The sequence below is a fragment of the Fulvivirga sp. M361 genome (assembly GCF_007097395.1).
GTDB lineage: Bacteria > Bacteroidota > Bacteroidia > Cytophagales > Cyclobacteriaceae > Fulvivirga.
Genome location: NZ_VKDC01000036.1, coordinates 1 through 57,671 on the forward strand (window position 1 = coordinate 1; position 57,671 = coordinate 57,671).

Annotated in this window: 52 protein-coding genes and 3 tRNA genes (1 of these 55 running past the window's edge); 49 read left to right on the forward strand and 6 right to left on the reverse strand. The window is 38.2% G+C overall.

Going from position 1 to position 57,671, the window contains the following annotated elements:
* From FNH22_RS25855 to FNH22_RS25865, 3 genes are all read left to right on the forward strand, one after another.
* Positions 1 to 1,781 (forward strand): cadherin domain-containing protein (locus FNH22_RS25855; RefSeq protein ID WP_143401413.1); only part of this gene is annotated, 1,781 nt, incomplete at its 5' end.
* A 30-nt stretch (positions 1,782 to 1,811) separates the two neighbouring features.
* The gene (locus tag FNH22_RS25860) at positions 1,812 to 2,795 is read left to right on the forward strand and encodes a PorP/SprF family type IX secretion system membrane protein (RefSeq protein ID WP_143401414.1); all 984 of its coding nucleotides are present in this window, start codon (positions 1,812 to 1,814) and stop codon (positions 2,793 to 2,795) included.
* Between the two features lie 22 nt (positions 2,796 to 2,817).
* Positions 2,818 to 4,992 (forward strand): OmpA family protein, encoded by a 2,175-nt coding sequence (locus tag FNH22_RS25865; RefSeq protein ID WP_143401415.1) that lies wholly within the window; start codon positions 2,818 to 2,820, stop codon positions 4,990 to 4,992.
* A gap of 240 nt (positions 4,993 to 5,232) precedes the next feature.
* On the opposite strand, the gene FNH22_RS25870 is transcribed toward FNH22_RS25865, so the two are convergent.
* The 3 genes from FNH22_RS25870 to FNH22_RS25880 form a co-directional block, all read right to left on the reverse strand.
* Positions 5,233 to 5,307, reverse strand: a tRNA-Pro gene (locus tag FNH22_RS25870).
* A 35-nt stretch (positions 5,308 to 5,342) separates the two neighbouring features.
* Positions 5,343 to 5,416, reverse strand: a tRNA-Arg gene (locus FNH22_RS25875).
* Between the two features lie 43 nt (positions 5,417 to 5,459).
* Positions 5,460 to 5,548: transfer RNA gene (locus FNH22_RS25880), tRNA-Ser, on the reverse strand.
* Between the two features lie 193 nt (positions 5,549 to 5,741).
* Between FNH22_RS25880 and FNH22_RS25885 the strand changes: the two genes are divergently transcribed.
* Both FNH22_RS25885 and FNH22_RS25890 read left to right on the forward strand, forming a co-directional pair.
* On the forward strand, positions 5,742 to 7,205 hold the full coding sequence (locus tag FNH22_RS25885) for a M28 family peptidase (protein ID WP_143401416.1): 1,464 nt from the start codon (positions 5,742 to 5,744) through the stop codon (positions 7,203 to 7,205).
* Between the two features lie 40 nt (positions 7,206 to 7,245).
* Positions 7,246 to 7,767, forward strand: a complete 522-nt coding sequence (locus FNH22_RS25890; protein WP_143401417.1) for a DUF4920 domain-containing protein — start codon at positions 7,246 to 7,248, stop codon at positions 7,765 to 7,767.
* 23 nt (positions 7,768 to 7,790) lie between these two features.
* On the opposite strand, the gene FNH22_RS25895 is transcribed toward FNH22_RS25890, so the two are convergent.
* On the reverse strand, positions 7,791 to 8,156 hold the full coding sequence (locus tag FNH22_RS25895; protein ID WP_143401418.1) for a hypothetical protein: 366 nt from the start codon (positions 8,154 to 8,156) through the stop codon (positions 7,791 to 7,793).
* Between the two features lie 4 nt (positions 8,157 to 8,160).
* Positions 8,161 to 10,581, reverse strand: a complete 2,421-nt coding sequence (locus tag FNH22_RS25900) for a penicillin acylase family protein (RefSeq protein WP_185154413.1) — start codon at positions 10,579 to 10,581, stop codon at positions 8,161 to 8,163.
* 131 nt (positions 10,582 to 10,712) lie between these two features.
* Here FNH22_RS25900 and FNH22_RS25905 point away from each other — a divergent pair, with 131 nt between their 5' ends.
* From FNH22_RS25905 to FNH22_RS26110, 42 genes are all read left to right on the forward strand, one after another.
* Positions 10,713 to 11,261: an HAD family hydrolase gene (locus tag FNH22_RS25905; RefSeq protein ID WP_143401420.1), complete on the forward strand. Its 549-nt coding sequence runs from the start codon at positions 10,713 to 10,715 to the stop codon at positions 11,259 to 11,261.
* The gene (wecB, locus tag FNH22_RS25910; protein ID WP_143401421.1) at positions 11,252 to 12,340 is read left to right on the forward strand and encodes a non-hydrolyzing UDP-N-acetylglucosamine 2-epimerase; all 1,089 of its coding nucleotides are present in this window, start codon (positions 11,252 to 11,254) and stop codon (positions 12,338 to 12,340) included. Before FNH22_RS25905 ends, wecB begins: the two co-directional genes overlap by 10 nt.
* Position 12,341: 1 nt before the next feature.
* Positions 12,342 to 13,178 carry a 3-deoxy-8-phosphooctulonate synthase gene (gene kdsA / locus FNH22_RS25915; protein ID WP_143401422.1) on the forward strand — a complete coding sequence of 279 codons (837 nt, stop codon included), beginning with the start codon at positions 12,342 to 12,344 and terminating at the stop codon, positions 13,176 to 13,178.
* Between the two features lie 22 nt (positions 13,179 to 13,200).
* A complete protein-coding gene (locus FNH22_RS25920; protein WP_185154414.1) occupies positions 13,201 to 13,995 on the forward strand; it encodes a polysaccharide biosynthesis/export family protein in 795 nt (264 codons plus the stop codon).
* Positions 13,996 to 14,169: 174 nt separating this feature from the next.
* Positions 14,170 to 16,401, forward strand: coding sequence for an exopolysaccharide transport family protein (locus FNH22_RS25925; RefSeq protein ID WP_185154415.1), 2,232 nt, complete (start codon positions 14,170 to 14,172; stop codon positions 16,399 to 16,401).
* A gap of 22 nt (positions 16,402 to 16,423) precedes the next feature.
* Complete coding sequence (locus tag FNH22_RS25930; RefSeq protein WP_143401425.1) at positions 16,424 to 17,281, forward strand: ABC transporter permease; 858 nt, start codon at positions 16,424 to 16,426, stop codon at positions 17,279 to 17,281.
* Between the two features lie 119 nt (positions 17,282 to 17,400).
* Positions 17,401 to 17,922, forward strand: coding sequence for an ArsR family transcriptional regulator (locus FNH22_RS25935; RefSeq protein WP_143401426.1), 522 nt, complete (start codon positions 17,401 to 17,403; stop codon positions 17,920 to 17,922).
* Positions 17,915 to 18,391, forward strand: a complete 477-nt coding sequence (locus FNH22_RS25940; protein WP_143401427.1) for a transcription termination/antitermination protein NusG — start codon at positions 17,915 to 17,917, stop codon at positions 18,389 to 18,391. Before FNH22_RS25935 ends, FNH22_RS25940 begins: the two co-directional genes overlap by 8 nt.
* Positions 18,392 to 18,407: 16 nt before the next feature.
* Complete coding sequence (locus FNH22_RS25945) at positions 18,408 to 19,667, forward strand: ABC transporter ATP-binding protein (RefSeq protein ID WP_143401428.1); 1,260 nt, start codon at positions 18,408 to 18,410, stop codon at positions 19,665 to 19,667.
* Complete coding sequence (locus FNH22_RS25950; RefSeq protein ID WP_143401429.1) at positions 19,667 to 20,752, forward strand: DegT/DnrJ/EryC1/StrS aminotransferase family protein; 1,086 nt, start codon at positions 19,667 to 19,669, stop codon at positions 20,750 to 20,752. The genes FNH22_RS25945 and FNH22_RS25950 overlap by 1 nt, the downstream gene beginning before the upstream one ends.
* Complete coding sequence (locus tag FNH22_RS25955; protein ID WP_143401430.1) at positions 20,749 to 21,366, forward strand: acetyltransferase; 618 nt, start codon at positions 20,749 to 20,751, stop codon at positions 21,364 to 21,366. The genes FNH22_RS25950 and FNH22_RS25955 overlap by 4 nt, the downstream gene beginning before the upstream one ends.
* Positions 21,367 to 21,429: 63 nt before the next feature.
* Positions 21,430 to 22,518 (forward strand): acyltransferase, encoded by a 1,089-nt coding sequence (locus tag FNH22_RS25960; RefSeq protein ID WP_143401431.1) that lies wholly within the window; start codon positions 21,430 to 21,432, stop codon positions 22,516 to 22,518.
* Between the two features lie 376 nt (positions 22,519 to 22,894).
* On the forward strand, positions 22,895 to 23,758 hold the full coding sequence (locus FNH22_RS25965; RefSeq protein ID WP_143401432.1) for a hypothetical protein: 864 nt from the start codon (positions 22,895 to 22,897) through the stop codon (positions 23,756 to 23,758).
* The gene (locus FNH22_RS25970; RefSeq protein ID WP_143401433.1) at positions 23,755 to 24,648 is read left to right on the forward strand and encodes a sulfotransferase domain-containing protein; all 894 of its coding nucleotides are present in this window, start codon (positions 23,755 to 23,757) and stop codon (positions 24,646 to 24,648) included. Before FNH22_RS25965 ends, FNH22_RS25970 begins: the two co-directional genes overlap by 4 nt.
* On the forward strand, positions 24,638 to 25,603 hold the full coding sequence (locus FNH22_RS25975; RefSeq protein ID WP_143401434.1) for a glycosyltransferase family 2 protein: 966 nt from the start codon (positions 24,638 to 24,640) through the stop codon (positions 25,601 to 25,603). The genes FNH22_RS25970 and FNH22_RS25975 overlap by 11 nt, the downstream gene beginning before the upstream one ends.
* A complete protein-coding gene (locus tag FNH22_RS32470; RefSeq protein ID WP_221420354.1) occupies positions 25,593 to 26,243 on the forward strand; it encodes an acyltransferase in 651 nt (216 codons plus the stop codon). Before FNH22_RS25975 ends, FNH22_RS32470 begins: the two co-directional genes overlap by 11 nt.
* Positions 26,240 to 26,860 carry an imidazole glycerol phosphate synthase subunit HisH gene (gene hisH / locus FNH22_RS25985; protein ID WP_143401435.1) on the forward strand — a complete coding sequence of 207 codons (621 nt, stop codon included), beginning with the start codon at positions 26,240 to 26,242 and terminating at the stop codon, positions 26,858 to 26,860. Before FNH22_RS32470 ends, hisH begins: the two co-directional genes overlap by 4 nt.
* A gap of 9 nt (positions 26,861 to 26,869) precedes the next feature.
* Positions 26,870 to 27,640, forward strand: coding sequence for an AglZ/HisF2 family acetamidino modification protein (locus FNH22_RS25990; RefSeq protein WP_143401436.1), 771 nt, complete (start codon positions 26,870 to 26,872; stop codon positions 27,638 to 27,640).
* A 64-nt stretch (positions 27,641 to 27,704) separates the two neighbouring features.
* A complete protein-coding gene (locus FNH22_RS25995) occupies positions 27,705 to 28,904 on the forward strand; it encodes an N-acetyl sugar amidotransferase (RefSeq protein WP_221420355.1) in 1,200 nt (399 codons plus the stop codon).
* Entirely contained in the window at positions 28,901 to 29,923 is a 1,023-nt protein-coding gene (locus tag FNH22_RS26000; protein WP_143401437.1) for a Gfo/Idh/MocA family protein, read from the forward strand. The genes FNH22_RS25995 and FNH22_RS26000 overlap by 4 nt, the downstream gene beginning before the upstream one ends.
* Positions 29,924 to 29,944: 21 nt before the next feature.
* A complete protein-coding gene (locus tag FNH22_RS26005) occupies positions 29,945 to 30,409 on the forward strand; it encodes an acyltransferase (protein WP_143401438.1) in 465 nt (154 codons plus the stop codon).
* Between the two features lie 49 nt (positions 30,410 to 30,458).
* Positions 30,459 to 31,580 (forward strand): DegT/DnrJ/EryC1/StrS aminotransferase family protein, encoded by a 1,122-nt coding sequence (locus FNH22_RS26010; RefSeq protein ID WP_143401439.1) that lies wholly within the window; start codon positions 30,459 to 30,461, stop codon positions 31,578 to 31,580.
* A gap of 7 nt (positions 31,581 to 31,587) precedes the next feature.
* On the forward strand, positions 31,588 to 32,706 hold the full coding sequence (locus tag FNH22_RS26015; protein ID WP_143401440.1) for a glycosyltransferase family 4 protein: 1,119 nt from the start codon (positions 31,588 to 31,590) through the stop codon (positions 32,704 to 32,706).
* Complete coding sequence (locus FNH22_RS26020) at positions 32,703 to 33,806, forward strand: glycosyltransferase (RefSeq protein WP_143401441.1); 1,104 nt, start codon at positions 32,703 to 32,705, stop codon at positions 33,804 to 33,806. The genes FNH22_RS26015 and FNH22_RS26020 overlap by 4 nt, the downstream gene beginning before the upstream one ends.
* The gene (locus tag FNH22_RS26025) at positions 33,803 to 34,936 is read left to right on the forward strand and encodes a TDP-N-acetylfucosamine:lipid II N-acetylfucosaminyltransferase (RefSeq protein ID WP_143401442.1); all 1,134 of its coding nucleotides are present in this window, start codon (positions 33,803 to 33,805) and stop codon (positions 34,934 to 34,936) included. The genes FNH22_RS26020 and FNH22_RS26025 overlap by 4 nt, the downstream gene beginning before the upstream one ends.
* A gap of 135 nt (positions 34,937 to 35,071) precedes the next feature.
* Entirely contained in the window at positions 35,072 to 36,037 is a 966-nt protein-coding gene (locus FNH22_RS26030; protein ID WP_185154416.1) for a glycosyltransferase, read from the forward strand.
* Between the two features lie 30 nt (positions 36,038 to 36,067).
* Positions 36,068 to 37,201, forward strand: a complete 1,134-nt coding sequence (locus tag FNH22_RS26035; RefSeq protein ID WP_143401444.1) for a glycosyltransferase family 4 protein — start codon at positions 36,068 to 36,070, stop codon at positions 37,199 to 37,201.
* Complete coding sequence (locus FNH22_RS26040; RefSeq protein ID WP_143401445.1) at positions 37,191 to 38,630, forward strand: MBOAT family protein; 1,440 nt, start codon at positions 37,191 to 37,193, stop codon at positions 38,628 to 38,630. The genes FNH22_RS26035 and FNH22_RS26040 overlap by 11 nt, the downstream gene beginning before the upstream one ends.
* Before the next feature lie 156 nt (positions 38,631 to 38,786).
* Positions 38,787 to 39,620: a hypothetical protein gene (locus FNH22_RS26045; RefSeq protein ID WP_185154417.1), complete on the forward strand. Its 834-nt coding sequence runs from the start codon at positions 38,787 to 38,789 to the stop codon at positions 39,618 to 39,620.
* 168 nt (positions 39,621 to 39,788) lie between these two features.
* Entirely contained in the window at positions 39,789 to 40,976 is a 1,188-nt protein-coding gene (locus FNH22_RS26050) for an O-antigen polysaccharide polymerase Wzy (protein WP_143401447.1), read from the forward strand.
* A gap of 40 nt (positions 40,977 to 41,016) precedes the next feature.
* Positions 41,017 to 42,033 carry a glycosyltransferase family 1 protein gene (locus FNH22_RS26055; protein ID WP_143401448.1) on the forward strand — a complete coding sequence of 339 codons (1,017 nt, stop codon included), beginning with the start codon at positions 41,017 to 41,019 and terminating at the stop codon, positions 42,031 to 42,033.
* A 116-nt stretch (positions 42,034 to 42,149) separates the two neighbouring features.
* Complete coding sequence (locus tag FNH22_RS26060) at positions 42,150 to 43,208, forward strand: glycosyltransferase (RefSeq protein ID WP_143401449.1); 1,059 nt, start codon at positions 42,150 to 42,152, stop codon at positions 43,206 to 43,208.
* Positions 43,205 to 43,756, forward strand: a complete 552-nt coding sequence (locus FNH22_RS26065; RefSeq protein ID WP_143401450.1) for a WcaF family extracellular polysaccharide biosynthesis acetyltransferase — start codon at positions 43,205 to 43,207, stop codon at positions 43,754 to 43,756. Before FNH22_RS26060 ends, FNH22_RS26065 begins: the two co-directional genes overlap by 4 nt.
* Positions 43,753 to 44,499, forward strand: coding sequence for a glycosyltransferase family 2 protein (locus FNH22_RS26070; RefSeq protein WP_143401451.1), 747 nt, complete (start codon positions 43,753 to 43,755; stop codon positions 44,497 to 44,499). The genes FNH22_RS26065 and FNH22_RS26070 overlap by 4 nt, the downstream gene beginning before the upstream one ends.
* Before the next feature lie 27 nt (positions 44,500 to 44,526).
* On the forward strand, positions 44,527 to 45,075 hold the full coding sequence (locus FNH22_RS26075; RefSeq protein ID WP_185154418.1) for an archaeosortase/exosortase family protein: 549 nt from the start codon (positions 44,527 to 44,529) through the stop codon (positions 45,073 to 45,075).
* A complete protein-coding gene (locus FNH22_RS26080) occupies positions 45,072 to 46,040 on the forward strand; it encodes an NAD-dependent epimerase/dehydratase family protein (RefSeq protein ID WP_143401453.1) in 969 nt (322 codons plus the stop codon). The genes FNH22_RS26075 and FNH22_RS26080 overlap by 4 nt, the downstream gene beginning before the upstream one ends.
* A complete protein-coding gene (locus tag FNH22_RS26085) occupies positions 46,027 to 47,010 on the forward strand; it encodes a UDP-GlcNAc--UDP-phosphate GlcNAc-1-phosphate transferase (protein ID WP_143401454.1) in 984 nt (327 codons plus the stop codon). Before FNH22_RS26080 ends, FNH22_RS26085 begins: the two co-directional genes overlap by 14 nt.
* Entirely contained in the window at positions 46,985 to 47,572 is a 588-nt protein-coding gene (locus FNH22_RS26090; RefSeq protein WP_143401455.1) for a sugar transferase, read from the forward strand. The genes FNH22_RS26085 and FNH22_RS26090 overlap by 26 nt, the downstream gene beginning before the upstream one ends.
* Complete coding sequence (locus tag FNH22_RS26095; RefSeq protein ID WP_370513200.1) at positions 47,569 to 48,720, forward strand: DegT/DnrJ/EryC1/StrS family aminotransferase; 1,152 nt, start codon at positions 47,569 to 47,571, stop codon at positions 48,718 to 48,720. Before FNH22_RS26090 ends, FNH22_RS26095 begins: the two co-directional genes overlap by 4 nt.
* Before the next feature lie 89 nt (positions 48,721 to 48,809).
* The gene (locus FNH22_RS26100) at positions 48,810 to 52,217 is read left to right on the forward strand and encodes a T9SS type A sorting domain-containing protein (RefSeq protein WP_185154420.1); all 3,408 of its coding nucleotides are present in this window, start codon (positions 48,810 to 48,812) and stop codon (positions 52,215 to 52,217) included.
* 3 nt (positions 52,218 to 52,220) lie between these two features.
* Entirely contained in the window at positions 52,221 to 52,403 is a 183-nt protein-coding gene (locus FNH22_RS26105) for a hypothetical protein (RefSeq protein WP_143401457.1), read from the forward strand.
* A gap of 4 nt (positions 52,404 to 52,407) precedes the next feature.
* Complete coding sequence (locus FNH22_RS26110; protein ID WP_143401458.1) at positions 52,408 to 54,324, forward strand: nucleoside-diphosphate sugar epimerase/dehydratase; 1,917 nt, start codon at positions 52,408 to 52,410, stop codon at positions 54,322 to 54,324.
* A 133-nt stretch (positions 54,325 to 54,457) separates the two neighbouring features.
* On the opposite strand, the gene FNH22_RS26115 is transcribed toward FNH22_RS26110, so the two are convergent.
* Positions 54,458 to 55,342: an AraC family transcriptional regulator gene (locus FNH22_RS26115; RefSeq protein ID WP_143401459.1), complete on the reverse strand. Its 885-nt coding sequence runs from the start codon at positions 55,340 to 55,342 to the stop codon at positions 54,458 to 54,460.
* A gap of 274 nt (positions 55,343 to 55,616) precedes the next feature.
* On the opposite strand from FNH22_RS26115, the gene FNH22_RS26120 reads away from it, so the two are divergent.
* Complete coding sequence (locus FNH22_RS26120; RefSeq protein ID WP_143401460.1) at positions 55,617 to 55,901, forward strand: hypothetical protein; 285 nt, start codon at positions 55,617 to 55,619, stop codon at positions 55,899 to 55,901.
* Positions 55,898 to 57,671, forward strand: the 5' portion of a protein-coding gene (locus FNH22_RS26125; protein ID WP_143401461.1) for a sugar-binding domain-containing protein. Its footprint extends 1,040 nt past the window's final position; the window shows 1,774 of its 2,814 coding nt (coding positions 1-1,774); it begins with the start codon at positions 55,898 to 55,900; its stop codon lies beyond the right edge, outside the window. Before FNH22_RS26120 ends, FNH22_RS26125 begins: the two co-directional genes overlap by 4 nt.

Genomic DNA, 57,671 nt, shown 5'->3' on the forward strand with positions numbered 1-57,671 from the left:
CCATTGATGCCATCGCTAATGCCAATGTCAATGAAAATTCGGTCTATACTTCGGTGACCCCTAACCTTAGTGGTGATATGCCAATAGGCAATGTGACCTATACCATCAGCGGCGGAGCAGATGCAGTAGACTTTACGATCAACGGCACTACCGGTGTGGTCAGCATGGTAGTCAGAGACTTTGAGTCACCGGTAGATGCCAATACTGACAATGTATATGAAATTGAAATCACGGCTACCGATGACGACAATAACTCGGATACGGAAACCTGGACGGTAACCGTAACCGACCAGATAGAAGTCGCCAACTTTACCATTGATGCCATCGCTAATGCCAATGTCAATGAAAATTCGGTCTATACTTCGGTGACCCCTAACCTTAGTGGTGATATGCCAATAGGCAATGTGACCTATACCATCAGCGGCGGAGCAGATGCGGCAGACTTTACGATCAACGGCATCACCGGTGTGGTCAGCATGGTAGTCAGAGACTTTGAGTCACCGGTAGATGCCAATACTGACAATGTATATGAAATTGAAATCACGGCTACCGATGACGACAATAACTCGGATATGGAGACCTGGACGGTAACTGTAATCGACCAGATAGAAGTCGCCAACTTTACCATTGATGCCATCGCTAATGCCAATGTCAATGAAAATTCGGTCTATACTTCGGTGACCCCTAACCTTAGTGGTGATACGCCAATAGGCAATGTGACCTATACCATCAGCGGCGGGGCAGATGCAGCGGACTTTACGATCAACGGCACTACCGGTGTGGTCAGCATGGTAGTCAGAGACTTTGAGTCACCGGTAGATGCCAATACTGACAATGTATATGAAATTGAAATTACCGCTACTGATGACGACAATAACTCGGATACGGAGACCTGGACGGTTACTGTAATTGATGATGTAATTGATAATTTCAGCCCACCGACCGGCTTGAGTCTATCCAATCAGCAGATTAATGAAAATGAGCCGGCCGGAACATTCATTGGTATTTTAAGCGCGCAGGATCCTGATACAGGTGATAGCCACACGTTTAGTTTATTAGGAACCAATGCATCATTATTCACTATACAAGATGATTCACTGAAGGCTGCCGGTCCTTTCAATTTTGAACAACAAGATGTTTATACCCTAACCATACAGGTTGAAGATGCACAAGGGTTTACATTTTCAGACCAGTTTGAAATCCTTGTTCTGAATGTAAATGAATCTCCGACAGAAATTATTCTTTCAAATAATACAGTAAACGAAGAGGATATTGTCATTGAAGTAGGCATACTATCGACAGTAGATGAGGATGTGGCAGATACTCATAGCTACACCATCCTGGCCGGCGATCATTCCTCATTTTTTAACATAGCGGATGATAGATTAATTACTGATGAATCATTAGCATCGGATAACGGAACACAATATACTATTTCTGTTCAATCTGAAGACCTTGGGGGATTAACAATAACAAGAGACTTTGTAATAACCGTTGCCCGTAAGGTACAAAATGAGTTTAATTTTCCCAATGCCTTTACGCCAAACGGAGATCATGAAAATGATACATGGGAAATTCCGTTTCTTGACCTGGTAGATGATTGTAAAGTACTCATAATGGATAGGGATGGAAATGTAGTTTTTGAATCGATAGGCTATGATGCTCCCTGGGATGGGACCTATGGAGGCAACAAACTTCCGAAGAGCACATATTTCTATATAATACGGGAAAGTCGCCAAGGAGAAAATCAGATTCACAAAGGCTATGTAGTAATTCTATAGTATAGTCAAGGGAAAACAAAAAAACTATTGATGAAGAAGATATTAATTATATTATGCTTGTTCTTATCAGGAAATGCAATTGGTCAAAACCATAATTTGATTAGTCAATATTTTCAGGTTATGCCATTTTATGCGCCTGGGTTAACCGGTGCAAATGATTTTCTTGATATCAGAACCGGAATAAGAAAGCAGTGGACTGATATTGATGGCGCCCCAATATCCTACTTCATTGGAGGGGCCGGAATACTTAAAATTGGTCCGCATAATCCCAATAAATATAATTCTGTCAGGGTGGGCAATGATTCACCTTATCATGAGAAAACTACAAAGTTTGGAGTGGGTGGGTATATTTTTGATGAGAGAATCGGAGCAGCCAGGCAAACTGGCGCCATGGTTTCCACGGCCGTACATGTAATGATCACCAATAGTGCTTACTTGTCGCTGGGAGTCACTACAGGATATCATAATACCAGAATCAATCCAACCAAACTTCGAGTGTTAAACCCCGATAATGATGATCTTTACCAGGAATTACTCAATAATGGGGAAAGTGAGAGTTATTTTAAATTAAATACAGGCATTGCGGTATATTCAGAATCTTTTTACCTGAGCTATGCCCTGTTGAATGCTGCAGATCCCCATATTAGCGGAAATCAAAATTTGTCCGGTAATTCATCAGAAATACTTCACACCATTGTTGGTGGATACAGAATTAGTACAGGGCAAAATTTAGAAGTAATTCCGGCTTCCTATATTCGCTTTTCCCAAACCACTCCCTTGTTATTTGATGTTGGTGCGCGCTTTAGATATAATCAAAATTTATATATGGGAATGTCTTATAGAAATGATCAAACTCTTATTGCCCTTTTTGGAATGACACTTGACAATACCTATAGTTTGGGATACTCATTCGAGCACAAGCAAATTGACTTTAGCGGTTTTAATCCGTTAAGCCATGAAATTGTTATAGGGGTTAAACTTTTTGATTCCAAAAATTATACATCACTATGGTAATGTTTAATCTACGGCTTTTACTATGAAAGTGTCTCTTTATATATTAATTATTGCTTTAAGTCTGTTAACATTCAATCTCAGCGGTCAGATCCGAATATTGATTGAACCAACTCAACTTGGAGATAGTATAAACTCTAAGTCAGAAGAGGCAAATCCATTACTTTCACCCGATGGCAATACATTGTTTTTTGTAAGAACATTTGCCGATAATAATGTTGGGGGAAAATTAGCAGGGCAGGATATTTGGTATTCCAAACGCAAAAATGATCGTTCATGGACCTTCCCGAAGAATCTGTCTGAATTGAATAATGAATCTAATAATGTGGTTATTGGATTTAGTCAGCAAGATAGCCTCATTTATGTTCTTAATACCTATTCTTCACCGCTGAGATGGAAATACGGGGTGGCATATTCAACGTTTGTGAATGATGTTTGGACTAATCCAAAAGAGTTAAATTTAAAATTCAATATAAAAAACGCCTATCGTAATTACTACATGTCCACATCCGAGGATGTATTATTGATTTCAACCGATAGTAAGGATAGTTATGGGAATGAAGACATTTATATTTATTATAAAAAAGGAGAAAAATGGCATGGACCTGTTCATTTAAACCAAAATATTAATTCCGAAGCGTCTGAAATTTCACCGTTTTTATCATCTGACAAGGAGGTATTGTTTTTTGCAAGTAATGGACACGGGGGGTACGGTGATATGGATATCTTCATGTCAAAAAGATTGGATAGTACATGGGCTAATTGGTCTCAACCTGTAAACCTTGGGGAACAAATAAATACTTCAAAATTTGATGCATATTTTTCTACCTATGCTGAAGGTGAATCCTTTTTTGTAAGTAACAGTGAGGGTTATTCAAATATATATTATACGGTACTGAATTATGATTTTGATGACCGCTCTCTGGAGGAGTTGCAATATTTGATGACGCTGGAACTTTCAGATCCCGCTGATGAAAACCAAGAGGTTGAGATAGAAGAGATCATAGCCAACTCCTTTAGTTTCAATTCGGAGGTGGCTTACTATTTCGATATTTTCAAGTTGGATGAGTCAGGCGCTGTAAAAGACTCGGTACGCGTGGAATTGAGTCCGAATGTACAATACAATTTTAACCGCTATGATGACGGGATAGATTATGCAGAGATAGCGGAAACACTAAATTCGGTAAAAGGACCGTCAGAAGGGGAAGCGTCATCAAAGGTGGTGTTGCTATCCAAGCGTTTGAACCTACAGGAGGATGAGACCTACGTATTCAACCTGAAACCAGTATATGCCGACACCGAAGGTGAATCAGTAATAATAACCGATGAGAAGGCCTATCACCTGAATGTCAAGGAGCCAAAACGCATTATATTTAAGATGGAGAACCTGGGAGAGATGAGCATCCAGACCGACATGACTTACCTGCAGTCACAAACTCAACCGGTTGCCGACAATTTTGAAGCCGATACCGATGACTTTTTTGAAGATGAAGATAATGAAGTTATAGAAGATGAAGGAATCAAATATCGTGTGCAAATTGCCGCATCCAGGCAAGAACTATCTGAAGAAGAATTAAGAAGAATATACACTGGGAATAGAGAAATTAAGATGCATACTGAGGATGGATGGTATAAGTACTATATCGCAGATGACCCATCCTATTTTGAAGCAAGACAAATTTTAAAAGATTCGAATGTTGACAGGGCATTTATTGTAGCTTATACTCAGGACAGCGAAAAAGTTGATTTGCAGGATGCTTTTACATATCATTATCAAAAACGAAAAATTGAAAGGGATAACTTTGTGTCTCGAGACTCAGTAGAAAGTGAGGTTAAAGTTCATTTTGAATTTGATAAATACGTTCTTGAGCCTGATGTATGTGCTTACCTGGACCAAAAAGTGGTGACCTCTTTACAGCAGAATAAAAATTTGATTGCTGTTGTCAACGGCCATACGGATATAAGAGGCTCAAATACATATAACTATATTTTATCTAAGGCCCGGGCAACTTATGTAAAGGATTATATATTAAGCAAGGGAATTGAAGAAACCAGGGTAAGGTTAAAGTTTTTTGGTGAAACCAGGGCAATTGGAAAATGTTATGAAATTTCGGATTGTGAGGAACACATTCACGATGCCAATAGGAGAGTAGAAATTTTACTTATTCAATTAGAAAAGAATTATATTCCTTCAGGTTAATTATTGTAACCTAAATCGCCATGGCAAAAAAATTGTTCTACGCCATATTTTGCTGACTTTTCCGGTAAGCTTGTTTCTGAGGTCATTAGTTGGTCTACTTGCGCTTTGGATAGAGTAAACAATGAAAAGTATTTTAAACTCTAACAGGCATCACCCGCCCAGGAAATTATTTACCTAACCAATTTCGAAGAAATGTAACAAAAAAGCCCGCCTTCGCTCAAAGAGCTTCGACGGGCAATGTCGGGGCGGCAGGATTCGAACCTGCGACCCCCTGGTCCCAAACCAGGTGCGCTAACCGGGCTGCGCTACGCCCCGAACTGATGGTAACTTAAGCTCAAAAACTCAAGCTGTGATTCCGGAAGGACTCGAACCTTCAACCTACTGCTTAGAAGGCAGTTGCTCTATCCAGTTGAGCTACGGAACCATGAAAAATGCTGTCACAACGTTTTGTTTCAGCAAATCATCCGCGGAGAGAGGGGGATTCGAACCCCCGGTACCCGATAAAAGGTACGGCAGTTTAGCAAACTGCTGGTTTCAGCCACTCACCCACCTCTCCGTAGCTGTCCCTCAAAAGGGAGTGCAAATATAATGGAAGTCATTTCACTATTGCAATAGTACCCGCAGCATTTTTATTAAATCATTCATTAATAAATTGACTTGAAGTGACATCACCCAAATTAGATTTATATGAAACGCGATTTTCAGTATTATGAAGTAATTTTATAGATTCAAAAAATCAAAAATCCCTAATGAATAAATATATCTTATTACTGTCAATAGTCACTTGCTTTTCTGCTTATGCACAAAGTGATGAAGAATTTGCAAAGTCTACCAATAACAAAGCGACGATAGAAGGACATATTTATTTCCTGGCCTCTGACGAATTGCGAGGCAGGGACATGGGAACACCGGAAATAGATATTGCAGCAAAATACCTCGCTACTACTTTCCGAAGGTACGGAGTGAAACCAGTATCAGGCGCGGATAATGGTTATTTTCAACCGGTGATCGTAGAAAATGTTAAGCCGGCACAGGAGATATCGTTTCTACTGGCGGGAATTAAGTACGATGATCTGGTGATACTCGAGGGAACAAATGCTGAGTTGGATGCGAATGTAGTTTTTGCAGGTTATGGCCTGGAAGATGATTATGCTAAAAAAGAGGTAGAAGGTAAACTGGTGGTAGTATGGTCAGGGTCTGAAGGACATAAAGACCCTAATTCCGCGTTTTCAATGGTCCGGAAAAAAAGGGAAGTAGCCAAGGCTAAGGGGGCAGTAGGTTTGATAGAAGTAAATGCAGCAGGAAGTGATTTATGGAAGCGGATAAAATCTTATTTAAATCGTGAACAATTGTCAACAGGTTCTGATGAAGAAGACAACTTTATCCATGCATGGTTGGAAGATACAGAAAACAAACTGTCCTCTGCGATCAAGAAAAACACAAAGGCCTCATTTCGTATCAGCGGAATGGAGAAAACCCGAATACCCGCCCAAAATGTTGTGGGTATGGTAGAAGGTACTGACCCTGAATTAAGGGACGAGTTTGTGATTTATTCTGCACATTATGATCACATAGGGGTGGGGACACCGAACGCTGAAGGCGATTCTATCTATAATGGTGCTCGTGATAATGCTGTTGGTGTGGTGACCGTCTTGAGTGCAGCGGAAAATATTGCTAAACATCCTACAAAGCGTTCTGCATTATTTATCCTCTTCACAGGTGAAGAAAAAGGACTTTTAGGAAGTAAATGGTATACTGAGCATCCACTAATTCCTTTGAATCAAATGGTGTATTGTTTCAACAGTGATAATGGGGGGTATAATGATACGTCTGTCGCGACCATTATCGGATTAGAGAGAACCACAGCGACTGATCATATCAAATCGGCCTGTACAGCATTTGGGTTAACCGCTATCGATGACCCTGCACCGGAGCAAGGCCTATTTGATCGTTCGGATAATGTGAATTTTGCAAGTAAGGGAATACCCGCACCTACATTTAGTTTGGGGTTCAGGGCATTTGATGCTGAAATAGGAAAGTACTATCATCAGGTAGAGGACAACCCGGACAATATAGATTATGATTATCTGACCAGCTTTTTTGGGGCCTATGTTCTGGCTTGTAGATTAATTGCCAATGATCCCGTAAAACCTTTTTGGGTGGAAGGTGATAAATATCATTCGGCCGGCGTCGATTTGTATAAGGATAAGTAGTAGGATCATCTTATTATTGTTAATTAAAATAATTTAGATCATGAAAAACACACTTTTATATAGTTTGTCCATATTCTTTTTAGTTGCCTGTGGGTCGGCGCAAAAGGAATCCAATGAAAACGAAAGTAGTGCATTACAGGAAGGTGATGCAAAGGCAGAAACTGTGCTTACAGGTAATTACGGAGAGAAGATCGATGAAACTGGCGCCATTTCTACCACTGAAATGCTTGCATTACTTGAAGATGCTGATTCCATATCACTGAAGGTGCAAACTAAAATACTGTCAACATGTGCCATGAAAGGCTGTTGGATGAATGTAGCACTTTCTGACGAAGATCAAATGAGAGTGACCTTTAAAGATTATGGATTTTTCGTTCCTAAAAGTGGTGTGGAAGATAAAAATACTATCGTTGAAGGATATGTAAAGAAAGTAACAACGGATGTCGAAACATTAAGGCATTTTGCTGAAGATGCGGGTAAAAGCCCGGAAGAAATTGAATCAATAACCGAGCCTAAACGAGAGATAACATTTGTAGCATCCGGTGTTATTATCCAGAACTGAAATTAACCATTTGTTTCTACAGGCTATTTATAAAGGTTTCTCTCCTTTTTTCTGAAAAGATGTACAAATTGACTGCCCGAGAGAGCACCAAAGCCACCGACCAGGCCTCCGATCAGTGCAGTTAATATAATTAGTAATAGGCTGGAAACAGAAAAGAGCTTTGCTATTTTTACCGTCAATATAGAAGATGTATCTACGTCGATGAAGTAAGCCATACCGAACCAAAGCAATGAAATGGAAAGAAAGCCGGCCATGAAAGACACGCCACTTTTAGATTGAAACAGGACGCTAATTACAAAAGCGACCAGAGCTGTACTCCAGAAAGGCAGGTATATCTGAAGAAGTGCACTAATAACCATTATTAAGATAATTTGAGTGAGGAACTTCATCTGACTATTTTGTTAAAGTTTGCTTAAAGAATATTTCATTTTCTGACGTTTCATTTTGCATGAAATTGAGTTTAATATATTCACCATCGCGCCATAGCGGGATCATGTTTTCGTACAAGGGATTGCCTGGGTTTCCTGATTGTCCTCCGGGTAGTACCACCCAGGCCTGGGGGGGCGAAGTCATTTCTACCACTAATCGTTGTGAAGGGCCGTGGTTTGGTTTTGTGGAGTTGATCGTTTTCGACTGCCCGTCTACCTGGATATTATATGTGCCAAATGCCGGTATCCGTGATAAATGAATGATCGATGTACCTTTGTAATTACCCCATGTAGCTTCCAAACCTTTTTTATCTTCCCATGTTTGAATTTTTGTTTTAGCTGAATCCAGGCTCATACTAAGTAATTCCTTAAATGATTCTACTTGCGATGTACCTTGGTGATCATAGAATTCTTTTGGGAAATCATTTTTCAGCATCCAGATAGTATGATAGTCTGAAGGTCGCCCCATCGGCAACTCAGAGTCAATAAATTCATCCCACAAGAGATTTCTGAAGCTTCTCCACCACACTTCAAAGTAGGTAGGTGCTTTGGAAGGAACGGTGTAAAAATAGTCCCATTCTTTTAATGCTGTCATGAATTCACTGTTCTTCGATTTATCTATAGAATCTAAAAACACGGGAAGTATTTCTGATGGCTTGATACCGTAAGCGTCATTTTGAAGTTTCATCATATCCTGTGGAGTGATACTGCTACTGTCAAAGGCATTAAGTTGGTTATTGATCCTGCGGTTTCTGTAGAACTCTGAATTGTGCAGGTTCATTTCATAAGGATATTTTTGATCCACAGAATGTTGATTGGCAGAGCTAATAAAGCCACGGGGGGGATTATGTTCAAATGCGTAGTGTTCGAATGGAATAAATTCTCCCCAGTCAAATGCCGGATCCGACCCGTCCATAATGAAACGGCCATGTCCCTTAAAGCGGTTGGGGAGCAAGCCCTGTACCCTGATAGCCACATCAGCCTGATCAGAGGCAAAAGCAACATGCTGACTGGGCGCATCCCATTTTCTAAGGGCTTCAGTATATTCATTATAGTTTGAGGCCCTATTCAGATCAATTAGAGCATCCTGTACTCTTGAAGGAGTATGACCTATCCATTTTAATGCCAGGTAGTCTTTCTGACCATCACTTAAAAAACTGTCATCATAGACAATAGGTCCGTGAACAGTAGTTAATATTGTGTCTGTATATGGAGTCGAATCCCGGATCTTTATTTCTTCATAGCTAGTTTCAACAGGGAGCGTTTTGTCACCATAGAAATATTCGGACCGGGACCCTTCCTTAAATTTAATACTGTACCAGTCACGCTCATCTCTGCTTACATCTGTAAATGACCAGGCGATATTTTCATTAAAACCAGATACAATCCCCACATTTCCTGTCAATGCAAACCCCATCACATTGTAATTAGGGGAGCTGAGTTGCATCAAAAACCAAAGAGAAGGAGCATTTAGGCCTAAATGCATGTCACTGGCCAGTATGGCTTTACCACTTTTTGTTTTCCATCCGGCGACAGCCCAATTGTTACTGCCATTATCAGGGTCAGGCATCGGATGAACTTTTTTCATCATTGTATTAGATACGATCAGTGAATCAGGCTTTTCTTTTGGGGCAGCTTCAAAGGACCATTGTTCCGGAGACTGCACTACCGGGTCGATACCGGCAGGCCATTGTGGGAACAAGGCTTTAAACCTTTCTTCTCCTAAAGTCAGGTAAGCGTTAGTATTTTGCAGGTCCCGGTCCCAACCTGTAAGGTTATCGTTCATGTATTGTAGAAGCAGTGCAGATTTTAAAGGTGTCCAGGGCTCAGGTTCATAATCCAGTATCTTATATTCCAGGGGTAGGTTTTTGTATTTTAATGACGAGATAAATGTGTTTACACCTGTTTGATAGGCTTCTAGAAATAATTTCAATTGAGTATTTTTCAACATAGTTTCCAGGCTGGTACGTGCACCGGAGACCATCCCTTTTCTACGTTGCAAACGATCGAAATCCAAGGCTGCCTCACCTATAAGTTCGGAGATTCGTCCGGCAGCTGCATAAGATTGAAAGTCCATTTGCCAGAGTCTGTTCTGGGCTACTACAAAACCCTGAGCCATAAAAAGATCATGGTCATTCTGAGCAAAAATGTGGGGGATGCCATACTTGTCATAAAATACATTCACCGAGTCTTTTAAGGTAGTTAACTCGCTGAGAGGTGCGAATGGAATACTGTCAGATTCAGCGTTTTGCCAAAAACCATGGAAGGGGTCAAGAAACTTACCCAGTGGAGGTACCGGATTTCCCTGGATAACCAGCCTGTTATTGAGGAAGTAAATAAGTGCAAGGGTTATAACAACGGAAATGGAGAATTTGATGATTTTCATAAGAATAAAGCGGGATAATTCCTGGTGATAAATTAACATAAATATTCGCAATTCATCGTTGGGATATTTACAAATGTGTATTTAATAGGACTTTGGAAAATAATACTTTTATATTTGAGCGATTTTTCAAAATGACCACCAAGATTTTAGCGAAATATACATTAACTCAGATACAGGCTGCGTCAAAAATTAAAGCTTTAATTTTTGACGTGGATGGTGTACTTACGGGAGGAGAGGTCATTTACACCAATACCGGTGACGAGTTGAAATTATTCAATGTGAAAGACGGTCAGATTATTCGATTCTTAAAATCCAGCGGTATAGTAGTAGGCGCTATTACCGGTCGCAAATCAGACCTGGTAGAACGTCGATGTAAAGAACTGAAACTTGATTTTTTTCATCAGGGGGCCAAGGATAAGTGGAAATTGATCGAAGAAGAAATCAGTGGCTTTAACCTTTTGCCTGATGAAGTATGCTACATAGGGGACGATCTAATAGATCTGCGATCTATAATTAATAGCGGTTTAGGCGTTTCACCCTCTGATGGAGTTGAATACATCCGGGACAAGGCTAATTTAATCACCCGATCAAAAGGTGGAGAAGGGGTAATAAGAGAAGTAGCTGATTTTATATTGGCTGCACAGGGTAAATTGACCAATATTATTAAAATATGCTCATAGATATGATAGCGGGCGCACGTCCAAACTTTATGAAAGTTGCGCCTATCATCAATGCCATTAAAAAGAGACGTTCAGAAGGCGCCGACCTTTCTTTTCGGTTGGTTCACACAGGTCAGCACTATGATAAGAAAATGTCGGAATCATTTTTTGAGCAATTGAACATACCTAGTCCGGATGTTAACTTTGGCGTAGGCTCTGGTACACAAGCTGAGCAAACCGCTAAAATAATGACAGGCTACGAGCAAATTATTCTGGAAGAGGTGCCTGATGTTTGCTTGGTAGTGGGAGATGTTACCTCAACGATGGCATGCGCGATAACTGCAAAGAAATGTGGTGTCATAGTAGTACATGTAGAAGGTGGTATCCGATCAGGTGACTGGCGTATGCCTGAAGAGGTGAACAGGGTAGTGACAGATTCCATCACAGATTATTTTTATACTACCTCGGAACATGCTAACAATAACCTTAGAAAGCAAGGAGTACCCGCTGAAAAGGTAGTGTACGTAGGGAATACGATGATTGATTCCTTGTTAGCAAACCTTGAGAGGCTCCAAAAACCGGCTGTATGGGATAAAGGAAACCTCAGGCAAAAAGAGTTTATACTTATGACATTGCACAGACCGTCTAATGTAGATGACGGTGCAGGGTTAAAAAAGATCATAGACCGGGTATGTACACTATCCGGTGACTATCCTGTAATTTTCCCAGTCCACCCAAGAACTATGAAGATGCTGGATATGGATGAAATGAATTATCCAAATTTGCTGGCCATAGAACCTATGGGGTACCTGGAGTTTATTTATTTGTTGAAGCATGCGTTGGCTGTCGTTACTGATTCAGGTGGCATTACGGAAGAGGCTACTGTGCTGGGTATTCCATGTATGACATTAAGAGATTCTACGGAAAGGCCTGAAACGATAGAGGAAGGTACCAATGAATTACTAGGTACTGACCCTGAATCATTAAATGACTCTTTTGACAAGCTTATGAAGGGAAATTGGAAAAAAGGAAGCATCCCTTACCTTTGGGATGGCAAGACTTCCACTAGAATAGTTGACCATTTAATGAGCATTTCCTGAAGTGGATATATTTAAAGATAACGTCACGATTAATAAAAACATCTCACTCGGAGGTGATAAGATGGTACTTTTTTCCGGGCCATGTGCCGCGGAGAGCTATGACATCTGTTTACAAGTAGCGGAGACCATTAAGAATATTTGCGATCAATTGAATGTCAGCTATGTATTCAAGGCTTCTTTCGATAAAGCAAACCGTACGTCATCAGGCTCTTATCGTGGAAAAGGAATGGAACGAGGGTTAGAAATTTTATCTCGTGTTAAAGAGCAGTTGCATGTTCCTATCGTTACGGACATCCACGAATCGTATCAGGCAAAGGAAGTAGCGGAAGTAGCCGATGTCTTACAAATACCTGCTTTTTTGTGCCGCCAAACAGATTTATTGTTAGCAGCTGCTGAAACCGGTAAGGCTGTTAAAGTTAAAAGAGGTCAGTTTATGGCGCCTGAAGATATGAAATATGCCGTGGATAAGGTTAAAGAGACCGGTAATGCCAATGTCTTTCTTACGGAACGAGGCGTTTCTTTTGGTTATCATAATTTAGTGGTAGATATGCGAGCGTTACCGATTATGAGGCAGTATAGTCCTGTGGTGTTTGATGTTACGCACAGCGTACAGCAACCGGGAGGTGCAGGAGGGAGTTCGGGAGGACAACGTGAATTTGCCCCTTACCTGGCCCGTGCGGCGGCAGCGGCAGGAGTAGATGGCTTTTTTATAGAAACCCACCCCGAGCCGGCAAAGGCGCTGAGCGATGGGCCTAATATGATACCATTAGATGAAATGAGAGGTTTTCTGACGATGTTAAAGGAACTTTGGGAAGTGGGAGGTAGGTATGTTAATTAAAAGCAAAGTTTTTACTTCAATAATGTGTAAATATCTTACTTTCATCGGGATTGGTGTATTGTTAATAGTTTCATCCTGCGTACCGAACAGAAAGACGGTTTTACTGCAATATGAAGATGAACTGGAACAAGAAAATTACCCTACGGACACTACTTTGAGGTCTTATAAACCTGATCGGTTCGATTACCGGATACAACCCGAGGATGTTCTGTCTGTGAAGGTGTTGAGCCTGACACGGGAAGAGTATGACTTTTTCAACGAAACTAACGACACTAATTTAGTTAATCAGGGGCAGCAGGGAGGCATAGTTCTATCAGGTTACCTGGTGGATTACAACGGAGAGATTGAATTCCCTGTAGTGAATAAAATTAAGGTGGCGGGACTGACCATTCATGAGGCTCAGAAGTTGATACAGAGTAAGGCGATGGACTTTTTGAAGGAGCCTGTAGTTAGAGTTAGATTACTGAATTTTAGAGTTACATTACTGGGGGAAGTTGCTCAGGAAGGTGTCATTTCCGTATTCAACAACAGAACAAATATAATTGAAGCGGTGGGTTTAGCTGGTGGACTTGATGATCTGGCGGACCGAAGCAAAGTCAAAATTCTTCGACATGAAAACGGAACGGTTAATGTTTATTACATTAACCTGCTCGATGAGGACTTAGTCAACTCGCCCTATTATTATGTGCATAATAACGATGTGATTATAGTACCTCCGCTTAAGCAAAAACCTTTCCGACAATATTTAACTCAGAACTTTACATTGGTTATTTCCACTTTATCTCTCTTGTTCCTAACCATTAATCTGTTTAATTAATCTCTTCTGATGCAAGATTCTAGAAATATTGGTCCTCAGGATTCTAACTTAGATATCAGGAGAATTTTCTTTTTGATACTTAAGTATTGGTACTGGGTAGTTCTAAGCGCAATACTGGCTTTATTTACAGCTTATACTATTAACAGGTATACGGTTAAAATTTATCCTGTATCGATGACAATTTTAATCAAGGATCAAAATGAACAGGATAATTCCATCTCTGACTTGATATATAACAGCAGAGGCTTTATGCCGGGTAAAAATTACTACAACGAAGAGATATTACTTAGATCATATCCATTGATAAGAAAGGCAGTTGAGAAACTGGATTTTAATGTTTCCTACTACCAGGAAGGTGATATTAAGACATCAGAACTATATCCTGGGCCGCCTTTAAAAATAAGTGTAGATTCTATTCATTCCCAATTGCCGCATGGCCGTAGCTTTTATTTGAATGTTGTAGATAGCCAAAGCTTTGAGGTAAGAGCATCAGATAATAAATCTGAAAATAAGGGTGTGAAATTTGGTGAATGGTTCGATTTTCAGGGGATTAGATATAAAATTGACGCTTTGAATGAGGCTAAGATAACGTCTTTCCAAGATGAGTTATTGGTTGTCTTCAGGAGTTATTCGGCTGTTGCAGGTTCCTATACCGGTAGAATCAATGTTAATTGGTTGCAGGAAGGTGCCTCCATTTTATCTCTAACACTCAATGGACCCACACCTGCCAAAGATGCTGATTTCCTTAGGAGGTTAGCCGAAACCTATCAGGAAAGAGATTTACTAACCAAAAATGAACAAGCCACCAGAACAGTCTCATTTATTGATGACCAACTTGCTATTATATCTGACTCATTGGTACTGCTGGAATTAGAAATTCAAAAATTTAAGGAAAATAATTTTTCTTCAGGCATATCAAATGAAGCGAGTAGATATCAGGATAACCTGGATGACTTGCTGGGAAAACAATCTGAATTGATTTTAGAAGAAAACTATTTCAATTACCTGACCAATTACCTTGATGGTCAGGAAGACTTAAGAGAAATTACCATTCCAGCGGCGGTAGGCATTTCAAACAATTTACTAAACGATCTTGTAAAGCAGCTCATTGATTTACAAATTGAGAATAAACAATTGTTGCGAACCACTAAAACCGATAATCCATATTTGAAGGAGATTCAGAACCGAACAGACGAGATAAAATCAGGAATAAAAGAAGTTATTAATTCATTAAGACAATCACTGTCCATAGCGCAGGCTGAACTTACCAGGCAAATAAATAATGCAAAGTTCGGCCTTTCAGCACTTCCTAAAGCTGAAAGAGAATATGTCAATTTGAACCGGCTTTACAAACTCAGTGAAAGTCTATTCCTCATTTTAATGGAGAAAAAAGCCGAAGCAAGTATTACTAGGGCCTCTAATACATCAGACGTGGTCATCGTTAACCCTCCTGCTTTTGGAGGACCTATTACTCCTAAGACAAGTAAGAATTATATTATGGCTTTACTGATTGGCTTAGGCTTGCCTATTGGACTAATTTTATTGTTCGATTACTTTAATGATAAAGTTAAATTCAAGGAAGATGTAGAGAGATATACAGATATTCCTTTTCTAGGTGTTATAGGACATAATAAAGACAAGGCAAATCTAGTAGTTCACCAATCTCCCAGATCTGCGATAACAGAATCGTTCAGATCTGTTCGCTCGAACATTAATTTTTTTGTTGGCAACGGATCAAGCAAAACGGTCTTAATTACCTCGTCAATTGCAGGAGAAGGAAAAACATTCTGTGCCGATAACCTTGCACTCATTTTTGCTTCTACTGGAAAGAAAACTATCCTGATAGGCGCGGACATGAGAAGGCCTAAACTTTTCAGAGATTTTGATATCTCTAATGAATTAGGCTTGAGTAACTATTTGTCCTCTGATATAGGTGTGGATGAAATTGTCCAAACCTCTCCGTTTGAAAATTTACATATACTGAATAGTGGCACTATACCGCCGAACCCATCAGAACTTTTGTTGAGGGATAGATTACCCGAACTCATGGCTGAGTTGAAGAAAGCCTATGATTTCATAGTTATCGATAGCCCACCAGTAGGTTTAGTTACTGATGCCATGATTCTGGCAAAATATGCTGACCATTCTATTTATATTGTCAGGCAGGGCTATACACCTGTAGGAACCGTTAAGAATGCAGATGAAATGTATAGAGCTGGGAAAATGTCTAATCTCAGCATTATATTTAATGATGTAACAGTCAATAAATATGGATATGGATATGGATATAGCTATAAATATGGTTATACCTATGGTTATGGATATAGTAATGGATCTGGCTACTATACTAATCAGAGTAGAACAAACTCTTTTTTGCAGAAACTAAGATTTAAAAAACGTAGTTGATCGAACTAACCTTTTGACATAATTGAAGGATCAGACAAAGGCATGGGACATGGTAATTCAGCCAAAAAGAGGCTGGCTGGAAGTCAATTTCAGAGAGTTGTGGAGATACCGGGATCTTCTTTACATGTTTGTTAAAAGAGATGTTATTACCATATATAAACAGACCGTTTTAGGCCCGATCTGGTTTGTAATTCAGCCCATTTTAACAGCTGCGATTTTTATCCTCGTGTTTGGAAATATTGCAGGTATAAGTACCGATGGACAGCCTAAGGTGTTGTTTTATCTGTCAGGAATTGTTGTTTGGAATTACTTCTCAGAATCTTTCAGTACTACCTCGAAAACATTTATAGAAAATGCCAATGTGTTTGGAAAGGTCTACTTTCCCAGATTGATAGTGCCATTTTCTAAAGTGGTTTCCGGATTAATTAAGTTTTTGATTCAATTTGCATTCTTTTTTGCTATCTATCTTTACTTTCTTGTAGGAGTAGATGACACGAATATCAAGCCGAATGAGGGCCTCTTAGTATTACCTCTTTTGATATTGATAATGGCACTCCTCGGGTTAGGTTTAGGAATAATTTTTTCAGCTCTAACAACTAAATATAGAGATCTAACATTTTTGATACAGTTTGGAGTTCAACTATTGATGTATGCCACCCCTGTTATCTACCCTGTCTCTACAATTCCTGAAAAGTACAAAAAATTCATTATGGCCAATCCTATGACGTCCGTTGTAGAAGGTTTCAGGTATGCATTTTTGGGTACCGGTGACCTGAATTGGTATGGTTTGTCTTACAGCCTTGTTTTTACTTTGATTACTTTATTTTTTGGTATAATTATTTTCAACCGGGTAGAAAAGAATTTTATGGATACAGTTTGAAATACTCTTTTCTACTTGACAAAATCATTTTATATCACATACTTTGAGTAATTATTTTACTCAATTTTGCGTCAGCGCATTGGGACTGACATGGCGAAGCTGTGCATACTTCAAACTTAGTGATAGACACTTTAATCACATCAAAAACACGAATTAAGCTTCTCTTAAAATTCTTCCTGAACCCTCAAAATACCTCTTACTTAAGAGGATTGGAAGCTGAATTTGGAGAGTCGTCTAATGCTATTAGAACTGAGCTTAACAGACTTGAGAAGTCTAATATGTTACTTTCAGTTAGCAAGGGGAATCGTAAAATGTTTAAAGTGAATGACAGGCATCCATTATACAATGAGATCAATAGTATAGTGAGAAAGTATCTGGGCATAGATCTGGTAATAGAGTTCATCGTAAATAAATTGGGGCATTTACATAGTGTTTATTTAATTGGTCAACTGGCTCGTGGTATTGACAGTCCCGTAATTGATTTGGTTTTGGTAGGAAATGTTGACAAGGTGTACTTGATCCAATTAATTGATAAGGCAGAAAAACTGATTAATCGTAAAATCAAATTTATGATCTGTGATCAGGGTGAAGAGGATACTTATTTGGCAGAGGGGAACTTATTAATCTGGAACAATGACTAAAAGCTGGTATGTGGCCTATACCAAACCACGAAATGAAAAAAAAGTGACGGAAAGACTGACCTCCAGAGACTTTGAGGTGTATTGTCCGTTGATAAAGGTTTTAAAACAATGGAGTGATAGGAAAAAAATGGTAAGTATGCCAATGTTCACTTCATACATTTTTGTGCGGCTCATGGAGCCGGAGCGGAAAAAGGTTTTGCATGATCCTGGGGTTTTGAATTTTGTTTATTGGCAGGGAGAGCCGGCAACTTTACGAGAAACTGAAATTGACTCCATTAGAAAAATTGAGCAAAACGGTCTGGAAATTCATGTAAGTGGAGATAGACCTAACCATGGAGAACCTGTAATAATTACGGAAGGAGTGTTTAAAGGATTAAGTGGAGAGGTAAGGCGTATTGATAAGAACCGATTATCAGTTTGGGTAGAATCTATTAAAAGTCTTGTGACCTTCACTTATGAACTAAACTAATAACGTTACTGTCCAAATGTCGAAAACTGTTATACAAGTAGAAAACCTGGGAAAGCTGTATCGATTAGGTGAAGTCGGTACAGGCACTATTTCTCATGATCTTAACAGATGGTGGGCACAGTTGAGAGGCAAAGAAGATCCGTTTTCAAAGGTGGGTACGGTTAACGACAGAACGCAAAAGGCTGAGAAAGGAGAACATGTTTGGGCGCTAAAAGATGTTTCATTCAATGTTGGTCAGGGGGAGGTTTTGGGTGTGATTGGAAAAAATGGTGCGGGTAAATCTACTTTGTTGAAATTATTAAGCAGGGTTACCTCGCCTACAACCGGCCATATCCGGATTAAAGGCCGTGTAGCTTCCCTTTTAGAAGTAGGAACCGGATTTCACCCTGAAATGACCGGTAGAGAAAATATCTATATGAACGGCACTATATTAGGAATGACGCGGAAAGAGATAAGTGCTAAGCTGGACGATATTGTGGATTTTGCAGGTGTCGCAAAATATTTGGATACTCCTACAAAGCGTTATTCGTCCGGTATGCAGGTACGCCTGGCTTTTGCAGTAGCTGCATTTCTGGAACCTGAAATATTGATTGTTGACGAAGTACTGGCCGTCGGCGATGCTGAGTTTCAAAAAAGAGCAATTGGTAAAATGCAGGAAGTGAGTCAGGGTGACGGGAGAACCGTATTGTTCGTAAGCCATAATATGGCATCTGTAAGCCAAATATGTTCTACCGGTCTTCTTATTGAAAATGGAATGATGGCCATGCTTGATGATGTTAAAACTGTAATCAACACTTATACAAATAAGAGAAGGGAGGTCTTTGAAGGATTTGAATATAGTGGACCGATCATGGACAGCTTCATTCAACGTTTTTCGTTGTGTAATACTGCCGGTGAAGAAAAATACGAATTTCAATTTGATGAACCTATTATTCTAAAATACGAAATGATATTACGCAATTACTCCAAGGGCTTAAACCTTGGTCTTTATATACAAGACAAGCATAATCAAAGAATTACGAGCATTGTAAAGGAACTTCCTGCACCCAATGATGATTCCGGATGTTTGTCCATTGAATTACATTTGTCAAAACAAAAATTTCTCAATGGATCTTATTCCATATCTACCGAGATTTTTATACCCTTTGTGGATAAGGTTCATTTGTTAAAAGATGTACTCTCTTTTGAGGTGGTAGATAATATAAGTCCACTCTCCAGGTTCAATAATTATGATATGGGGAATTTCTATTTGGAACCAGAATTCATATTTAAATAATGATAAATGTAACTGAGCCTTTTTTACCTCCATTTGATGAATATGTCAGCTATTTAAGCGGTATTTGGAAAAGAAACTGGCTGACTAACAATGGCCCTCTTCTGAATGAATTGGAATTAAGGTTAAAGGAGACATTAGGAGTAGAACACTTATTAGTAACTGGTAATGGAACACTTGCACTGCAAATTGCTATAAAAGCATTGGGTCTTGAGGGTGAAATTATAACAACGCCTTTTTCATATATTGCTACTACTTCTTCGGTAATATGGGAATCTTGCCAACCGGTATTTGCTGATATAAATGAGCAAACATTTAACATCGACCCCGGGGAAGTAGAAAAAAAAATCACCAGTAAGACAACGGCAATCCTCACGACTCATGTATTTGGTAATGCTTCAGAGGTTAAACAATTACAAAATATAGCTACTAAACATGACTTGAAAATTATATATGATGCAGCTCATTGTTTTGGTGTAAAGTATGGAAATCAACCCATAATGGAATATGGTGACATTAACTGTTTGAGTTTACATGCTACAAAACTTTTCCATACGATAGAGGGGGGAGCAATTGTATCAAAATCATCGGACTTAATTTACAGGGCATCCAAAATGCGAAATTTTGGGCATCATGGAGAGGGAATATTTGATGGAATAGGTATAAATGGCAAGAATTCAGAGTTCCATGCAGCTATGGGACTCTGTAATTTAAAGTACCTGCAAGATATTCTTACTTCCCGAAGAGAACAATATCGTTATTATAAAGACAAACTTTCCGGAAGCCAGGTCAAATTTCAACAGCTTACAGATGAAGAGGGGTACAACTACTCATATTTTCCTGTAGTATTTGAAAATGAAAATACTTTACTCAAAGTAAGAAAGGAACTGGAAGATCATTACATATACCCACGACGATATTTTTATCCTTCGCTGAGCTGTTTAGATTATGTTGAAAAGCATTCAACCCCTATCTCTGATTCTGTTTCAAAAAGAGTACTATGCTTGCCGATGTTTCACAGTCTGTCAAAAGAAGACCAGGATTTAGTCGTAAGGGTGATTTTGAGGACTTTAAGATATAAAGGTTGATTATCGCAGGAGCAGGTGGACATGCCGAAGAAGTATTTAGTGTATGGTCGAGAATTGATCGACAAGAGGAGGTGTTTTTCTTTGATAATGTGAATGCTAGAAATACCCTATTTTCAAAAGCCATTCTTTCAACCGAAAAAGAGGTGAAAGAGATATTTAGAAATCATCCCGGGTTTATACTAGGAACAGGTAGTTCTAAGAATCGGCATGCACTGTCAAATTTATTGAAACAATGGGGGGGAAGTCTTTTTACTCTGATCAGCAGGAGTGCGGTAGTTGGAGATATTAATGTTAAACTGGGAGAAGGGCTGAATATAATGGAGGGTGTCATCATTTATAATAATGTGAGCATAGGTGAGGGGACATTGATAAATACGGCTACCTCGGTTCACCATGGTGTTGAAATTGGTGAATACGCTGAGATATCGCCGGGAAGTCGTGTTTTAGGTAATGTGAAAATAGGGAATCATGCCTTTATAGGCGCTAATGCGACGTTACTTCCGGGAGTAACAATTGGTGATTATGCCACCGTAGGGGCAGGCGCTGTGATTACCTCGGATGTGCCCGAAAATTCTCTTGCTGTGGGAGTCCCGGGATTCGTTAAGAAAGAATAGATATTTTCTTAATAATCTTTAATCGAAGTACTATACATGAAATTTCAATGAAAAGACAAGAACTTGAATAGTCTGTCAACCTTATTTTTCCCTAACGATAGTAAGAAATACCATATAAAGTCATTAGACGGGCTACGTGGTTTAGCGGTCTTGTTAGTTCTTCTGAGTCACAGCAGTTTGCTTGGGTTGAAATTTCTACCCTTCTTATCTTTTGAATATACCGGTACCTATGGGGTATATCTGTTTTTTGTTTTAAGCGCTTATTTATTGGATAAACAAATATGTAGGGCTTTTGTCGATGGGAATAGCGGCACGAAATTTTGGATTAATTATTTTCTGAGAAGGTTTTTAAGAATTTATCCGCTTTTTTTTGTCGCGGTTATCTTCAATTATTTTCTTTTCGTATCTGAATATAGTATATACTCAATTCCAATTTCCAAAGAGGATATACCACCGCATTTACTTATGGTGTATGGGAAACATATTTTTTGGTCTATTCCAGTTGAATTCAAATACTATTTCTTAAGTCCTCTGATCGTTTTCGTCGCTTATAAGTACTTAAATTTTGACAATGGAAAAACCCTTATCTTCTTCATTGGCCTTGTCTTTCTTTCATTGGCCTTAAGCTATTTGAGGGTGTTAGGATATTTTGGTACGGTATCCTATTTTCCGATTTTTCTTGCAGGGACTTTCCTGGCTATTATAGAAACTAATTCCAATGTCATGCAGGCTGTCAGGAAATGGATAGACTTTTTGACGATTATTTCATTACTAATAATAGTCCTCACTTCTAAGGTAATTTGGAAAGACCTTTTACACTTTGAACAATTTCCATTTCATGGGTTGAAATTTTACACTTTATATGGTGTTTGTTGGGGGTTTTTGCTAGCAAAAGTCTTGAATGGAGGAAGAAATTTTATCACCATTCTGTTTGAATTCAAAGCGTTGAGGTTTTTAGGTAACATTAGCTTTAGCGCCTATTTATGGCACATACCTGTTCTCTATTTTACGACCAAAAGTGGTTTTTTTGATCCTGGATATGGGGTTTATTTATTCTTTACTGGTACTATTCTGATCTCATCGATAAGCTATTTTGTTATTGAGTATCCATTATCAAAAGTTAAGTTGAGATACAATCAATCTACAAAATAAAAGAAAAAAACAGCTAAGCAGCCAAAGGCATAATTCATCTCTTGATCATTCGTTATTGGAGCCTCTGACCCAAAAAAAGATCTGCAACGTAAAAGGGCTTGGAAATTTATTGCCTGATTTTCTAAAACCTGCGATTAGGTTTCTTTACTATTCAAATGAAAGACGCAAAGTCTTCAAAGAATATCAAATTAGAAAACAACAGGACGAGCTTATCAGTAAACACTATAATAGCAGGACAACAAGACTGATAGTTTTTCTTGTGGAAGGAGCTGATTGGTTTACCGGAGTTGATACTATATCCGGAGGTATATTGTCTATAGCTTCCATTTATGAAGAAACTGTTAGGCTCAAGGAGTTACATCAGGCCGAGGTGATCATGTGTACCTACCCTGATGCATATCTAATGTGGAGGTTTTCTCAATTTGATGCTGATATTACAATTTTCAGATATGAGCAATTGCAAGATCATTTTAAAAATCTCGATTTTCTTCTTTTTCATTCTATCAGTTACAGAACCCCTCATTTTGTTAAAACCGAAATCCATCAAAACAATTACTTTAAGAAAATAGAAGATTTTAGATTGAACATTCTAAATCAGAATATTCAATTAATGCCTACTCCTGAAGCTTTTGATTTATTGAAGAAATCTTGTAAACACCTTACTCAGACAACCAGTCATAAACAATATAGTACTCAAGAATTTAAGGAAAAGTATGATTTCCCTCTGCATTATTTATCCGTTTTTGGTAGCCCGGAAAGGTATAAGCGCACGAAATTAGATGAGAAAGAGAATCTAATCCTACTCTCGCCAGATGAGAGCGCTCAAAAGACGGAATTGATGAATGCTTTGGAAAACCAGTTTAGCGAATTTGAAATAAAAATTGTTAAAGGCCTTCGTTACAATGAATACTTAAGCCTGATTAGCCGTTCGAAAATAATGATCACATTGGGTGAGGGATTGGATTTTTATTTTATCGAGCAAGTTTTTTCTGGTGGAATAAGTATTGCCATCTATAATGATGAATTTTTCCCAGAGGATTTTCAGGCTAAGCATGGACTGTTCAGTAGTGAAGATGAATTACTCAAAGAAGTTAGTACATATATAAGGCAGGCTTTGGAGAAAGAGAATTATGAAGAAATCAATAATGAACAATACCAACTTTGCTCCAAATTCTACAAGTATGATGAATATAGAGAAAATTTAAAGCGATTTTATTCCGGTGATTACACTTTCAAATGAAAAGTGATAGAATAAAATTTGTTATTACAGGAAGTCAAAGAAGTGGAACGACACTTCTGAATTTGCTTTTAAACGCTCATTCTAAGATTGAAGTCATAGATGAGGACCAAGTGGGTTTTCATGGTGAAAGAGTACAAGTTTTTTTTGATGATTCTCAGGCATCTGTTGTCGGGTTTAAGTTACCTATGATCAGCAATGAGATAGTGACTCTTAAAAAGATCGGAGCTCATTTTATTCTATTTTTGATGCGACATCCACTGGATGTTATTAACTCTATGATTAGGCTTAGGATAAAATTTGACCATACTCAACCTTCAATGAGATGGAATGAATTGTATTCTAATTTATTAATGTATATCGGCTCACCCAAAAAGTTTTTATTGTTCTTTTTGATCAAAATGCGGTTGTTTAGGAATTTCAACCTACCCTGGTATTTACATCCTGACTGCATAGACCCGGAGATTAGAAACTCTATTTTAAGTAATTCCACTGATGATAAGACAGAAGGGGCGTTGCAAGTCCATCCTTTATTTCGTGAAAGGCAGCAATTCTTACCAATTGCTGCCAAAGTGTGGTATCATAAGAATAATGTTCTTCCGGAATATAAAAAACAGAACTTATCGTTTATACCCCTTAAATACGAAGAACTCTTAGATGATCCGGAGCATTTTCTTCAATCCATATGCAGATATTTGGGTATTTCATATGAAGAAAATATGCTTTTGTTTTATCAACACGGAAAGGGCAAGTCAATAGGTAATACTTCAAATTCAGAGGACATAAAAAAGAACAATCATACCAAATGGAAGGGGAATTTTTCAAATTCCGAGTTGAAGATGATTAAAAAAGAAGTCGGAACTACTGCTGAAAAATTTGGATATGTCATTTAAAAATGTTTATCACCCTTTGGTAACCGTAGCAATGGTTACTTATAATTCTCAAGACTATGCTCGCATGGCAATGGAAAGCGTGCTAGCCTCCAGCTATGAAAATTTTGAACTTATAATATGCGATGATTGCTCTAAAGACGATACATGGAGTATCATAGGTGAATACAATGATCAAAGAATCAGAGCCTTTAGAAACGAAACAAATATAGGAGAATACCCAAATCGTAATAAGTGCATTGATCTGGCTCAGGGGAAGTATTTTCTTTTCATAGATGGGGATGATCTGATTTTACCTCATGGCCTTGAAACCTATGTGCGTTATGCTGAATCATTTTCTAATATCGGCTTGGTCATTCAGAAAGGTTATTTTAATAACCTTATATTCCCGATAGTACTTGAAAAGGAAGATATTTTTGATTGGGAATTTAATAGAAAAAGCCTGCTCACTTCCAGCCTGACAAGTAATTTTTTTGTAACAGATGTCCTACAAAAAGTGGGTAAACTATCTGTAGATTTTATAAATTCAGATGATGAGATAAGATATAGATTGGCCCTTAAATATCCCGTTCTTTTCATACCCGGTTGGCTTACCTGGCCAAGAGAAACACCTGGACAAGCATCTTCAAGGCTGAGTGGCGGTAGGGGGCAATTGGAATCCTTTAAGATGCTAAATAAGATTGTTAAAGATGAGACATCGCCGGCATTAATAGATGCTTTTAGGCAGCAAAATACCAGGAACAGGCAGGTATTGGCCCGATTTGCATTAAAGCACCTCCTTAAAGGTAATGTCAAATCATACAGAGACATCAGACAAGTCACTGATATGGGATTCTTTGAGTTGATAAGATTTTCTCTGAGCAGAAGTAATATTGAAGTAATTCCGGAACAGGAATATGACCCATCAAAACCTCTTCATAATTTTGATCATATAAGGTCATTTAAGTATGTTGAATAAGCTCTTTTTTTTCCTTAGACGCCCTCTTCAAATACCAATTGTTGTCATCACCAGGCTTCCTTTCTTTGCTTTTATAAGGAAGACAAGTTCATATCAAAATCGGGTATCTTTTGGATTCTGGTTTAGACAGAAAGTATTAGGAATCGGAGGCAATAGAGGAGCATATTGGCCCGTGCATCCATCTAGCCAGGTTTATGATTGGGAAAACATTTATGCAGGGATTGATACCTGTCCCGGTATTATGAAGGGTTGTTATATCCAGGGAAAAGGGGGTATTCATATTGGAGACTATACACAAATAGCACCAAATGTGGTAATTGTTAGCGCTAACCATGACGTTTATGATTCGCGAAATCACATACTTGAAAAAGTTATCATAGGTAAGTACTGCTGGATAGGAGCTGGCGCTAAAATAATGCCTGGGGTCATATTAGGTGATTTTACAATTGTTGGCGCAGGAGCTGTTGTTACTCAGTCTTTTCCAGATGGATATTGTATTATTGGTGGGGTACCTGCAAAGCAAATAAAGGGTTTGGATAAAGAAAAATGCATACGTTATGAATTAAAACCGACGTTTTACGGATACCTAAAAGAAGAAAAATTCGAAAAATTTAGAAAAAAGCACCCTTCCATTCAATGATCACCATTATCGACTACAAAGCAGGCAATATCCTCTCCATTCGAAATATGTTGAAGAAACTGGGGGTTGCATCAGAAATAGCCGAAACACAAAAACAACTTGGCGCGGCTAAAAAATTAATATTGCCTGGTGTTGGACATTTTGACCACGGAATGAAACATCTGAGAGATGCCGGAATGGTCGATGTAATACGTGATAAGGTTATTGAAGAAAAGATACCTATTCTGGGGATTTGTTTAGGGGCTCAGTTGCTAGGAAAAGGCAGTGAAGAAGGAATAGAACCTGGATTGAGCTTAGTAGATATGGACGTTGTGAAGTTTGATACGAATAAACTTGATCAGCACCTCAAAATCCCTCATATGGGATGGAGTAATTTGACGATTAAGAAAGTGGAAAACCCCTTATTTATAGACTCACAAGCCGAACCCAGGTTTTATTTCGTACATTCATATCACTTCAAAATGAATAAAAAGGAAGATGTGCTGTCTACCTCTTATCATGGATATTTCTTTACCTCTGCCTTTCATAAAGATAATATCTATGGAGTCCAGTTTCATCCGGAGAAAAGCCATAAATATGGGATGAAACTCCTGGAAAATTTTGCAAAGCTCAACTGAAAATATTCAATGCGTCGTATCAGAGTAATTCCCATACTCCTTCTTTCTAATGGAGGTCTTGTGAAAACGGCACGATTTAAGAAACCAAACTATATTGGTGACCCAATCAATGCCGTAAGGATCTTCAATGATAAGGAGGTAGATGAGTTGGCGTTATTAGATATAGAAGCTTCCGGCTTAGGTAAGGAACCAAATTTTGAAAAGATCAAAAATGTTGTTTCAGAAGCTTTTATGCCAATGGCATATGGTGGAGGAATTAAGACATTAGACCATATTAAGTCAATCTTTAGAGTTGGTATTGAGAAAGTGGTCATCAATACTATGGCAGGGCGTGACCCTGGCTTACTTGAGCGAGGTGCTGCCATATATGGTTCACAGAGCATCGCCGTATCTATGGACGTTAAGAAAGACTTTTTGGGTAAATACAGGGTTTATCTGAACAAAGGAAAAGAAAAGGTCAGGCTCAGCCCGGTAGAATATGCAAAACGGGCAGAATCCTTTGGAGCCGGTGAGATCATTATTACCTCTATTGATAGAGAAGGTACTTATTTGGGCTATGACCTTGACCTGGTCAATCAGGTAAGTGCAGCGATTCAAATACCTTTGGTAGTTAATGGAGGTGCCCGAAATATTAACGATTTTCTTATCGCTGCTCAGGCCGGTGCATCTGCAACAGCAGCAGGAAGCTTGTTCGTTTATAGCTCAGATGAAAAGGGAGTCATGATCAACTATCCAAAGCAGCATGAGCTGACAGACCATTTATATTCAAAATTAAATTGATACACCTCCAGGCTTCCAAAGGTTTTAGACAGTTTCTTTATTATTTAGGATTTGAATTTTATTTATGATGAAAACTGATTCATCAGATAATATTATTAAAGATAGTTTCTATCATCCTGGACTGTTAAGCGACAGGTCCTATCAAATGTGTTCCAAAACCATAATGGACACCACCGACCCCAATATAGATTTTGATGAAAAAGGGGTTTCCAATCATTACTATCAATATGAGCTGGCGGCTAGTCAGAATCTTTTGCCAGAACCTCGGCGGTCGCAAGAATTAGAACGATTGGTATCAGTTATCAAAAAGAATGGAAAAGGAAAAAAATATGATTGCCTGATAGGGCTTAGCGGAGGAGTAGATAGTTCCTATGTGGCATGGCTCGTTCATGATCTGGGATTAAGACCACTTGCTGTGCACCTTGATAATGGGTGGAATACTGAATTGGCCGTGCACAATGTTCACGAAATTGTGAGTAGATTAAATTTTCGCTTACATACGCTTGTGGTTAACTGGGAAGAATTTAAAGATATTCAGTTGGCCTATTTAAAAGCTTCTGTGGTTGATATTGAGGTAGTATCTGATCATGCTATTTTTGCTACAATGTATAAGCTGGCCAAAGAGCGGAACATCCCTTATATCATATCAGGGACCAACATTGTAACAGAAGAGATAATGCCATCTTCCTGGTTATATCATAAAATGGATTATGCCAACCTTAAAGATATTCACCGGCAATTTGGAACAACAAAACTGAAAACATACCCTACTTTTAATTTCAGGAAATACGTGTACTACAGCGCTGTTTTTGGTCTTGTACCCATATCTATTTTGAATTATACAGATTATATCAAGTCCGAAGCTAAGAAGACAATAATATCAGAATTAGACTGGCGCGATTATGGAGGTAAACATTATGAATCTCTTTTTACAAAATTTTATCAAGCTTACATTTTACCTCAAAAATTTGGCATTGATAAGCGGAAGGCGCATTTAAGTACTTTAATATGCTCAGGGCAAATGACCAGGGCAGAAGCACTGGATGAGCTCAAAAAACCTTTATATGATCAACAGCAATTAGAGGAAGACAAGGAATATGTATTGAAGAAATTTGAATTATCAGAAGTGGAGTTTGAAGATATCATGAAAACCCCTCCAAGGCCGCATAGTGATTTCAAGTCGGATATACCATTGAAAAAGAAGTATATGGAATTACTAAAAAAAACATCATCATTCAGACGCTTTTTTAAATCAGGTAAATGAATAATAAGGAATTGAAATTCGGGTTGATTGGCTGCGGACGTATTGCCGACAGACATGCCCGGCATATAGCTAATAGTGGAAATCTGGTAGCCGTTTGTGATATTGAAGTGGATAAAGCGAAGAAACTGGCTTCGGAATATAACTCACATTTTTATACGAATATCTCCGAGCTATTATCCAAAGAACCGGAAATTGATGTGGTCTCCATTTGTACACCTAATGGACTCCATGCAACACATACGATTGCTTCATTAAAGGCAGGAAAACATGTACTTTGTGAAAAACCCATGGCTATATCTGTATATGATTGTGGTGAAATGATCAAAGAAGCCGAAAAGGCGAACAAAAGGCTGTTTATTGTCAAACAGAATAGGTTCAATCCTCCGGTTGAAGCCGTAAAAAACCTGCTTGATGAAGGGAAACTTGGTAGAATATATAATGTTCAATTGAATTGTTTCTGGAATAGAAACGAAGCATATTATAATAATAGTTGGAAAGGTACCAGAGATATTGACGGAGGAACTCTTTATACACAATTCAGTCATTTTATCGACTTAGTTTACTGGCTGGTAGGAGATGTGAAAAATGCGCATGCCCTTCTGGGTAATTATGGTCATAAAGGTATAATTGAATTTGAAGATACAGGTGTAGTGAACCTCGAGTTTTACAATAATGTGATAGGAACTATACATTATAGTGTAAACAGCTTTGATAAAAATATGGAAGGCTCTTTAACCATTTTTGGAGAGAAGGGAACAGTGAAGATTGGAGGTCAATATTTGAATGAACTTGAATATCAAAGCATTGATGACTTTCTAATAGAAGACCTGGCCCAGGGCAATCCTCCCAATAATTATGGTCAGTATCAAGGCTCAATGAGTAATCATGACAAAGTGTATGAAAATGTTGTTGAAGTACTGACGAACGGTGGTGTAATAGCTACTAATGGATTTGAAGGTTTAAAGACCGTTGAGATTATTGATAAAATATATTCCAGCGCTAAATGGGTAGCACGTTGACAATATTTTGGTATTTGAAATATGAATGAACCTAGTTTGATACCTTCTTCCATTCGGGAAGTCCAATTTGGAGAGGATGTGAAAATTGTTGAACCCGTCAATCTTTACGAATGTTCGATAGGAAATAACTGTTTTGTAGGTCCATTTGTGGAAATTCAAAAAGGAGTTGTTGTTGGGGATAATACTAAAATTCAGTCGCATTCTTTTATCTGTGAACTGGTGAAAATAGGGGATGGTTGTTTTATTGCGCATGGCGTAATGTTCATTAATGACGTGTTTGGCTCAGGGGGTCCCGCCGGAGGTGACTTAAGCAAGTGGAGGAGTACTCTTATAGGCAATAATGTATCTATAGGCTCTAACGCCACCATATTACCAGTCAATATCTGTGACAATGTTGTAATTGGTGCAGGGGCTGTAGTTACCAAAGATATTGACCTGCCGGGCATATATGCCGGTAACCCTGCTAAGCTCTTACGAAAACTGTAGTAATCCATTTGTTTGTGTGTAAGCTTCTATACTTTCCCTTAAAATTTCCATGAAAATACCTTTAGTAGATTTATATGCTCAATATCAATTAATTAAACCTGAAATTGATGAAGCAATAGAAAGTGTCATCAAAAAATCATCGTTCATACGTGGTGAATATGTACAGGAATTTGAAAAAGGTTTTAGTGAATTACTAGGTGTGAAGCATTGTATTTCATGCGGTAATGGCACCGATGCACTTTACATAGCTATGAAAATGATGGGTATTGGCCCTGGAGATGAGATCATTACTACATCCCATAGCTGGATTGCCACATCTGAAACAATATCGCAGACGGGAGCAAAGGTCGTTTTTGTAGACACGGAAAGAGACACTTTCACCATTGATGTTAATCAAATAGAGCCTAAAATCAATTCAAGAACAAAGGCAATCATTCCTGTACATTTATACGGACATCCGGCGGAGATGGAACCTATAATGGAAATAGCGAAAAAGTATGGATTAAAGGTAATTGAAGATTGTGCCCAGGCTCACCTGGCTGAATATATGGGAACTAAAGTAGGAGGTATAGGTGATATTGCCACTTATAGTTTTTATCCTGGGAAAAATCTAGGTGCTTATGGGGATGCAGGCGCTATAGTCACTAATGATGCTACATTGGCCGAGAAATGCAGAAAGTTCGCCAATCATGGGGCTTTAATAAAACACGAGCATCATATGGAAGGTATCAACAGTCGTCTGGATGGTTTACAGGCCGCTATCCTTAATGTAAAACTGAAATACCTTGAAGAATGGACCGCGCAACGTATAAAATGGGCGAATATGTATGATCAACTACTTCATGATATTGATGGTATTCAAATACCTGGCAAAAAAGAAGGTTGCAGACATGTATACCATTTGTATGTCATTAGAACCAGAAAACGAGACGCACTGAAGGAATATCTTGCCGATCATGGTATAGGTACCACCATTCAGTATCCGACAGCTTTGCCATTCCTACCTGCATACAAATACCTGGAACACTCCCCCAAAGATTTTGAAGTATCTTTTGATCATCAAGATACTATATTGTCCATTCCGTTATATCCCGAGTTGGACGAACAGAAAGTGCAGTATGTCGCAAGTCATATGAAACAGTTTTATTACCTGAATGGAGCTAAAGGGTAAAAAAATAATGCTGATTTCACCTCAACCCTGGGGTGTACTGCACTTATCCAAACATCATTATGCCATTGAGCTGGCAAAAGCAGGGAATACGGTGTACTTTGTAGCTCCACCTGACAATGGAGCGAAATCTTTTACCTTGAACCGGATTGAAGGATACAACGGGCTATTTGAAGTGAGGCATAAGCTGGACTTCAAAAGTAGTTTACGTTTCAGGTTTAGGTGGATATATGATCTTTATATGAAGCGGCATGTAGGAAGGCTCATAAATTGGCTTGGTTTCATTCCTGATGTAACGTGGTGCTTTGACCCTAATACTTATTCTAATCTCAAATGGTTTAGAGCTCCCCTTAAAATTTATCATCCTGTAGACCCAATTGTACGAGCTGATCAGATAAAACCTGCATATTCGGCAGACATTGTTTTCTCCGTTTCGCAGAAGATATTATCGGCTTTTAAATATGTGAAGGTACCACAGTATTTTATCAACCATGGGCTGAGCAAACCATTTGAAGAGCAGGCATTAAAAAAACTTAAAAATAAGAACCAGTACATTCCCGGGAAGCCGGTTAAGGTGGGTTATGTGGGAAACCTGTTACGTGATGTTATAGACAGGAAAATTGTGATTAGGATCATTGAAAATAACCCGCAGGCAAGATTTTATTTTTGGGGCCCATTTAAAGCAGTACAAAGTAACATAGACGGGACTAATGATCAGGACACCACGGCATTTATTACTATGCTTCATTCGTTGCAGAATGTAGTCTTATATGGTCCAAAATCTCCGGAAGAACTTGCTATTGAAATCCAGGACATGGATATTTTCTTTTTCACCTATAAACTCATCGATGGATTATCTGACCGATCCAATTCTCATAAAATACTGGAGTATCTTAGTACGGGTAAAGGAGTATTTTCCTGCAACATAGAATCTTATAAAGACCTGGACCTTCTCCACATGACCAGCGAAAGTGCAGACGCACAATTACCCGAAAAAATTGGCAATGGGATAGAAGATCTGAGTGTAATTAACTCACCACAAAGAATGAAAGATAGGATTGAGTATGCCCTTGAAAATACATATTGCAAGCAAATAAATAGGATCCAATTGCATTTAAATACTAAATGAGAATTAACTACATCAGCAACCTTCCTTTAGATGAGGTCAGTGGTGGATGGAGTGGTATTAACTTCAGAATTTATCAGGAACTTACTAAACACTTCGAAGTAAATTATGTCGGACCAATTAATCCTGACAGCTTTTTTTTAGAGAAGGGTATTTCTAAGTTCAAAAGACTAACCGGCTCCAAAGGATCTTTTCATTTCTTTTCGGAAAGGAGATTGAAAAAGATCAAAGAGCTTGTCAAAGGACAACTTAAAGAAGGACATTATAATTTTTTCTTTGGCCAGACTCCCTGGATCGGTTGCGATTTTTCGACTCCTTATGGTACATATATGGATGCCGCTTTTCCAACCTACATGGAAGTATATTCAGATGTCAATAGTTTCCTGGATTCTGACCTTGACAGGATTAACAAAAAAGAAGAAGAATGGCTCGGGCGAGCTAAGCATCTTTTTATGGGCTCAAATTGGGCCTGGGAAGAGATGAACAAATATTACACCATCGACAACAGTAAAAAACGTATTGTTAAGGTCGGAGGCAATATATCCTTACCCTCAGAAGATAAATATCGAAATGAAACGATCTTACTTTTCATATCACTGAATTTTGAGAGAAAAGGTGGATATACATGTGTTAAGATATTTGAAGAATTTAGAAAAATTTACCCGGAAGCTGAGCTTTTTATCATAGGGCAAAAACCCCCTGAAGAGGTATTAGGCAAAGCAGGTGTAAAATACCAGGGACTTTTGGATAAAAACAACCCTGAAGATCTTAATAAGTTCATTTCAATTCTGGAAAGAGCATTTTTCTTAATTCACCCAACAGTTATGGATACAATGGGTGCAGTCATTATTGAGGCGGGATATTTTGGATGCCCCACATTAGCGCCAGACTCATTTGGTATTCCCGACTTGCTTCTGGACGGAAAAACGGGAATTTTGATTGAAAATGTAAATGACCCTCAATTATATCTTAAAGAATTACTCTTTTATAAACATAATCAAGAACCTTATCTCAAGATGCGTGATACTGCGATGACTTATTGTCAGATGGAACTGACGTATTCAAAAGTGGTTTCTAAGATTGTTGACGAAATAAATCCGTGAATGAGTACTTACACATTTGTGGCGATGAAAAGTTCATTGACTTTGCCATTACACAATTCAACAAAAACACTTTTGCAAAACATACCTTCTATGTAGTTAGCGATAAAAGGGAGCTAGAATATATTACCAATGTTAAGCAAGTTAGCATAAAGTTAGCTGATGATATCATAAATGAATTAGCAAATAATACACCATTTAACGGTGTCTTTTTTCACTATCTGGACAGTGATAAATTACCAATATTGCAAGCTATGCCGGACAACATCCTCAAAATCTGGATGTTTTGGGGGCAGGATGCGCAAAAAATAATTTATGACCGTAGCTACCTTTTCAAAACATGGTTATTGAGTTATAAGATCTTTGGATTAAAAGAGTTTTTATGGCCATTTGTTAACCCGATAAGGAGGTCTTTATTCAGATATACCAGCAAATGGCAAGTATTGAATAAAATTGATTACTGTGTGCCGGTAATTAAAAAAGAAGCTGAATTATTAAAGAAAAAGCTAAAGTTAAGCTTTGATATCTTATCTTTTACTTATGGGTCTTTACAGGAAAACTTTGGTGATTCACTACATAGTTCTGCCATCAAAGGAGCCGGTATTCTAATTGGTAACTCAAGTTCTCTTGCATCTAACCATATAGATACATTCGATGTTGTGTCCAATTATCTGGACACTCTTGAACAGGTCACCGTACCATTGAATTATGGTAATGCGAAATATGCTGACTCAATTGAAAAGGTTGGGTTTAAGGTTTTTGGGGAGAAATTCAATCCAATAAGACAATACCTGCCCCGGGATAAGTACATTGAGAAAATGTCAACCTGCAGGTACTTCGTTTTTAATCACTTACGTCAGCAGGCCCTGGGGAATATTATGTTGTCTCTATGGATGGGGGGTATTGTATTCATGAATTCGAAAAGTATTTTGTATCAACATTTGAAATCAAAAGGCTTTAAAATTTATAATATGAATGAAATTCATCACCTTCTATCCTGGGAAGGTTACACTGACGACTTCTTCGAACAAGTCAAACAACATAATAGGAAGTTGCTGGACTCTGAATATGGTGAAAAAGCTGTAATAGATAAAACGAATATGTTATTAAAATGCCTTGATGTGGGAGAGTAACCTGTGGGCGTTGTCAATAAATTTATGTTGGTATGAAAAGGTATTACTCAACCCTGCTTCAATTTTTACTTTGCATTGTGAATGATTAGTTCCGTTCTATACATTGGTCAGCATCAGGAAGGTTCAACTTCTCGAATGAGAGCTACAGCAATACGTGAAATATTGAATAAAGCCAGGTTCAGGGTTATTGACACTAACGCTCCATACCATAAGTCCAACCCGGTGTTCAGGTCAATTGCTTTTCGATATAAAACAGGGCCACTCATCCCTAAGATTAATAGTTATGTGATTAACAACCTGGGGGATGAATCTTATGACATTATTTGGGTAGACAAAGCAGTTTATATTTCTCCGAAGACTACAGATATTTTAAGGTCGAGGACTAAGCTTTTAATACACTTTACTCCTGATCCGGCGTTTACTTTTCATAAGTCTTCATTGTTTTATTTATCATTACCTAAGTATGATTACGCCATTACTACCAAGAGCTACGAGCTGGATTTTTATCATAAACACCTCGATAAGGACAAGGTATATTTTATGTACCAGGGTTATGACCCTCAAGTACATCAAAACTCTGTTCAATTTAAAGATCGTGACCTTAGTATTGTTTTTATAGGCCATGCCGAACATGAACGTTTCCAAATGATGCAAACCTTGCTTAACAATCAGTTTCATATTCGATTGGCCGGAAGGAATTGGAGTAAGTTTGCAAAAAAAAATAAGCATGTAAAGCATTTAGATTTTCGTGGGGAAGGTTTGTACGGACCAGGTTATGTTTCCGCTTTAAATAACTCCAAATATTCCTGGGGGGCCCTTTCAAAATGGGTGCCTGAAAAACATACTACCAGGACATTTGAAATTCCGGCTTGTGGCTCAGCCTTAATTTCTGAAAGAACGACTGAAATTCAGGATATATTTTCTGATGACGAGGTGATTTTTTACTCAAACCTTGATGATCTTCAGGAAAAGATCAGGTGGTACAATACACACCCGGATGAGCTCGAAAAACTTGCAGGGCTGGGCTATTCAAAAGTAGTTTCGGCAGGACTTGACTATAGAAGTCAAATTGAGAAGATGTTTGATAAAATTTTCCAATAACATTAGGTCATTGTAACGTTGGGTAACAAATTGGAAAAGAGACTGGCTATTGTACATTTTTCTCCCCTGGAATACTTTCCGCCCACCATCAACTTATTGAAGTTTTTTTCTACTAAACCTTCAATCCATGTCGAGATTTTTACTTGTGAAAACCCCGGAAAAAGAAAAAAAACAACAATAGACAATACCAAAATCCGCAGGCATAAATTCCCTTCAACAGATTCCCCGGGCCCTGTAAGGCTTTTTAGATACATTATTTTCAACATGGCCACATTAATGGGCCTTATTCGATCTAATCCGGATTATATATTATACTATGAAAGTTACTCCGTATGGCCGGTTTACGTTTACCTGAAGTATTTTAATAAATCTTCAAAGTTGTACATTCATTATCATGAGTACAGTTCTCCCGAATGGTACCAAAATGGTATGAGACTGGTAAGATTATACCATAACATGGAGGAAAGGTATTTGTACGGACGATCTGAATGGATCTCACAGACGAATGCGTACAGGAAGAGTTTTTTTCTGAGAGATAACCCAACATTGGATAAGTCCAAACTGAGGGTGCTAAGCAATTACCCTCCCGGGAATTGGTATTTTGATACTAAAGAAAGTACACTTGATAAAGAGCAGGTGAAGTTTGTATATGTTGGTTCCCTATCGATAGCTGGTACATTTTTAAAGGAGTTTTGTGAGTGGGTGATAAATCAGTGTGGTCAGGTGACTTTTGATATATATTCCTTTAACCTGACCGGTCCTGCCAGGGAATATTTATCAGGGATAAATTCAAAATTTATAACATTCCATTCAAATGGACTCGAATATGGTGACTTACCAAAAACGCTTAAAAAGTACGATGTTGGTATAATATTCTACAAGGCAAGTAACGAGAACGTTATTTACTGTATTTCAAATAAATTCTATGAATACTATGCTTGTGGCCTGGACATTTGGTTTTCCAAAGAGATGGAGGCTACCTGGCCCATGGAGAAATTAAAAACGAATCAAGATATCGTTCGAATGGATTTTGAATCCTTAAAGAAGGGGTACACTGCCAGTAAAAATAAGAAAGTTGCGATCACAGGCGATAAAGATATTTTTCGGTATGAGGATGAATATCAGAAATTACTGGATCATTTTTTGAGCGTTCATGCTTTTTAACTCATTAGAGTATTTTTTCTTTTTACCGGTAGTAGTTCTACTTTATTATTTAATTCCTTTTAGGTACAGGTGGGGTCTGCTGCTTATTGCCAGTTATGTATTCTATTCGTATTGGAAAGTTGAGTACCTTGTACTTATATTATTTTCAACGGCAGTTGACTATTATGCTGGTTATAAAATAGGAACAGAATCACAACCCCAACAACGAAAAGTCTATTTGTATTTAAGCCTGTTTGTCAACCTCGGCCTTCTTTTTTTATTCAAGTACTATAACTTCTTCGCCGCTGAATTTTTGAAATTCTCAGGCAACAGTGAATATTCAAAAGACTTCATTCATCAGTTAATATTACCAGTGGGTATATCTTTCTATACCTTTCAGACGATGAGTTATACAATCGACATTTATAAGGGTAAGCAGAAGCATGAGCGGCATCTTGGGATATTTGCTTTATATGTTGTTTTCTTTCCACAATTAGTGGCAGGTCCCATCGAGCGTGCAGGACATTTGCTAAAACAATTCAGGCTTAAAACGAAAATCACATTTTCTAATTTCCATTTTGGTTTTTTAAGAATTTTATGGGGACTGTTTAAGAAAGTGGTGATTGCAGATCGCCTGTCTTTTATAGTCAACGAAGTCTTTAATAATATTGAACAGTATAATGGGTTACACTATTTAATTGCAACTGTTCTTTTTGCTTTTCAAATCTACTGTGATTTTTCAGGGTACTCGGACATAGCTATTGGTTCGGCCAGGCTTTTGGGTATTCGTTTAATGGAAAATTTTAAAAGACCCTACCTGGCTGCTTCTATCAGTGAATTTTGGCATCGATGGCACATTTCACTCTCCACCTGGTTCAGGGATTATCTTTATATTCCGTTAGGAGGCAGTAGGGTAGTTAAATGGCGTTGGTACTATAATCTTTTTATTACATTTCTTATAAGCGGATTATGGCATGGCGCCAACTGGACTTTTATTATTTGGGGAGCTTTGCACGGAGCGTTTTTGATGGTAGAGAACATTATTCCTCGACGAACCAGGGAGTTTTACAACTCCTTTACACCGAAATTTGTTCAGGTGTCTATCGTTTTTTTCCTGGTACTTTTATCATGGGTTTTCTTTAGATCAAACAACATTCATGATGTTTTCTATATGTCATCGAACTTTTTAGCTGATAACTGGAATATGTCGGTTAACGTGCGTGGACAGATACTTTATATAGGGCAGCCATTGTGGCGATTTACCGGTTCAATATCATTGATAGGTATATTGATTGTGGTTGATCTGTTGATAGAACGAGGGCTTATTTCTGAACCTGACTTCGTTAGATTTAACTTGGTCAAAAGATGGCTTGTATACCTTTCACTAATTTTTTCAATTTTGTTTTTGGGTGTATTTGAATTAAATGAATTTATCTATTTTCAGTTTTAAGAGGTGAAGATGAATGGCTTAGTGAGAAGGTTTATCTGGGTTGAAATTTTCGCCTTCATTTTTCTTCTTTTGGTATTAACAGAAATATCTAAAGGTATTTTAGGGTTTTTAGTAAGGTATTCTGATGACAGTCAAACGGGCAAAGTGAATCTCATAATGGAGCATAAAATTGACCCTGAAATTGTTATTTTCGGTAGCTCTGTGGCTGAGGTAGGTTTTAATGCTAACCTGATTTCAGAAATAACGGATAACTTTGTTTATAATGCTGCCTTAGACGGAACAAGAATAGGCCAAAATAAGGGTCTTATAGATGAATTCAATACCTATTCAGAAAGGTGCCATACCGTGATTTTAGGCTTGTCATTTTTCTCGTTGTCTGAAGAGAGTCGTATGACGGAACCTTCACGTTTTTATGCTCATTTTAAAAATAAGAATGTGGAAAGAATGTTTTATGAATCGGATACTCATAATTATATCAAACTCAAATATGTGCCATTTTATGCTTTTACTCAGTATACACATACCTACTATAAAAATGCAGGGATAGGGTTAAAGAACTTTTTGAAGGGGAAGGAGTTGGCCCCGGATGATCATAATGGATTCATACCGCACTATAATTCATGGTATGGTGAGAACATTGAAAGCAACGATTTTGGCTCAGTGGCTATTGATTTTAGTGAAAAAACGTTAGGCCAACTTACAAATGTTATTCGGGAGCTTAACAATAAAGGGAGAAAAGTGATTATGGTCATATGTCCTATGTACATGAATGGCCAAAAATACTACTCCAATTACCAGCAGCTTATTAATAAGGTTAAAGCCTTTGAGAAAGAGGGTGTTAAGGTGTACGATTTTTCGTCAATTCCTTTGAATACGGATAAAAACAATTTTTATAATAACGGACATTTGAACGTGACAGGAGCTAAGGAATTTAGTCGACTGATAGCTAATTCGTTGAAATCATCAAGAGAAACTAAAGAATTATTGTAATTGTATTCCAAAAAAGATTTATATAAATGTATTTTCATTGCTTCGCTTGTTGCGTTGTTAAGTATATTCTCATATGATTTATGGTCTTCAATAGGCCTTGGATTTGTATCTTTTATTTTCGCCCTTTATATACTGAGGTTGGGTAAAACTATTCCATTACTCGAACTCATGGTCTTAATTGCAGCCATACAATGGATACTAGGACCTCATCAATCGTATAATTATAATTATCAGCATTTTAAATATTATATGTATGTCGGGCGCCTTGAATACATGCAGGTCATAGTACCGGGCACCATTGCCTTTGGAGCAGGTGTACTGTTTTTTTATCCCAAACTGGATTTTCAACGTGTGAATAAAGGGTTAATGGATCTTGTGGCAGCCAACCCAAACCTACCGATTGTCTTAATTGTAATTGGTATTTTGTCTTCATTCCTGATTAATCTACTTCCCCCTGCCTTTAGTTTTGTGATTTTTCTAATGAGCAACTTTAGATTTGTTGGGGCTGCTTTGTGGCTATTCAAAGCGACCAGGGTGAACACTTTGATAAGCAGAATTGCTATAATAGGCTTGATACTACTTTCATCCGTACAGGCAGGAATGTTTCACGAATTATTATTATGGTCAGCCTTGCTGTTGAGTTTTGTCGTATTGAGGTTCCAGTTAGGGATTTATTGGAGACTTGTATTAGTGTTGTTTGGGTTTTCTTTGGCCTTTTTGATACAAAGCGTTAAAGCTGAGTACCGGGACATTATATATAGTGGTTTAGAATCACGTACTTCTACTACAGAAGTGTTTGCCGACCTGGTGGAGGACCGATTAAAAAATTTAAATACACTTCTATCGAATGAGGCATTTCTTGCAGAGATGAATGTTCGGCTCAATCAGGGCTGGATTATAAGTGCGATAATGAAAAATGTTCCCAACAATCAACCTTATGCAGAAGGGGAAACTATAGTTGAGGCAGTTAAGGCCTCTTTCTTACCTCGATTCCTTGCTCCGGGGAAGAAAATTGCCGGAGGCAGGGAAAATTTTGAAATTTTTACAGGACTCAAATTAAATAAAAATGCCTCAATGGGAATAAGCATCATTGGTGAGGCGTATGCAAATTTTGGAAGAGAAGGGTCGTGGGTTTTTATGTTCTTTTGGGGGGCATTCATGGCTTGGGGACTTGGAAGATTAGTGAAAAGCGGAGAAAAACAAGTAATAATTTTTGTATTTATTCCCTTAATTTTTCTTCAGGTGATAAAAGCAGAAACAGAGCTCTATGTTGTGCTTAATCATTTTGTTAAAAGTACAATTCTTGTAGTTGTATTTCTTTGGGGTGGGAGAAAAATCTTGAATTGGAAAGTATAATTCCGGTATTTCTAAAGTGCTGTGAATTAATGGTATATAGATGAAAATAACCTACTTTTTCAGGAGGCCAAGATCAGGGTTCAATAGTATAGAAGAACTGTTTTCCGGTATTATTCAGGGGATCAATAAGGTAAGGGAAACCGACATAATCAAAATTCCGCTGATTGGAGCTAGTCCGTTGAGAGTAATCTACAATATTTTTTTTGCCGTTAGAAATAAAGGTGAATTAAACCATATTACAGGTGATGCTCATTATCTGGCAATAGGATTAGGCAAGAATACGGTTTTGACCATCCATGATGTTTATTCGGCAATAAGAGGCAATATCTTTAAGAAGGTATACATTAAACTTTTTTGGTTTATATGGCCAGCACGGTGTGTCGGCTCAATAACCACCATATCGGAGTTTAGTAAGCAGGAATTGATTAAAACAATACCGTTTGCTGCTGACAAGATTAAAGTAGTGCATAATCCTTATCGGTATGACTTACTTAAGTACGAAAAAAAAAGTGCTGATACCTCATTAGGAGTTGAACCCGTGAAGATTATGCTGGTGGGCACCAAGCCTAATAAAAATTTAGAAAGGACCATACGTGCATTGCAAAACGCCAGGGTGGAGCTATGTATTTTAGGAAAACTCACTCCCGCACAAATACAATTATTACAAAGTACATCCACCCAGTATGTAAACCGATATAATTTATCTTATGAAGATGTGATACGGTGGTATCTTCAATGTGATTTATTGTCGTTTATGAGTACCTACGAAGGTTTTGGAATGCCAATAGTTGAGGCACAAGTACTAGGTTTGCCAGTGGTAACCTCTAACCTTGGCGCTATGAGAGAAGTAGCAAAAGACGGTGCATGCCTGGTGGACCCTTACGATGAGCTGGATATGCGCAAGGGCATTGAAAAAGTCATTTCCCATAAAGAATATAGAAAAGAACTTATTCAAAAAGGCATCCAAAATGCGAATCGATTTGACCCTCATAAGATTACAAATCAATATATGTCCGTATATGATGAAATGGGTGAAAGATTCAATTTGTTGAGTTAGGTGGATGATTTCGATTTAAATTTTTTCTCATTAAGCATTTAACAAAAACTACGGTCCTTATATTTTATGATTATTTCGATCCGGCATACAAGGCAGGTGGGCCGATTCGATCATTGGTGAATCTTGTGAATTTCCTGGAAGACGACATTGACTTTTATATCATTACCAGTAATGTAGATCATGATGGTACTTGTTTATCAGTTAAGAAAAACATTTGGGTGGAATACGGTAGAAAGTCTAAGGTAGCTTATCTTGATAAAAGGCATCAAACCAAGTCTTATGTCAGTCACCTCATTGTTGGGAAGTCGATTGATGTGGTATACATTAATGGTGTTTTTTCCTTATTCAGTACAATAATCCCCCTTAGATTGCCGGGCACGCACAAAGTTATAATTGCACCGAGAGGCATGTTACAATCCGCATCTTTATCACTCAAAGCAACAAAAAAGAAAATATATTTATCAGGGCTAAGGGCATTTTTTTTATCTGGTGAAATTTGTTGGCATTTAACTACAAGCCAGGAAAAGGAAGACTTCCTTAAGCGATTTAACCATTACAATAAAAATGTCCGATTAATTGGAAACATTCCTTCTTTAGAAAGTAATCCATCTAAAAAATGCAAGTGTGAAAATGACGTTTACATTTTAGGAAGCATTGCTTTGATAAGCCCCATGAAAAACATTGACCTTATACTTCGGGCATTAAAGCATATTAAAAAGCCCATAAAATATATTATTTATGGCCCAATCAAGGATAAATTGTATTGGGAAGAATGTCAGAAAGTGGTAAAGGAACTTCCGGATAATATTGAGGTTATGTACAATGGGGCCATTGATCCGGCTTTTGCAATTGATACGATGAAAGAGTTTGACTTTTACATTCAACCAAGCAAGAGTGAGAATTTTGGCCACTCGATATTTGAAGCTATGCGTACCGGCTTACCTGTGATCATAAGTGATCAAACACCCTGGAGAAATTTAAGAACCAAAAAAGCCGGTTGGGATATTGATACGTCTGATCTAATGAACCTGGTTGAAGCCATCAACGAAGCCATTAATTTATCTGATAGCGAGTATCGAGAATATTGTCATGGTGCCATAAAGGTTACCGAACGTTATATAAAAGATTCAGATCTAAAGAATAAATACCTTAAACTGTTTTCGCCAAATTCATGATCACGGAGTTAAGTAAATATGACAATAGTTGGTATAAGCCGGGAGGCACAGGTTTTAAACGATTCTTTTGGTTTTTCGTTAATTACCTTGTTTTTAAGAACGGACTATTGCCATTTTCCATTCTTAAAATAACTCTTTTGAAAGCCTTTGGAGCTAAAGTGGGTAAAGGTGTGAATATTAAGCCTTTTGTCAATATAAAATATCCATGGTTGCTTGAGATAGGCAACTATGTATGGATAGGTGAGGGGGTATGGATTGATAATTTGACTAAGGTCAGTATTGGAAATAATGTATGCCTGTCTCAGGGAGCTTTTTTGCTAACAGGAAATCATAATTACAAACGGTCGACCTTTGATTTGATAACAAAAGAAATTGTTATCAAAGAGGGTGTATGGATCGGTGCTAAGGCTACGGTATGTCCGGGAGTGATCTGTGAGTCGCATTCAATACTATCTGTAGGTTCGGTGGCTACAAAAAAATTGGAACCTTATATGGTTTATTCCGGTAACCCGGCTGTGAAGGTCAAAGAACGAATAATCGAGTCATGAAGGTCTCTATAATCACGGTTTGTTATAATAGTGAACAAGTTCTTCAGGATGCTATTAATTCTGTTTCCGATCAAGATTATGATAACATTGAATATATTGTTATTGACGGTGGGTCCTCAGATAACACGGTGAGTATAATAGAACGTAATTCCGATAAAATCAAAGTATGGATTAGCGAACCTGATGAAGGCATTTATGACGCTATGAATAAAGGTATTACACTGGCTACGGGTGATGTGGTAGGTATTCTGAACTCTGATGATGTATATACCCATAACGCAATAATATCTCAGGTGGTACAAGCCTTTACCTCTGATACCGATTCCGTTATCGGTGATATATTTTTTGTCTCACCAGGTAATTTGGAGCGTGTTGTTCGAACTTATTCTTCAAGTCACTGGTCACCGGTTAAGTTTGTATGGGGCTTTATGCCTCCTCACCCTTCATTTTTTGTAAGGAAAAAATATTATGATAAGCTTGGAGTATATAAGATCGATTATAAAATTGCTTCTGATTATGAACTGCTTATACGTTTTTTAGCCGTTAACAAGCTTAATTACAAGTATCTTCCGATAGAGATGGTTAAAATGCGTACAGGTGGCGCCAGTACTAAAAACTGGAAAAGTAACACTGTACTGAATAAAGAAATAATCAGGGCATGTCGTGAAAATGGATTAAAAACCAATTATTTAATGGTGTATTCGAAGTACTTCAAGAAAGTATTTGAACTGATTAACAGATAAAATTTGATGTATAAAACCAGGCTTCATTTGGCAACCTATAAGACACAAATAGTATTCTTGGTTAAACTGATCACAATCTATTTAGCGCTATACTTTATTGTAAAAATATTTATTGGGGTGACGTCTGAAGGCGGAGCACTTTATTCACCTTGGCTGGACATTCATTTTGATGTTATATCCGGTTTTCGAAATATACTTTTAGGCTTTTCCGAGTATCTACTTAATACCTTGGGCTATGATCCTCAGCGTACTGAATTCACGCTCAATATTGATAATAGCCCTGGTATACGTTTGGTGTATGCTTGTATGGGTTTTGAATTAATTTGTGGCTATACAGCATTAATATTAGCTTATCCATTTTATGGAAAACGTACGGTTATTTATCTGCTATCAGGAATAGTTTTAATTGAATTATTGAATATCATAAGGATATGTGGTTTGACCATCTTGTTTTCCCACGGCCATATGTCATGGTTTGATACCGTTGACCACCATGATATTTTTAATTTTACCGTTGTTATAAGCTTGATTATAGTTTATATCACTTATTTGAAAGGGATCAAATCAGCAGAATGAATATCTTGATCACAGGTATTACAGGCTTTATTGGTAGTAATCTTTATCACTATTTAAAGACAAAAACTCACGATGAGCATGAAATTAACTTCTACGCACTTACAAGGGATAGAGATAAGGTAGAAGGACAATTCAGAGATAATAACATACACATATTTACTAAAGTTGACAGCGCATTAATAGACCAATATAAAATAGAGGTCATAATTCATCTTGCAGGCATTGCACATGATCTTTCAGGAATTTATAAGGATAACGATTATGAACGGGTGAATTATGGTCTTAGCAAACATCTGTATGATGAGTTTATTGCGTCCGACACTGCAAGGAAGTTTATATATCTGAGTTCTGTAAAAGCGTTGGCAGACAGAGCCATGCAGGTGTTAACAGAAGAGCAAATGGCAGACCCCAAAACAGCCTATGGGAAGTCAAAACTTAAAGCAGAAAACTATATTTCCAGTATAAAGACTGATGGTAAAAAGACGTATGTTCTGCGTCCATCAATGGTATATGGTCCAGGTAATAAGGGGAATCTTAACCTGTTATATAATTTAATTAAAAAAGGGTACCCTTATCCATTAGGTGCATTTTATAATAAAAGGAGCTTTCTGTCTGTTAATAACTTGAACTTTGTTATGTCTCAAATCATAGCAAAAGAAATTCCGGAAGGTGACTACAATTGTGCGGATGGATCTGATATTTCGACCATCGAATTGGTGAAATTAATTGGTATGACCATTAACAAACCGGCGCGAATTTTAAAGATCAATAAAAAAATGATCTTACAAATTTCCAAAATCGGAACATTGTTGAGATTGCCACTCAACGAAAACACCTTGAAGAAGCTTGTCGAAAATTATCAAGTTTCGACAGATAAATTACTGAATGTACTGGGAATAGAAGGAATGCCTTACAATACATTAGCAGAATTTAGAGCAACGATAAAGAGTTTTGAAGACAGCTGAGATCCTTGTTTATTTCTTCGCATTTGTTTTGCTGGAGTGGTCATATATCCTTGTGGCAAGAAGGCTAAGAATTATAGATAAACCCAATCATAGAACGATGCACTCCGGGCAAATAGTAAGAGGAGGCGGAGCGTTATTTGTGCTTGCTTACTGTGCTTACTTTATATATTCTGATAACGATAATTATTTTTTCCTGATCGGACTACTACTACTGGCAGCAATAAGTTTCATTGATGATATAAGGAACCTGCCGGGTTCTTTTAGACTTGTTTTTCAAGTATTTTCAGTAGTTATGATGTTATATGATGTTGGAATATTTGAAATATGGAACTGGTTATTTATAATAAGCGCTATAATTATTGTGACAGGAGTACTCAACGCATTTAATTTTATGGATGGAATAAATGGTATTACTGCGGGGTATAGTTGTTCATTATTACTTATTTTACTCATAATAAATGAGCAATTAATTAAGTTTGCAGATACTAATGTTATAATATTTCTTCTTATTGGTACATTATCATTTAGCGTTTTTAACTTTAGAAAAAGAGCGTTGTGTTTTGCGGGAGATGTAGGAAGTATTACAATAGGTTTGATTATAGCTTACCTGATAATCAACCTGATCATAAGTTCAGGTAGCTTATTGTGGATCTTACTTCTTCTTATCTATGGGTTGGATGTAGTTATAACCATTGTGCAGCGAATTCGAAACAAGGAAAATATATTTGAACCTCATAGAAAACACTTATTCCAGGTGGCAATTAATCGGTTGAATGTGTCGCATTTATTGGTTTCTACCATTTACAGTGTGGCACAATTTCTTATTGGTTTGATAGTTCTGCTGATTTATAGTTTTCAGACGGAGCACCAGCTTTTATGGGCAATAGTGCTAATGATTTCTGGTGCCGCTTTTTATTTGATCATTAAAACCAAGATTACAGGTAGTGTTTGGTTATCAGACTCATATTAAGAGGATTTTGGATGTTTTCCTGGCGTTAATACTTTCAATATTATTAATGCCGCTAACGGGGTTAATTGCCATGAGTATATTGGTGTTTGATACCAGACCAGTGATGTTTAAACAATCGCGTCTGGGAAAAAACAACAAACCTTTTATACTCTATAAATTTCGGACTCTTGCAGTAAAAGGATATTCTGATTTTGAATTTAGCCATGAGGATGTTACGAAAATGGGTCGGTTCTTGAGAGCTTCAGGTTTTGACGAGATACCCCAACTGTTGAATGTAATTAAAGGCGAAATGTCTTTAGTCGGGCCAAGGCCTTTACCGGAAGAATATGTTGATTTATTAAATGGTTATTCAAAGACCAGGAGTCTGATAAAACCGGGAATTACCGGCCTGGTTCAAACGAAAGGAGGTAATGAGTTAGACTGGCCGGAAAGATTCAGGTTAGATGATGCATATGCTTCTGATATTTCATTCAAAAAAGATATAATCATACTATTGAAAACTGTTTTGAGTCCTTTTAAAACAAAAATAACGCAAAGTAAAACGTTAACTCATTCCATTTGACCTCTATCTCAAAACCGATCTTACTGTCACCTCCTCATTTTAGTGATGAGGAACTCAAATATGTAAAGCAGGCCTTCGGACAGGAATGGATTGCCGGGAGAGGGGAAAACCTGGATGAGCTGGAAGGGGCATTAAGCAATTTTCTTGGTATCGATCATGTTGTTGCATTAAATTCCGGTACTGCTGCGATACATCTTGCACTGGTTCTTCTTGGTATAAAACGCGGAGACGTAGTGTTGTGCTCTACATTTACATTTGCTGCTTCGGCCAATCCCATTGTCTACCAGGGTGCGGAACCAGTTTTTATCGATAGTGAATCTGAGACATGGAACATGGATCCTGAACTGTTGGTTAAGGCCATAGATGAATTAATTAAAATTGGTAAAAAGCCCAAAGCCATCATTTTTGTTCATGTTTACGGAATGCCGGGTAAGATCGAAGAAGTAGCCAACATTTGTAACCACTTTCAAATTCCCTTAATCGAAGATGCTGCCGAGGCTTTGGGAGCTACCAGGAAAGGGAAGAAAGTCGGCACATTTGGGGATTTGGGCGTCTATTCCTTCAACGATAATAAAATAATTACTACTTCAGGGGGTGGGGCTTTAGTATCCAATAATGGGGATTGGATTGAAAGGGCAAGGTTTTTAGCCTCACAATCCAGAGACCGTACCAATTATTATCAACACTCTGCCATTGGCTACAACTATGTTATGAGTAATATTGCTGCGAGTATTGGCAGGGGGCAGATGGAAGTACTTCAGGACAGAATAGAAAAGAGGCGGGAGATATTTGCATATTATAAGGAAAGGCTTGGTCAGATAGAAGGGGTGAAATTTCTGGAAGAACTACCCGGTGTTTATTGTAATCGATGGTTGACCACGCTACTTATTGATAGGGAAATTACTTCTGTTAGTGCAGAAACACTAAGATTTGAATTGGAACAAGTAAGTATTGAATCCAGGCTTTTATGGAATCCTATGCATCGACAGCCCATATATCAGGAAAAACAGTATTTTGATAATGGGATCTCCGATCATTTGTTTTCTTCCGGCTTGTGTTTGCCTTCTGGGTCCAATATGGGGGCGGCAGATTTAGAGCGGGTAACTGATGCAGTATTGAAAGTACTTGATCAGGTTACCAGGTCTTAGTAATGAGGTATTTATGTTGTAAGATTCGGAGGATATACTGTATCTTATTATTAATTTCGTATTTTGTAATCAGAAGATTCCTAATGGGTATGAAGAATATAATACTAGTTGTTGTTTTTTTTGCTGTTTTTACAAATTCATTTGCGCAAACGACGCTACTTTCTGAGAATTTTGATGTAGGTACCACCGTTCCAAACCCTCCATCAGGCTGGAGTAATACAGTGGACTTCGGTGAGCTATGGTCAACCACGTCAGGCGTTTTCAATTCTACACCTAATTGTGCTGACCTGACGATTCCTTCAAGTTCTGTGGCCATTAATTCAGCTCTGGAATCAACCAATTTCAGTACTTCAGGGTTTTCAAGCATCACCGTTCAATGGGAAGCCAGAGATGATTTGGGCGCGGAACCGTTGGTTCTGGAGTATGCTATAGGATCAAAATCAGGTTTTTCAAGTTCAGGTGTAACTTATACAGACAATGCTACCGCCGGATCTTTTGTGACACAATCGGCTACCTTACCCACCGCAGTCAATAATCAGTCCGTAGTTTACGTCAGGTGGGTTATATCAACGATTAATAATGGGGCTAGCTATTTTATTGATGACGTTCTGATTCAAGGGACGGCTTCTGTTTCTTCAACCTTTTATTCCATTGCAGCTTCCAATACCAACTTGGATGACCTGACAAGCTGGTCAAGCACTCAGGATGAACTTGGGGCCAATCCTCTTAATTTTACAGATGCAGGGGCTACATTCATTATTGATGATGCAGGAGGGACGTTTGATGCAAACTGGCCTGCGGCGGGTACAATTGAAAATGTTCGTGTAGAAAATGGAGCAGATTTGACAATTCCCTCAGGTTTTACACTTACCGGTACGGTTAATGTGAGCGACGGAGGGACGCTAATTTTAGCAAATACTACATTGCCCACTATTGGAACATTGGGTGAAACAAGTACTGTAGACTATGCACAAGGAGGTACACAATCGGTAGATGTACAGAATTATGGTAATCTCACTATATCTAATTCAGGAACCTATGAGCTTGGTAATGCTACCAGGGTCAGAGGAACGCTTAATCTTGAAAGTGGAATATTAAGGCTTAGTATTTTCAATACGCATAACTTTATTGTGGAAGGAAATGTCATCCGAACTTCTGGTTCAATCAGAGGATCTAGCTCATCAAATCTGACACTTACCGGAACGGCGAGTGTTGATAATCTCTTTTTTACTTCTGGTTTTGAAAATTTAAGACAATTATCAATTACTAAAAGTGGTGGTACTGTAGACCTAACTTCAAACCTAACAATAGTAAATAACTTGTCTTTAACTCAGGTAACGCTTGACATTAATTCAAGTACCTTGTCACTTAGTAGTAATGTTAGTCTGTCGAGCAGTTCACTTACAAGCAATGCAAATGGCACTGTTCGGTTTGTGCAAGTCGCTGATGGACAAAGTGTTCCGGCTGGGACATACGGAAATTTGCAGTTCAGTAATTTCAACAAAACATTACCTTCTTCCGGTACAATCAGTATCGCAGGTACTTTTACACCTAACGCTGCTACCGGTCATACCATTACAGGGTCGACGATTCTGTTTAACGGAACAACCCAGTTCATCCCGGATTTCACGTATAATAACCTGACCATTAATGCAGGCACTACCGCTACAGCTGCCAACTTTGATATTGAAGGTGATTTTACGAATAATGGAACATTTAATGCAGGCACCGGTCTGGTCACTTTCAGCGGTTCGTCCACTCAGGATATCAATGGAACTACGCAATTCTATGATATGCAGTTGGACAACAACGTAAATAATGAAGGTACTACGACGCTTGAAAACATACTTACTCTAGGGAACGCGGTTACATTTGATGCAGACGGAGCTGCAGATACAGGGAGTTTTACGATAAGTTCAACAGGAGTATCGTCCACGGCCATGGTCAGCACTATTCCTGTTGGTTCTTCTGTTACAGGTAATGTGACCACTGAGCGTTTCATACGGGCTTTTGCTATCGATAGATTTAGAAATATATCCATTCCATTAAATGGAATAACAGGAGCACAGTTGGACGAAGCTGATGACGTTCGCCTTAATTCAGTGAATGATGGACTGCCAAATGTTTTTAGTTACTCTGAAGCAATTACCGGTGATATAGATCAGGGCTGGCAGGCTGGTTTAACCAGTTCTACGCCTATGACACCTCATACAGGCTACTCGGTTTACAGGGATGTCAATGCCAATGTGACACTCGATGCTACAGGAACGCTTAATCAAGGGGATGTTGATTTTGGAGTGACCTATACCGAATCCTCACCGGGCAATCCGACAGGGGATGGATGGAACTTTCTTGGTAATCCTTATCCGGCTCCAATTGATTATGACCTCCTGACCAGAAATGGTTCGGTAGGGGGTACAGTATCTGTATGGGATGCTGAGAATAATCAATATCTTTCCTATAATGCAGGTACTGCAACAGGGACACTTACAGATGGCATTATTGCTTCCGGCCAGGGGTTCTGGGTCCAGACTCAGGCAAGCTCACCATCTCTGACAGCGACAGAATCATCTAAAGTCTCATCGACGTCAACCAGTTTTTTTAGGACTAAAAGTACGGTTGAAAAGCTGGCTATAACCTTGACAGATACCATATCTTCTGACGTGGCATTTTTGGTATTAGATGAAAGAGCCACAGAGGGTTTTGATACTGAATACGATGGTCGAAAACTTGCTAATGGGATATTTAATTTATCTACTGTAATGGAGGGCCAGGACATGGTTATCAATACCATTCCCAGAAGTACTAGTTGCTCTATCACCACTGAATTAAATATTACTAATGTAAGCAGCGGTAATTTCGAGTTGGTTTTTGATAGCTTTAATAGTATTGGCGGATTAGATAGAATCACTTTGAAAGACAAATTTCTTGACAATGAAACCATCATAAACGACGCTCAAAACGTATATAATTTTGAAGTGACTGATGCCCCCGGCTCTCATGGAGAAAGGTTTTCGATTACCCTGGAATTTACCCCTGCTATCCCGGATATTCAGGTTAATAACAATGAGTTACAAATTTCAAGTACAGCGGAATCTATACAATGGTTCTTAAATGATGAGCCGATTGAAGGAGCAAATGAGCCTACCTTCCTGGCTGAAGAATCCGGAGTTTATAAAGTGTCATTGGCTAATGGCGACTGTCGTGTTTTTTCTGAAAACAGATCATTTGTAATTACTTCTCTTGAATCAAATATTGGGTCCGATTTACATATTTCTCCTAACCCATTTGAGAGTAATGTTATCTTGGGTATTGACTCTCCGGATGTTGATTTTGTGAGTGTTAACATTTATAATGCTAACGGTATTTTAGTTTTTTCAAAAAAGAATTTGGATCTTCGAGGAAATATAGACTTATCATCGCTTAAAAGTGGATTATATATTATGAATATAGACGCAGGAAATGAGATATTCGTAAGGAGGTTAATCAAGAAATAGCTAATGAAGCAAAGATATATTTTTGTAATAATACTTATTTTCATTACCACTTCTTACGTATTTAGCCAACCCGGGGGAGGTGGCCCTGGAGATAGGGATATACCATTTGGTGGGATTGAATATTTGATGATTTTTGGAGGTGGATTAGGACTGGCTAAAATCATCAAAAACAAATCGAAAAAGTAGATTTTTGTCCGTTACAAAACAGGTACTTAAACTTCGCATTTTACCGAGATGGGTCATTATTATCATTGACTCATTGATAATAATACTTTCCTCTTTACTGGCTTACCTGTTACGGTTCAATTTTGATTGGGTCCAGGTTTTTCAATTTAATCTGAAAAACGGAATTCTAGCTAATTTACTATCGTTTCTTGTAGCCACTTTTTTAACAAAAAGCTACTCAGGGATAGTCCGATATACAGGAATCCATGACGGCAAGAGATTACTCTCTACGCTTTTTTTAATGGGGGTCGTCGTGACATTCATGAACTTAGTTTTTTTCTATTTTTTTAGAAAAAACTTGATACCCTACTCCATTATTCTCATCACATTACTGGCCAGTTTTGTAGCACTATTTCAGTATCGTCTATTAATAAAAAATATCTTTTCTTACTACAGAAGTGCTAATAGTGGAAAAGTATCTGTGGCAATTTTTGGAGCAGGAGAACTAGGTATAGTCACCCAATCGGTTCTTTTGGAAAGTAATGATGTTAATTATAAAATAGAAGCATTTTTCGAAGACGATAACAGGAAAGTAGGGAAAGTAATAAATGGGACACGAATTTACAGTGGGGGTGATGATTTTGCCAGGAAACTCAGAAGCCTGGGGGTTCAGGAGATGATAATTTCCACGCAAAATCTGGATACGGAAAGAACTAACGAATTGGTAGATATATGTCTTAATCATGAAGTGCGTGTCAGATCGGTACCAAGTTTGGATCAATGGGTGAGGGGGGAGCTCAGTATTAAGCAAATAAGGGAAGTAAGAATAGACGACCTATTAGGTAGAGCATCAATTCGACTTAATAATGAAAAGGTAAAAGCCCAAATAACAGGTAAGTGCATTTGTGTAACAGGTGCCGCTGGGTCGATAGGCAGCGAATTGGTGAGACTGCTAATATACCATAAACCGGAACAGGTAGTACTGATAGACCAAAGTGAATCGGCGCTGTATGAGCTGCAGCGAGAAATATCAGATAAGGTAGTGATTAAGGCGTACGTGGCAGATATAACGGACGAGCTCAGAATAGATCAGATTTTTCAAGATGAACAACCTGAGATCGTTTTTCATGCAGCGGCATACAAACATGTGCCCCTGATGGAGTTAAATACTGTGGAGGCTATTAAAACAAATATATTAGGGACAAAATGCCTTGCAGACATTTCACTACGTAAAGGAGTGCGAAAATTCGTAATGGTTTCTACCGATAAAGCGGTTAATCCAACCAGTGTGATGGGATGTTCGAAGAGATTGGCTGAAATGTACGTTCAGTCTTTGAATAACAGGGAACTGTCCCAACCGCAAAAATCATCAACAGTCTTCGTAACCACACGTTTTGGTAATGTTTTGGGATCAAATGGATCGGTTATTCCTGTCTTTAAAAAGCAAATAATGGAAGGTGGTCCCATTACTGTCACCCACCCTGAGATTACCCGTTTTTTTATGACCATACGTGAAGCTTGCCAACTTATATTGGAAGCAGGCGCTATGGCAAGAGGTGGGGAGATATTTATATTTGACATGGGGAAGTCAGTGAAAATAGTAGATTTAGCGAAGAAAATGATTAAACTATCTGGCCTGGAGTTAGATAAAGATATTGAAATAGTTTTTACAGGTCTGAGAGAAGGAGAAAAACTATATGAAGAGCTTCTTGCGGATAAAGAAAATACTATGCCAACCCATCATGAAAAGATCATGATCGCCAAAACGCAACGGTTTGAATATGAGTTGGTGGATAAAGGGATGAAGTCTTTGAAGAGTGCTATTGACGAAGGGCACGATAGCTATACATCAGTTTCATTAATGAAAGCATTAGTTCCGGAGTATAAAAGTAATAGTTCTATTTATGAAGTGCTTGACGGAATAGCACCACCCCAAATTTAGACCTACATTAGAGGCTGATAAAATCGCACCCCAAAAAAACTTGTTATCCAATCTATTTCAGTGTTTTGATTTGTACAAAGCTTATTTACTGTAAAGCGCGGCATAATTGAAAATTTGGAAATTTTCAATCTAACTAGAAACTCTTCTTATATTCCCGCGGAGATACACCCATAAATTTTTTAAACACTCTCGAAAAGTATAATGGATCCTGGTAATCTAACTGGTAGCTTATTTCCTTGATAGATAGAGTCGTGAGGTTCATAAGCTCGCAGGCCTTTTGGATTTTTATCAAACTGAAAAAGTACATGATGGAATACCCGGTTCGTTCCTTGAAAATCGTGAATAATGTAGAAGAAGATTTTCCGAATTCGGAAATGATATCATTCATGGTCAAGGTATTGTATATGTTTGAGTTGAGGTACTCTGTTATTTGCTTGGCAAGGTCGTCCCTACTGCGGTCGTTATGATCATTAGATTTTATACTGTAGTAAATAAATGAACCAAGAAGTTTATGCAATAACATACTGGAATATTCAAAAATCTGGTCCGTGTAACCCATTTTGAATAGATCCAGCAGATACTCAAACTCTGCAACTTTGTTTTGATGAAAAGGGATGAAAATAGGTTTACTGTTATTATGCTTTTCAAATTTTTTATAAAGATAGGCTGCATTAATGCCCTTGAAGTGGATCCAGTAAATGCTCCAGGGGTCTTTACCGTCTGACGCGTATTGGTGTGGTTTGTCTTTTTCTATGATGAAAAATGTGTTCGGCTCGAGCTTGTATTTTTTGTTTTTCGTTTTGATTTTTCCTCTGCCTTCCAAACAGTAGATCAAAATGTATTCCAGGCACCCCAAAGGGCGGTCTCTAAAGTGATTCAGGGCTTTTGGAAAAAAACCGATATCGGTTAAATAAAGGTTACTGACAAGTTCGTGACTGCTGTATTTTCTTGTGGTTCCGCGTGGCACTACAATCATCTTTTCACCTTTGAATCCACTCTTCAACTGCCTGCTCCTCATAACGTATTGTATTCGATTATTGAATAATTGTCTATATCATCTTTGTATATGTCCATGTGATGAAATTAGCATTTTTATAAATTTGACAGTGTAAAAATGTATAAACATGCATAAAATCCAAATTTTATGTTTTTGAATAAAAATTATTTCAAAAATGGTGTTGAGGAATTTTGTATTTTTTTTCGAGAAAACATAAACTAATAATCTATGTTATCCCAAATCAAAACCGCAAAAACTGTTTTTTTACTCACGCTTTTAATGACCATTGCGGGTAATGAAGATGGGCCTTCAGTATCCTCGGAATCCCTACTTGATAGAGGTTGATCCCGTCGTTCGGGTGGTCAACAATTTCGTGATCAACCGAAGTCCGGGCAATATTTTCAAGGCAAAGGCGGGAGAGGGTAAACTGCTACTCACTTCTATCGACCTAGCCAATGATCTCGAAAACCGGGTCGAGGCTAAGCAGATGAAAAGCAGTTTGATGGCCTATATGAATGGGCCGGATTTCAACCCTGGCCAGAAGATTGATTTTTCAAAAATTAAAACCCTTGCCAAATGATCAACCCTAAGACTTTCAAAAACAATACTATTCCAAGGAGTTCCATCGCTCAGTGGGGGCAAGAAGGAGTTATTATAATTTCAATCCTGTTTTCCTTTTTCCTATTCTCGTGCTCATCCAGGCAACCCAACTCTATCTCACTCCATGGCGAATGGACAGTCATTCTGGACTCTTTGGACCAGGGAGAGAAAGAGCAATGGTACACCCGACAAATCAAGGGAGTCCTGGTAAATTTACCTGGGACCCTGGCAGAAAATGAGCTGGGAGTCCCACACAGTTTGACCCCTGAGATCAGTAAAAAAACCATGTTTCATCTCACTAGAAGCCACTATTACACAGGTAAAGCCTGGTACCAACGCAAAGTGAATATCCCTGGAAATATTGTGAATGGTCGCAGTGTCCTGGAACTGGAAAGAGTGCTCTGGCAATCGAAAGTTTGGATCAATGGAAGTATGGTCGGGACCGATAGTAGCCTTTCTACTGCGCATCGCTTTGAAATCAATGATTTTTTGGTAGAAGGAGAAAATACGGTCACGATCATGGTGGATAATTCATTTATTGAACCTGGTATAAGCTTTGAACATGAGCGATATCCTGCACCCATATCAGTAGGGTTCTCACATGCTTATAGCAACCATACCCAAGGCAAATGGAATGGAATTATCGGAAAGATCTCGTTAACCAAGTTGGAACCAGAGGCTATTCGTGAGTTGGCGGTTTATCCTGGTTTGAAAAACAAAAAGCTCACGATCAACGCCTTTTTTTATGGTGATATAATTGACGATCAGGCTTTTAATTGGGCAATTTCTCAAAATGGAAAGATGCTGGAGTCGGGAGAAACTCCTGGAAAGGTCAATGGAAAGGCTGTTACTGCGACAATCCCACTCCCTGGAGAGATAGAAGTCTGGGATGAGCACAATCCAAATACCTATAATCTAACATTTGGTAAAAAGAACTCATCCGAAAATTTCACAACATCATTTGGTTTGAGAGATGTCAAAGCAGATGGAACCACTCTTATGCTAAATGACAAACGAATATTTCTTCGTGGCAACCTGGATTGTGCTGTTTATCCAATTAAAGGCCGCGTGGATATGACGGAAGCGGAATGGCTGATGAGGTTGAAAGTCGTAAAATCCTATGGTTTCAATCACATACGATTTCATTCCTGGTGCCCGCCAAAAGCTGCTTTTGAGGTGGCAGATCAATTAGGAATGTATCTGCAAGCTGAGCTGCCGCATTGGAGTTTGACCGTAGGCAAGGATAAAGAGGCCCTCAATTTCCTCGAAAAAGAAGCAGATCGAATTCTGAAGGAGTATGGCAACCACCCCTCTTTTGTCCTGATGTCTATGGGAAATGAGCTGGAAGGGGACATGAGTTGGCTCAACAGCCAGGTTGAAAGGTTGAAGGTGAAAGATGGCAGGAGGCTCTACACTACCACCACATTCTCCTTTCAAAAGGGAGTGGGCACTTTGCCTCAGCCGGAAGATGAGTTTTTCATCACCCAATGGACGGATAAAGGCTGGGTGAGAGGGCAAGGGTATTTCAATGATTTTCCTCCCGATTTTAGCGGTGACTACAGCAATCGAATTGACCATATCGACAAGCCCATAGTGGCACATGAGATCGGTCAGTATGCCATTTTTCCTGACTTGAATGAAATTGAAAAATATAGTGGGGTCGCCCAGCCTGTCAACCTCCAGGCGATCAAAAATGACCTGGAGAAAAAAGGGATGCTTGATCTGGCGCCGAAGTTTGCCAAAGCTTCAG

Excerpts from the sequence above, each read along its gene's own strand:
- FNH22_RS25970 (WP_143401433.1), top strand. The coding sequence starts at position 23,755 with ATGAAAAGTGATAGAATAAAATTTGTTATTACAGGAAGTCAAAGAAGT.
- FNH22_RS26040 (WP_143401445.1), top strand. The coding sequence starts at position 37,191 with ATGCTTTTTAACTCATTAGAGTATTTTTTCTTTTTACCGGTAGTAGTT.
- FNH22_RS26050 (WP_143401447.1), top strand. The coding sequence starts at position 39,789 with ATGGTCTTAATTGCAGCCATACAATGGATACTAGGACCTCATCAATCG.
- FNH22_RS26020 (WP_143401441.1), top strand. The coding sequence starts at position 32,703 with ATGAGAATTAACTACATCAGCAACCTTCCTTTAGATGAGGTCAGTGGT.
- FNH22_RS25885 (WP_143401416.1), top strand. The coding sequence starts at position 5,742 with ATGAATAAATATATCTTATTACTGTCAATAGTCACTTGCTTTTCTGCT.
- wecB (WP_143401421.1), top strand. The coding sequence starts at position 11,252 with ATGCTCATAGATATGATAGCGGGCGCACGTCCAAACTTTATGAAAGTT.
- FNH22_RS25950 (WP_143401429.1), top strand. The coding sequence starts at position 19,667 with ATGATAAATGTAACTGAGCCTTTTTTACCTCCATTTGATGAATATGTC.
- FNH22_RS26000 (WP_143401437.1), top strand. The coding sequence starts at position 28,901 with ATGAATAATAAGGAATTGAAATTCGGGTTGATTGGCTGCGGACGTATT.
- FNH22_RS26065 (WP_143401450.1), top strand. The coding sequence starts at position 43,205 with ATGATCACGGAGTTAAGTAAATATGACAATAGTTGGTATAAGCCGGGA.
- FNH22_RS25965 (WP_143401432.1), top strand. The coding sequence starts at position 22,895 with ATGTGTACCTACCCTGATGCATATCTAATGTGGAGGTTTTCTCAATTT.
- hisH (WP_143401435.1), top strand. The coding sequence starts at position 26,240 with ATGATCACCATTATCGACTACAAAGCAGGCAATATCCTCTCCATTCGA.
- FNH22_RS25925 (WP_185154415.1), top strand. The coding sequence starts at position 14,170 with ATGACAATTTTAATCAAGGATCAAAATGAACAGGATAATTCCATCTCT.
- FNH22_RS26080 (WP_143401453.1), top strand. The coding sequence starts at position 45,072 with ATGAATATCTTGATCACAGGTATTACAGGCTTTATTGGTAGTAATCTT.
- FNH22_RS25860 (WP_143401414.1), top strand. The coding sequence starts at position 1,812 with ATGAAGAAGATATTAATTATATTATGCTTGTTCTTATCAGGAAATGCA.
- FNH22_RS26015 (WP_143401440.1), top strand. The coding sequence starts at position 31,588 with ATGCTGATTTCACCTCAACCCTGGGGTGTACTGCACTTATCCAAACAT.
- FNH22_RS25865 (WP_143401415.1), top strand. The coding sequence starts at position 2,818 with ATGAAAGTGTCTCTTTATATATTAATTATTGCTTTAAGTCTGTTAACA.
- FNH22_RS25890 (WP_143401417.1), top strand. The coding sequence starts at position 7,246 with ATGAAAAACACACTTTTATATAGTTTGTCCATATTCTTTTTAGTTGCC.
- FNH22_RS32470 (WP_221420354.1), top strand. The coding sequence starts at position 25,593 with ATGTTGAATAAGCTCTTTTTTTTCCTTAGACGCCCTCTTCAAATACCA.
- FNH22_RS26055 (WP_143401448.1), top strand. The coding sequence starts at position 41,017 with ATGAAAATAACCTACTTTTTCAGGAGGCCAAGATCAGGGTTCAATAGT.
- FNH22_RS26115 (WP_143401459.1), bottom strand. The coding sequence starts at position 55,342 with ATGAGGAGCAGGCAGTTGAAGAGTGGATTCAAAGGTGAAAAGATGATT.
- FNH22_RS25920 (WP_185154414.1), top strand. The coding sequence starts at position 13,201 with ATGTGTAAATATCTTACTTTCATCGGGATTGGTGTATTGTTAATAGTT.
- FNH22_RS25940 (WP_143401427.1), top strand. The coding sequence starts at position 17,915 with ATGACTAAAAGCTGGTATGTGGCCTATACCAAACCACGAAATGAAAAA.
- FNH22_RS26105 (WP_143401457.1), top strand. The coding sequence starts at position 52,221 with ATGAAGCAAAGATATATTTTTGTAATAATACTTATTTTCATTACCACT.
- FNH22_RS25975 (WP_143401434.1), top strand. The coding sequence starts at position 24,638 with ATGTCATTTAAAAATGTTTATCACCCTTTGGTAACCGTAGCAATGGTT.
- FNH22_RS26070 (WP_143401451.1), top strand. The coding sequence starts at position 43,753 with ATGAAGGTCTCTATAATCACGGTTTGTTATAATAGTGAACAAGTTCTT.
- FNH22_RS25990 (WP_143401436.1), top strand. The coding sequence starts at position 26,870 with ATGCGTCGTATCAGAGTAATTCCCATACTCCTTCTTTCTAATGGAGGT.
- FNH22_RS26100 (WP_185154420.1), top strand. The coding sequence starts at position 48,810 with ATGAAGAATATAATACTAGTTGTTGTTTTTTTTGCTGTTTTTACAAAT.
- FNH22_RS25995 (WP_221420355.1), top strand. The coding sequence starts at position 27,705 with ATGATGAAAACTGATTCATCAGATAATATTATTAAAGATAGTTTCTAT.
- FNH22_RS25900 (WP_185154413.1), bottom strand. The coding sequence starts at position 10,581 with ATGAAAATCATCAAATTCTCCATTTCCGTTGTTATAACCCTTGCACTT.
- FNH22_RS25905 (WP_143401420.1), top strand. The coding sequence starts at position 10,713 with ATGACCACCAAGATTTTAGCGAAATATACATTAACTCAGATACAGGCT.
- FNH22_RS26010 (WP_143401439.1), top strand. The coding sequence starts at position 30,459 with ATGAAAATACCTTTAGTAGATTTATATGCTCAATATCAATTAATTAAA.
- FNH22_RS26005 (WP_143401438.1), top strand. The coding sequence starts at position 29,945 with ATGAATGAACCTAGTTTGATACCTTCTTCCATTCGGGAAGTCCAATTT.
- FNH22_RS26045 (WP_185154417.1), top strand. The coding sequence starts at position 38,787 with ATGGAGCATAAAATTGACCCTGAAATTGTTATTTTCGGTAGCTCTGTG.
- FNH22_RS25945 (WP_143401428.1), top strand. The coding sequence starts at position 18,408 with ATGTCGAAAACTGTTATACAAGTAGAAAACCTGGGAAAGCTGTATCGA.
- FNH22_RS25895 (WP_143401418.1), bottom strand. The coding sequence starts at position 8,156 with ATGAAGTTCCTCACTCAAATTATCTTAATAATGGTTATTAGTGCACTT.
- FNH22_RS26030 (WP_185154416.1), top strand. The coding sequence starts at position 35,072 with ATGAGAGCTACAGCAATACGTGAAATATTGAATAAAGCCAGGTTCAGG.
- FNH22_RS26120 (WP_143401460.1), top strand. The coding sequence starts at position 55,617 with ATGAAGATGGGCCTTCAGTATCCTCGGAATCCCTACTTGATAGAGGTT.